Source organism: Clostridium sp. 1001283B150210_160208_E6 (assembly GCF_015669365.1).
Classification (GTDB): Bacteria; Bacillota; Clostridia; order Clostridiales; family Clostridiaceae; genus Clostridium; species Clostridium paraputrificum.
This window is the reverse complement of sequence record NZ_JADPAA010000004.1, coordinates 1-57,671: the sequence shown is the minus strand read 5'-3', so window position 1 is coordinate 57,671 and position 57,671 is coordinate 1. Positions and strand designations below refer to the sequence as shown.

Sequence of the window (57,671 nt, the reverse complement as noted above, 5' to 3'; positions counted from 1 at the left end):
ATTCATCATAGATATTTTTTCCTAGTATCTGTGAATATAGAAAAACTGATAGTCTTTTCATAACGCTTCCTCCTTATTATCTAGAGGAAGAACATTATAAATTTATAAATAATGTAGAGCTTCCTCTAGTTTTACTCTTATTCAGTTTTGGCAATGACCTATGCTGAGGCCCACCCTCCATTATTTACACCACCTTTTATGTTTAAAAATTCCAAATATAGTTATACTCAAAAATAGCTGACAATAGTTGTCAGCACTTATCCTTCAATATTTATTATATTATATGCCCTCTAAAAGTAAACAACTTTTTCCCATTTGTAAATGAAAAATGTCTATGTTAATATAAGTAGACAAGAATTAGTGGAAACCTCTTGGAATAATTTATCTGAATTGGAGTTTTTAAGATGAAATTAGCTAAAGATTTTTTACCTATTTGTAAAGAAGATTTATTAAAAAGAAATATAGAACAATTAGACTTTATTATAGTTACAGGAGATGCTTATGTAGACCATCCATCTTTTGGTACAGCAATTATTGGACGTACTTTAGAGTCACAAGGATTTAAAGTTGGTGTTATTGCTCAACCAAATTGGAACAATGCAGACGACTTTAAAAAACTTGGTAAGCCTAAGTATGCCTTCCTTGTTAACTCTGGAAATATAGATTCTATGGTTAACCATTATACAGCTGCTAAGAAGAAAAGACATGACGATTTTTACTCTCCTGGTGGTAAAAGTGGATACAGACCAGATAGAGCTGTAATAGTTTATTGTAATAGAGTAAGAGAAGCCTATAAAGATGTACCAATAGTTATTGGAGGTATAGAGGCAAGCTTAAGAAGATTTGCTCATTATGACTACTGGGACAATAAAGTTAGAAGAAGTATTTTAGTTGATTCTAAAGCAGACCTTTTAATATATGGTATGGGTGAAAAAACTATTGTTCAAATAGCTGAAATGTTTAAATATGGTGCTAGTGCAAATAGTTTAACAGGAATTAGAGGGACTTGTTATTTAACAAAGGATATATCAGGATTAGATAAATATATAACTGTTCCTTCTTTTGAGGAAGTATCTTCAGATACAACTGCTTATGGTGATGCCTTTAAAGTTGAATACTATGAACAAGACCCTATTAGAGGAAAAGGAATAATACAAAAACATGGTGATAGATATTTAGTTCAAAATCCACCTCAAGTTCCTTTAACTAATGAGGAAATGAACTTTACATATGATTTACCTTTTATGAGAACCTATCACCCTTCTTATGAAAAACTAGGGGGAATCCCAGCTATACAAGAAGTTAAGTTTTCTATCACAAGTCATAGAGGATGTTATGGTTCATGTTCATTCTGTGCTTTAACTTTCCACCAAGGTAGAATAATCCAAACTAGGGACGGGGATTCAATTGTTGATGAAGCAAAACTTCTTACAACTTTACCTGACTTTAAGGGATATATTCATGATGTTGGTGGACCAACAGCTGACTTTAGACACAGAGCTTGTAATGTTCAAAAAGAGCATGGTGCTTGCAAACATAAACAGTGTATGTTCCCAAAACCATGTAAAAATCTTATTATAGACCACAAAGAATACTTATCTGTTTTAAGAAGAGTTAGATCTATAAAAGGAATTAAAAAAGTATTTGTTCGTTCAGGTTTAAGATATGATTACATGATTCATGATAAAGACGATACATTCTTCAAGGAATTATGTGAACATCATATAAGCGGACAATTGAAGGTTGCTCCTGAGCATGTTACTCCTAGAGTTTTAGCTCAAATGGGTAAACCAACAAGAGAAGTATATGATAGATTTGTTAATAAATACTTTGATATAAATAAGAAGCTAGGTAAGAAGCAATATTTAGTTCCTTACTTAATGTCTTCTCACCCTGGATCAGATTTAAATGCTGCAATTGAGTTAGCTCAATATGTTAAAAGCATGGGATATACACCTGAGCAAGTTCAAGATTTCTACCCTACACCAGGTAGCTTATCTACAACAATATACTATATTGGATATAATCCATTAACAGGAGAAAAGGTATATACTCCAAAAACTCAAGAAGAAAAAAATATGCAAAGAGCTCTAATTCAATTTGGAGTTCCTAAGAACTATGAAATAGTTAAAAAAGCTTTAATTAAAGCTGGTAGAGAAGATTTAATTGGTAGTGGAAAAGATTGCTTAATACCTGCAAATCCACCAAGAAATAATAGTGGAAAAAAAGTAAAATCTAACACTTCTAAAAAAACACAAAATAATACTAGAAGTAATGAAGATGCTCCTAAAAGAAAATCAAATCATAGTAAATCTTCTAGAAAGAAAAGAAATAGGTAATAAATAATTAATAAGGAAGAGAAATTGCTTTGCAATTTCTCTTTAATTCTATAAAAATAAAAAACTTTGCAAAAGCAAAGTTTTAACCGAAATTATTCATTATTTATCACTTTTTAAATGTATTTATTGCAAATCCCATTATCATAAGAAATATTCCATCACCAAAAATGGGATATGGAAATAATCTTAATCCTCCTAAATACAATACATTCTCTAATATCACCACTAATGATGCAATTATTAAATATATCATACCTTTTTTATTGTTATGGGGTTTATCTAAAAAATATACACAATAAATTAAAAGACTCCCAATAATCACTAATGAACCTAAAAATAATGCTGTTTCGTTATATATCTTTATTACATATCCATAAATGGGATTAAAGACAACCTTCCCCTTCATAGTAAACATTGTTGCCCCATATAAAATAACTAATACTAATGCAATAATGTAGTTGATGTTAAAACTCAACTTATCCCATCTTAAATATACATATGCTAAAGCTAAAATCATTAATGGTATTGCAAGATGATTTAAAAATAGCAATGACTTTAACATATATACAAATCTACCATCTTTCATTATGCATAACAAAAATAATCCTATGTATCTTAAGACAAAAAGACTCATTACCACCATCATATATGCTTTTATCTTCTTGGGAGAAACCTTCAAATTCTTTTTCATCAAGAAAATAAGCAAAAAAATTATAAGTAACAAGAAAATATAATAGGCTAAATTCACTCCGAACACTCCTAACTTACTCTACTGTTACTTATAATTATTAAAAAATATACTATTTTATTCCTAAAACTTTCATTCCACCTTTTATACATCTAATTCTTAGTGGAAAATCCGGTCCCTTTTCTCCATCGATATCAACAACAATATCTTCCTCTGACTCTATTAAGATATCATCAGTTTTAAAATATATTACTTTATCTGAATCTAAATGCTCTCCCTTAAGTATCTTTATAAATAAAGGTAATATCTCTATTATTGGTACTGCCTTTATCATAATAACATCAAGATATCCATCATTAACATCAGCTCTAGTTGCTAACTTAAAGTTTCCTGCTGTCTGTCCATTAAAAACAAGTATTAAATACATTTCACCATCAAAATCTACTTCCTTAGATTTTAAGTGAACTTTTAATCTTCTAAAATTAGGAATTTCCTCTATACCCTTAAGATAATAGGCAAGTTTCCCTATTGTATTTTTTAAGTTCAAGTCAGTTTTTTGAGATACATCTGTAAATAATCCTGAGCTCGCTACATTTATAAAGTACTTATCATTTATTTTTCCTATATCAACCGCTTTAGGCTCAGATTGAAGTATTTGCTTACATGCCTTTGCAACATCTGAAGGAATACCTATAAACTTACCAAAATCATTTGCCGTACCAACTGGTAGTATTCCTATTGGCAAATCAATTCCTCTGTTCATCATTGCATTAACTACTGAGTCTACTGTACCGTCACCACCAGCAACTAATACATACTTATAATCTTTATCTATAATGTCAAAAGCCTCATCAATATCCCTATCTTTTTGTATTCTATATGGAACTACTTGATATCCTTTTTCTTGATGCAACTTCATTACTTTATCTAATTCATGTAATATAATATTTTCACCTGAGTATGGGTTATATATGAACCTAACCTTTTTCATAATATACCTCCGCTCTAATAATACTACAGAGGATTATATCACCAATACCAAATATTGTCGAGAAACTCCTCTTTAAGTTAATAAAAATTTAAGATTACTATAACTACATTAAGATTATCTTAAATGTATATTTTCTCTTATATTATATTAATTTATATGATATAATTATTCATTGTAAACAAAAGTAATTTTAGGAGTGATTATATGAGAAAAAGCTGTATTCCTAACATATTTACTTTCATTAACTTGTCATGTGGTGTATTTTCACTACTTTCAACTTTTGAAAAACAATATGTTTTAGCAAGTATTTTCATACTTATAGCAGGTTTAGTTGATAGGTACGATGGAAGAGTTGCTAGATTTCTACAAGTATCAAGCGACCTAGGAAAAGAACTAGATTCATTAGCTGATTTAGTATCTTTTGGTGTAGCTCCATCTGTATTAATATATATATTATTTAATTTAAATACTTTTGGGCCAAAGGGAATTTTAGGAATAATACTTTTAGTTGCTTTCCCAATCTGTGGCGCATATAGATTAGCAAGATATAATACATCTTCATTTGATGGTGTTTTTACAGGTGTTCCTATAACAATTACAGGTTGCTTCCTTGCTGCATTCGCTTTAATTGCAAACTATGCAAACGCACCAGTATTTTTAGCTATTATTTTTATGATTTTAGGTGCTTACTTAATGGTTAGCAAAATACATCTTAAAAAGATTTAATTTAAAATTTTTAATTAATATTAAATAAAGAATTCTGTTCTACAGAATTCTTTATTTACGTCTAATTGTGGTAGTCTATATCATCATGTATTTCTGTTAATATACTCTCTTTTTGTGTATTAGCAACTATAACTTCATTTTTTAGTGAGCAATATTTTACATAAGAACCTTCACATTTTTTTATTGTCTTTAATAAATCATCTATAAGCTCCCCAACATCATCTATTCTTTCTAAAGCATGCTTTATTTCACTCTTTTTTATTACTGATGTAGCATGCAAATCTACTGTACTACTTATTAGTAGCCTATATATTTCTATATAATTTCTTAACATAGTACTCATATTATTTAAATCTTCATAGTGACTTCTTATTAAATTATCATATCCCATTATTTAACTCCTAATCATTTATATATTAAAATATATTCTATGAATTCATTTTAATGTATATATAAAAAGGTGCCTCAAATTTATATATTTGAAACACCTCTCTAAATTTAACTATTAACTTTCTACAACTTTTTCTTCTTCTTCTTCAGAAATTTCTATTACTTCTGCTTCATCATCTTCTATTATTTCTACATCTTCAATTATGTCTTCACTTCTTGTTTCTTCTTGTTCACTTGAAGAGTATTCTTCATCTGCCTCTTCTACAATACTCTCCTCAGTACTATCTTCAGTTTCTTCTTCTCCCCTCATTTCTCCTACAGGTTCTTCTATAACCTCTTCTTCTTTCATGTCTATATCAGAATCATTTTCTTCTCTTTCACTTACTACATTTACTTCTTTATCTTCAACTACTTCATTACCTTCAGTTGAATCCATTACTTCTCTTTTTTCTTCTTCCTCACTTGCTTCTACATCTATAGACCTAAATAAGTTCTCTTCAAATTCTAAATCATCTTTTTCTACTACTGGATAAAAATATTTATCTGGTAAATTATAATACATCATTCTCCTCCTAGGAATTACTTAACTTTACAATAAGGTTTGAAGTAGGACTTTGGATAATTACATAAAGGACAATTCTTAGGTGCTTCTGTTCCTTCATGTATATAACCGCAGTTCATACATTGCCATAATGAAGGACCTATACTCTTAAACATCTCGTCCTCTTTTATCTTATCTGCTAACTTTATAAATCTTTCTTCATGGGCTTCTTCCACCTCTTGAAGCTCTTTATAAAAATCTGCGATATCATAAAAGCCTTCTTTTCTAGCTACATTTTCAAAATCTTTATAAGTTCTATTTGCTTCTTGTGCTTCACCTTTTGCAGCATCCCTTAGGTTAGCTTCTGTATTATTTATTTTACAAAGATACTTTTTTAACACTTCTCTAGCATGAGCTTTTTCATTTCCTGCAGTTTCTTCAAATATCTCTGCTACCCATCTATATCCTTCTTTTCTTGCCTGTTCAGCATACAGTGAGTATTTTGTATTTGCTCTTGATTCTCCTGCAAATGTTTTATAAAGGTTTTTTTCTGTTTCACTACCTTTAAGATTCATTTTATTCTCCTAAGTATTTATTACTCATCTATAAATTATTCATATCTCTATCTATTTGTTACTCTCTGTTACTGTTATCTTTTTATCCACATCACAATTAATATAGAATTCCTTATTGTCTTTATTTTTAGTCAACAATCTAACCTTATATCCCCATAGCTGTTGAACATACTTTAATGTTTCTTTTGCATAAGTTGCCTCTAGCTCTCTTCCATCATATACATGTTCTAAGGTTAAGGTAAGGTCTCTTGTATTTAAATCTATCACTCTTATATACGGGATTGATCCTAATCCAGCTGTAAAGGCTAAGTTATCCCTAATTTCTTTCCAACCATCTTCATCTGATACTTCTTCTATAACATAATCAAAACTTTTTTTACCATATTGGAACAGGTTTAACTCCTCACATAATTCTTGTGTTAGATATCTTCTTATAAATGAAGCGTCTCTTTCCATGGATCTAACTTCAAATATCTTATCTCTTCCATACCTTTTTTCTATATCTTCAAACATTTTAAAGCCTACATAGTATGGATTTAATCCTCCTAACATAGGAGCAACCACATCATTATGCCTTTTCAAAAACTCAAAGTGTAAGCCCTCAGGTAAATCTAAACTTTTTAAAATATTATAATGCCAATAGCTTGCCCAACCTTCATTCATAGTCTTAGTTTCTATTTGTGGCATAAAATATTCAGTTTCTCTTTTGACTATTCTAACAATATCCCTTTCCCATTCTTCTAATTTTCCATATTTAATAATAAACCCTACAACATCATCATAAGGCTCTAAAGGAATCTTATCTAAAATAGGTTCTTCTATTACCATATCCATATCAAGTATACTTTTATTTTCAATAGCCTTTTTATAATCCTCTATTCTATTCTTTCGTATTTCCTCATCTGTCATTTCTTTTCTTCCAATTACTCTACCTATGTTATATCTTATTGCATGAGCAGCATCTAAAATTCTTTCTACTTTTTCATACCCTATTCCTGGAGCATTAATATATTCTCTAATAATTTCTCCATCAAGCTTAAACATCTCTAATGCTAATTTAGCTCTAGTTCCCTCTTTAAAAAGTCTATTATTTTTAAAAAAGTCATTATGACCATATACATGTGCCATAGTTAGTATTTGTAAGGGAAGAGTATTTTCTCTCATTAAGTATGCTAAGCAGGGATTAGAGTTAATTACCATCTCATATGGTAAACCCGTTAAATCAAAGGAATATAGTGTTTTATTCTTTTCATAAGACTTACCAAAACTCCAATGAGGGTACCTAGAAGGCATACCTACGTATGCCTCATATCCTAACATTTCATTAAACCCTATAATTTCAAATTCTTGAGGATAGAAATTTAAGCCAAGCTCCTTAGCCTTACTTTCTATAGCCTCATTCCATTCCATTAAATCTTTTAAAACATATTCCAAACCTACTCCTCCTTTAGTTCCTTACTAAGCATTAACTTTAACGCCTCCCATAAGTCCTTTTTTTCTTTAACTATTACAGGTATAAAATTTTCTTCATTTATTTCTTTTAAAAACCTATAATACATAGTTGTAGAGTAGGTAGAAGGTAATAGTTCTGCATATCCAAACATATTGCTTACTGAACATAATTCTTTTACTGCTTTCATTGCTCTTTCATTATCTTCTGTCCAGTTATCCCCATCTGACGCATAAACAGGGTAAATGTTCCACACCTCTGGTGGATATTTTTCTTTTATTAAATCTAAAGCCAGTCTTACCCCACTAGATATATAGGTTCCACCAGATTCTGCTTTGTGGAAAAACTCATATTCATCTACCCTCTTTGCTACAGTTGTATGAGAGATAAATTCAAAAGCAATATTATTGTACTTACGCCTTAAGAATTTAGATAATACAAAGAAAAAAGATCTAGCCAAATATTTTTTAGTACTATCCATAGATCCTGATACATCCATGATAAATATCATAACTGCGTTACTTTCTCTTTTAGGCTTTTTCTTTACTCTGTAATACCTTAAATCCTCTTCTCTAAAGGGGAATCTCTCTATATCTGTTTCTATCCCCTCTTCTGCTAATGCTCTCTTTTTCCCCTGCTTTCTAGCAATTTTAGACATAACAGTCCTCTTTTTTGCTAAACGCGGATTGATTCCATATCTCTGATACCCCTTCTTTTTACCTGAACTTTCAGTAACAATCTCAGAATACTTTTTCTTATCTAAATTTGGCAAATCTAGGTCTTCAGTAATATAATCTAGAAGTTCCTCTAATGTTATTTCCGTTTCATATATGTCTTCTCCTTCTCTATTACCTGCTCCACCTTTTCCATTTGCTCCTTGTGGTTTTCCACTACCTATTTTATCGCCCCTTTTTTCTTCTCCCGTACCAGAGGCTACCCCCTTTGAGTTCTTTCCGTAAACAAATTGATATTCTTTTATTCCTCTAATTGGAATCTTAAACTTTTTATTCTTACCTTCCCCTATAATACTTTCTTCTGATAAAATATCTCCTAAGTTTTCTTTTATAGACTTTTCTACTAGCTGCCTATGTCTTCTTCTATCTTCTATGGACCTATCGTGTTCTACTGCATTCTCACTATTATCTCTAAAGATTGCCATCTAGTTTCAATCCTTCCACAAATTATTTGCAGCATACTTTAAGATAACATCACAACAATGCATACAATATCCATTATTCTTCATTTCCTCTACCATTGCATTGTACTTTTCTGCTTGTTCTTTATCTCTTACCCTAGATTTAGTTATTATTCTTGAAAGGTCCTTTACTGATGCTATAAGTTTCTTTTCTATAGCCTCTTTTAATGGTTCATAGGATGTGTAATCTATCTTTGCCCCACTTCTTACTAAATAGAACATATATGAGGTTACATCTGCTCTAAATCCCTTACTAGAAGATTCTGAAACCCCTATTTGCTCCTCAATATTTCTCATAAACTCTTCATCTGGATTTAATTCTTCACCAGTAGAAGTATCTTTTATTTTGCTCTTGTTAACAAAAGCTTCTGCATTATCTATATAATTATTAAAAAGACTTTCAGCTTGTTCTCTAAATGAATGAATAAAGGCCTTTGTAATTTCCTTCTCTAACATCTTGTTATATTCTTTCCTAATAGTGTCTTGTATAAATCCTAGATATTTCTTCTTATCATCAGCTCCAATATCCATTTCCTTAATTGATTTTATTATACTTTCCATTATACTTAATGGATTGATGCAGTCACATTCTGAGCTTGATAATGCATTATCTATTGCTTTTATAATAAATCTAGTTGATATGCCCTTCATTCCCTCATAAGTTCCTGATTCTTCTCTAAGCTCCATAATATCTATTCTCTTAGTTGTTCCCTTTTCTACAATTTCTTCGCCATTATAGATTTTTAACTTTGTCATAGGATCAACTTTAGTTGATGGAGAAAGTCTCGAAAGAATTGCAAACATAGCAGCAACCTCGATTGTATGTGGAGCTATATGTGCTTTAAAATTACTCTTTTTAATTATCTTTTGATAAATCTTCATTTCCTCGTCTAACTCTAAGCAATATGGAACCTCTATTTTTACTATTCTATCTAATATAGCTTCATTGGTATGGTCTGATTTAAATTTATTCCATTCTGCTTCATTTGAATGGGCAATTATAAGTCCATCAAAATAAATCATTGATCCTTTTCCTGGAGATGGCACAGATTTTTCTTGAGTAGCAGTAATTATTGTATGAAGATATTCAACATCATTTTTAAATACCTCTATAAATTCAACAAGACCTCTATTACCAACATTAAAGGCCCCATTTAAAGAAAAAATTCTTGGATCATCCTCAGGATACATGTCCATTTTAGAAATATCTATTGAACCTGTTAATATAGATGTATCCTGATTGTTAGGATCTACTGGTGGTACTACTCCAATACCCTTTCTTGATCTTATTGAGAAAGTCTTTGTTTCCACAGGAAACTCTTCATACTTTCCATTGTAATCATGCATTAACCTATATCTACATACAGGACATAAATCTCCTTCTATTTGTACTCCTAATAGTTCTTCAAATTTTGGTCTTAAATGTTTAGGAATTAAATGTAGTGGTTCTTCATGCATCGGACAACCCTTAAGAGCATATATGGGATCAGCTTCTTCCAATGCCTTCTTTAAGCTTTCAACTAAAGATGATTTTCCAGCTCCAACAGGCCCAACTAAATAAAGAACTTGCCTAGATTCTTCTCCCTTCATAGATGCAGAATTGAAGTAATTAACAAGTTTCATAATAACCTTGTCTATTCCATAAAAATCATTCTTAAAAAAATCATATTTTCTTATAGTTTCATTACCATATATCTTTTTAACCCTGGGATTCTCTTCAGCTTTTAGTAATTCAACCCCTTTGCCTACTATAATGTCATACATTCTTTTATGTGCTAGTTTAGCAATATCAGGATTTGACTTTACAATTTCAAGATAATCCAAAAAATTCCCTTCAAATTTCTGCTTGTTTCTAGCCTCTCTATCGCTTTCTATAAATTCTTTGAAGTTCATATGCACTCCCTCCTTTTACTTAAAATATATTCACCAAAAGTTATAGAGTATTCCTATCAAAGAATTTTTAATGAATAATCAGACTATTAATATAACTTTTTTCACAAATAATTTATTTCTAAATGAAAACTAATTTACCTTTATACACTTACATTAAACACCTCTACTTGAGTAAATATGTAAATTAGTATACTAAAACCGTAAAAGGATATATATTCATGGTTTATTCTTTCGCTACATGGACAACATAAGATTGTACAATATTTGTACAATTTTTTTAAATATAAGGAGGTAGACAGGTATGTCTTCAAACAATAGCGGTAATAGAAATTTAGTTCCAGAAGCTAAAAAAGGATTAAATACTTTTAGAAATGAAGTAGCTTCAAGTTTTGGATTACAAGACTATGAAAATACTGACAAGGGTAACCTAACTTCTAAACAAAATGGAAGTGTCGGTGGAGAAATGGTTAAGAGAATGGTTCAACAATACGAAAATTCACTTAAATAATATAACAAAAAAAAAGGTAGGGAGGATATTTATTTTGTTTGTTCCGTGGCAAGTTCCAAGTCACATCAAAACAAATATCCCCCCACTCCTACTAGATGTAATCAAAAAGAGAAGTTGTTTACCAACTTCTCTCCTATTTATTCATTAGATAGTAATTTCAGAATTTCATCTCCATACTTCTCTGCTTTCTTCTCACCAACACCTCTAACTTGGAGTAATTCTTCAATACTCTTTGGTAATCGATTTACAATTGATATAAGTGATGAGTCTGAAAAAATAATGTATGGTTTAATATTTTCTTTAATAGCCTTACTTTTTCTCCAAAGCTTTAATTTATGGAATAATTCTTCATCTATAGGCTTTTCATCTTCTTTTACTAATAAGTACATGTCTGCTTTACCTAAAAGTATATCCATAGATTTATTATTTAACTTTAACATAGAATATGTTCCTTCCTTTAAGCTAACATATCCCTGTGTAAGCATTTCATTAATTATAGCTTTTATAAATGATGAACTATAGTCCTTCATTAACGAAAAAGTTGTTATTTTGTCTAAGTTTTTCTCTATTATTTTAGGTCCTTTTATACCTCTTAAAATATCAATTAATACTGATATACCGTAACTTTCACGGGTTCTATATACAGTTGACAAAATAATTTGTCCTTCCCTAGTAAAGTCCCTTACTTCATCATTTCCCAGGCAATTACTACAATTTCCACAATAATTTCTAGACCATTCCTTATTAAAATACTTTAATAAAAATGCTCTATAACAACCATCTTCTTCACAAAAGTCTATCATAGACTGAAGTTTTCTTAAGGCAATTTCTTTACGTTTAAACCCACTACTTTTATTTAATATAAACTCTACTCTTCGTATATCATCTCTATTATAAAAAAGATAACACTTACAAGGTTCACCATCTCTTCCACCTCTACCAATTTCTTGATAATAAGATTCAAGATTTTTAGGAATTGTACAATGAACTATGTATCTTACATTTGATTTATCTATTCCCATACCAAATGCATTAGTAGCTACCATAATATTTGTTCTTTCAAATAAAAAATCATCTTGAGCTTTTTCCTTATCATAATCTTCTAACCCTCCATGATACATTGATACATTATACCCATACTCCCTTAAATAAGTATATAAATTTTCCACTTCTTTTCTAGACAAACAGTATATTATTCCAGATTCATATTCATGCTCTCTTATAATATCCTTAATTCCTTCTAACTTATCCTCTTCTTTGAAAATATTAATAGAAAGATTTTCTCTATTTATATCTCCTACATATTTTATTGGATTTCTTAGTCCTAAAAGATTCATAGAATCCTCTTTAACTTCATCTGTAGCAGTACCTGTAAATGCAGATATAACTGGCCTATTAGGTAATAAATCTACAAAAGGTTTTATATATCTATAACTAACTCTAAAATCATGTCCCCATTCTGAAACACAGTGCGCTTCATCTACTGCCACCTGTGAAATATGCAAATTTCTTATCATTTGAACAAAAACTTTAGACTCTAATCTCTCTGGTGCAATATATATTAATTTATATAAACCTAAAGATGCATCCTTAAGTATATCCTTTATTTCCTCCATACTTTGAGTGCTATTTATATATGTAGCACTAATACCATTCTCCTTAAGGGAGTCTACTTGATCCTTCATTAAGGATATTAAAGGAGATATTACTAAGGTAACACCATTCATTATTAAGGCTGGTATTTGATAACAAATTGACTTACCAGCACCTGTTGGCATTATACAAAAAACATCCTTCTTAGATAGAATATTAAAAATTATGTTCATTTGCCCTGGTCTAAAGCTATTATATCCATAAAATTTTTTTAATGCATATAAAGCTGTATCTTTGATATTCAAATACTCACCCCTTTCTATATTTCTTTACTATTGTCCATTTTACAATATTTTAATCAATAAAAAAAGAGAACAAAACCTTTCTAACTGTTGATATCTTTAAAAATGTATAAGCTATTATTCCTCCACCTATACAGCTAATACAAAATGGTATAACATAAGCAAATAGTGCAACTTCTTTACCTAAGATTAAAGTTGAAATGGGATATGCAACTAAAGCCCCTATAAAGCCTGTCCCAATTATTTCTCCTAATAATCCTGCTTCTATATTTTTAAACTTTTTATATAAAACTCCTGATAAAAATGCTCCTATCATACTTCCTGGAAAAGCTAAAAGGCTTCCTGTACCTAAAATATTTCTAAGTGTAGAAGCTATAAATGCATTTCCCACAGCGTATCCTGGACCTAATGTAACAGCTGTAACTACATTTATAAAATGTTGTACTGGGGACATTCTTGCTCCAAATATAGGAATTGAAAATGTGCCAAATATAGTTGCTATTGCTATAAGTACACCACTTAATGCTAATTTTTTTGATAATCCCTTTTTCTCCATATTTACCTCCAATTCATTAAAAAAGCGTAGCCTAATAGGGCTACGCAAATAAACTTTTATATTTTTAATTTATCACTTCCCTACGATGGTTCTAACCATATCAGGTTCAAGGGTTTAGGAATTTTCTTTCCATTCTCAGCCAAAGTACTAGCTCCCCTAGTAAATTTATGTAATTTTTACTTTTATCTTACCAGTTTTACTCTTCTCCGTAAACTTTCTTTTTTAACATTAATCCTGCTTTAGTTATAGCAACTCCACCTAAAGCAGTTTCTCTTAATGATGCTGGAAGAGATTTACCTACCTTATACATTGCAGAAACTGCATCATCAAAAGGTATTTTCGATTCTACACCTGCCATAACTAAATCAGCTGTACATAAGGCACTAATAGCGCCTGAAGAATTTCTTTTTGCACATGGTATTTCAACTAATCCAGCAACTGGGTCACATACTAATCCAAGTACGTTTTTTAGTACTATTGCACCTGCATCTAAACTCATCTTAGGAGTACCACCCATCATTTCTACTACAGCCGCTGCTCCCATTGCTGAAGCTGAGCCACATTCCGCTTGACATCCACCTTCTGCTCCAGCTAGTGTTGCATTCATACCTATTATCATTCCAACAGCTGCTGATGCAAATAATCCTTCTATCATTTCATCTTCTGTTTTATTTAATCTTTTTCCTGCTGCTAAGATAACTGCTGGTAATATTCCACAAGAGCCTGCAGTAGGACACGCTACTATTTTTCCCATAGCTGCATTTACTTCTGACGAAGATAATGCCATAGCCATGGCTAATACCATAGTCTCCCCTGTTAATGTCTCTCCTTTTTCAAGATACTTTTTTAATTTATATGCATCTCCACCTATAAGACCACTAACTGAATAAACTTCCTTTTCCATTCCCTCATTAGCAGATGTTATCATAACATGAAGATTTTTTCTCATCTTTTCAAAAAGTTCTTCTCTTGATATTCCCTTATCTTCCATTTCATATCTTATGGCATATTCACTAAGGGATATGTTCTCCTCTTGACAAATTCTTAAAAGTTCTTCTCCACTTCTTGCAATCTCCATTATTCCTCCTCCTTAACTGGATTTATTCTAATAACTCTACTTATAGAATCTATCCCTTTAATTTCATCTATTACATCATCGTTTAATCTATTATCTACTTCGAATACCATTGTAGCTCCCTTACCTCTTTGCTTTCTAAAAACCTTCATAAAAGCAATATTTATGTGTTCTTTATAAAGTATTGAGGTAACATTAGAAACTGCTCCAGGTACATCTTGATGAGATATTATTAATGTTGGGTAATCTCCAGTAAACTCCACCTTATTACCATTTACTTCTGTTATCTGTATACTTCCTCCACCAATAGAAGAGCCTACAACTTCACAATGATTTCCTTTCCTAGTTTCCATAACAAACTTAACAGTATTTGGGTGAGCATCTCCTAAATCTGTTTCTATAAATTCAAATTCTAGCCCTTCTCTCTTAGCAATTTCTAGAGAATCTCTTAATCTTATATCACTAGGCTCCATTCCAAGTATTCCAGCAACTAATGCTCTATCTGTTCCATGTCCCTTATAGGTTTTTCCAAAAGAACCATGTAATAAAAACTTTACGCTCTTTAACGGACCATTAGCTACAGATCTTGCTACTTTTCCAAGTCTTGCAGCTCCTGCAGTGTGAGAACTTGATGGGCCAACCATTATAGGACCTAAAATATCAAAAACGCCTACGCTCTTCATAAAACCTCTCCTTAATCATTAGTTATTTTACTTTTAGTTTAAGTAATTTTATCTGTATTATCAATCTTTATTTTGTTATACTTACCTTATTGAATTTTTTACCACTACAACAATGAAAGGGATGTTTTTTTATGAACATTATTCTTAATATAATTTTTGGATTTGCAATCTTCCTAGGAATATTATTTGCTTTATATTTCTTATTAAACATATGTGATTTTTATGGAAATCAAAGAGAATTGCATCTTAAAATATTTTTCAAAGATAAAATGAATTTTTTCTGTGCTGCTTTACTACTTTTATATATGGCTGTAGTTGAAACTACAACTATAGGAATAATTTTATTTTTTGTTTTGCTTTTTGTTTCTTTTATATTTAATTTAGTAATGTTTTCTAGAGACAGCATGGTTTTATTTAATAATAAATTTAAATATGAGAGCATAAGGTGCGTAACTGTTAAATGGGACAAAGGTTCTCCCAAAAAAATTATCTCCTTTGAATTTAATGATAGAGAGAAAAAGTTATCTTATATTCTTAAAGCAGGAGATGTTGATTACCTAATAGAGAAATTAGAAAATAAAAATGTTACAGTGAAAAAGTTAAGTAGATAATTTAATATTCATACTGAGAAAAGAGAATCCTTACTAGAGATTCTCTTTTTTATTATTGTGTATTTATATAAATATATATTTTTTAGAATTATTATAAGAAAAATTCTTTTCTTAGATTTAAAAATAATATAAATAATATTATTTTTATTATTTATATGAGACTATAAAAAGGAGAAGTTGCTTAGCAACCTCTCTTCAATATTTATAAAAACAACTGCCCCCAATGAATTCTCTTAAGATAGAATTCTCCGGCACATCACTAAATTCAATTTCTTTAAAAAAGTTTAAAAATGTTTTTAATCTAACAGCTTCATTATACACCGGACTACCTGGCTTTATTTTTTCAAGTTCCTTTATAGCATATGGTTTTAATACACATAACTCATATACTAATGTTGAATTGAACATTGCATCAGCTTCCTCTTGATATACAAAAATGTTTTTTCTTTCTCCTCTTTTAATTGAAGGCCACATCATTAAAGTTTCTTCTGCTCCATAACCTCTTGATAAATAATCCCTAACTATTCTTCTAACTTTTCTTACATCCGTTGTTGCAATTCTATTATGATTATCAAGATTTAATTGAGTTAAGGCAGATATATATATTTTATATTTTTTATCATCCTCTATAGCATCTGTTAATGATGGATTTAATCCATGAATTCCTTCAACAATAATTACACCATTTCCAGGTAATTTTAATTTATGACCAATCCATTCACGATTTCCTGTCTTAAAATTATAACTTGGGATCTCTACTTCCTTACCCTCTAAAAGATATTTTAGATTTTCGTTAAACAATTTTAAATCGATAGCTTCAATTGATTCAAAATCATATTCTCCGTTCTCATCCCTTGGAGTATGAACTCTATCTACAAAATAATCATCTAAAGATATTGGTATTGGATTTAATCCATTAACTCTTAGTTGTATTCCAAGTCTATTTGCAAAAGTAGTTTTTCCCGAAGAAGATGGACCAGCAATTAAAACTACCTTTACATTCTTCTTTGTTGAAATACTATCTGCTAAATAAGCTATTTTCTTTTCATGTAGTGCTTCAGAAACTAAAGTTAAATTGGTAAGTCCTTTATTTATAATCTTTTCATTTAGGCTTCCAACTTCCCCTACCCCCAGTATATCCAACCATCTTTCTGTCTCATAAAAAATATTAGCTAATGACTTTTGCTCCTTAAATTCAGGTAATACTGTAACATCCTCTTCTGTAGGATTTCTTAAAACAAATCCATGAGCATATGGAATTAGGTCAAACGCCTTTATTATTCCAGTTGAATATGCCATCTGTCCATAAAAATAATCATATCTTCCATCTAATTCATATAACTTAACCGTCTTTAAATCAACTTGGTTTAATAGTTTAACCTTATCCATCATTCCATAGTCTTCAAATATCTTTATTGCTTCTTCCTTAGATACTTGAATTTTATTTATTGGAATATCTCTCTTAATCAAATCTTCCATATGTTTTTTTATTTTATTTATATCTTCCTTATTTAATGGTTGAGATTTATAAATCTCACCAAATGTTCCTTTTGAAATAGAATGTTCTATTTTAATAATTGCATCTTTAAAAATATCTAAGGTAGCTTTTATAAAAATATATTGAAGAGTTCTTGAATATATCTTCCATCCTATTTCACTATTAGCATCAATTAACTTTATATCTCCATTAGCTGGTATTTCCATAGCTAATTCATAATAATCTCCATTTAATTCACATAAAACCACTAAGTCATCTATAGCATATTCTTTTATAACATCTTTAAATGTAGTGCCTTTTTTCACCTTGATTTCTTTATTCTCAATAGTAAGATTTAAGTAATTCATATAATTCTCTCCTTTCTTACAAGTCCTTTGATCTTTTCATTAGTATTATTATACACCTCTCTACATATTGTTCAAAAAAGTCATTATTTTCGTGAATATTTAATATTGTTTTTACAAATAGTATGTGCGAGAGGTGTTTATTATGTTCATAGTATTTATAAGAACCGCAATTCTTTATTCACTGGTAGTAATTGTAATGAGGCTTATGGGAAAAAGACAAATTGGAGAACTTCAACCTTATGAATTTGTTATTACTATTATGATTTCAGATTTAGCTGCTCTTCCAATGCAAGATACTAAATTCCCTTTACTTCTTGGAATAATTCCAATAATTACGTTGCTACTTATGAAAACTTTATTATCTCAACTTCAATTAAAAAGCCAATTTGCTAGAAAAATAATAGATGGTGAACCAACTATTCTTATTTATAGAAGCAAAATTAATTTTTATGGCTTAAAAAAGCAGCAGATTAACATTGATGAATTAATGGAAGAAATTCGACTAGCAGGTTATTTTGACTTAAGCGAAATTCAATATGCTATATTAGAAAATAACGGTCAACTTTCAATACTACCTTCTAATTCTAGCAGTGCATCTAGTGGTGGAGGATCTCCAAAAAGTGATAGTGATACTTGTGGATCACTACCTGCCAAAAAAGATAAAAGTAGTTCTTCATCTACTTCTTCATCAAGTCAAGAACCAATGTTGCCTAAGATATTAGTTATGGATGGTAAGGTTAATAAAAACGCCCTTACTACATTAGGCAAAGATGAAGAATGGATAAAAAAGGTGCTTAAAAATCATAACATTCAATCCATTAGTGATGTTTTACTAGCCCTATATGATACAAAGGGTAAATTCCAATATCAACTATATGGTGATTATGAAAAGGAGTGTAGTAAATGCGAAATACAATAATATCTGTTATTGCTTTCTTAGGTTTATTAGGCTTTGTATTTTATGCTAATAATTCCTTAAATGAATTATGTCATAGTATTATAGAATCTAATGATGAAATAAGAGTCTACATAGAAAGTAAAGACTGGGACAATGCATATCTTACTGCATTAAATGTTATTGAAGAAATAGAAGAAAGTAAGAGCATCGCTGCTGTATATGTTAATCATTGCGAGGTAGACAATATTCTAAGTGAAGCTACAAGATTATGTAATTACATAAAATCTGAAAATATGGCAGAAAGCTTAGTCTCAAATGAGATTGTAGAAAAATTAGCTGAAAATATTATAGATATTAATATTACTAATATACAAAATATATTTTAAAAAAAAAGGTGGGATGGATATTTATTTTGCTTGTTCCGTCGCAAGCTCCAAGTCACAGAAAAATAAATATCTATCCCCTTCGTACTTAAGGTAAGAAAATTATAAAATTATTATTCTTGATTTTATATTTTTTTATATGAAATTGTAATAACTCCTTTGATTTATAGCTAATTAAAATTTTATAATTTCCTAGATAATAAAAAAGAAGCTATCTTATAAATTAGATAGCTTCTTTTTATTATTCACAATGAAATGTTGCACAAAGTGTTTCTCCACTAGCACTTGCAGAAATTCCTGCTATATCTATATGTTCTGCGTCACACATTCCTTGGCTATTATGTACGCAATTTTTAGCTTCACATGCAACTTCTAAATGCATTTCAGGTTCCATTGCATCATTTGTAAATGCTCCTGATTTTTCTTCAAAGCTTTGGCAACATGTATTAGTAGGGGCTTCAGCTTTATGACCTCCTACTTCTATGTTATTAAGACAACAACATTCACTTTTATTAAAAGCACATGATTCAACACAACAATTTAAATTTGTCATACTATCCCTCCTAATTTTTATTAACAAAAATAGTATTTGTTTACTTGAGCTTTATTATTCTTTCCACTACTTATTTAACACTGCCAAAATCCTTAAAAGGATATAGCTTTATTTGCATTTTTCCTATAATATCATCCTTATCTATATACGGATAATCCCAAACAGTTGAGTCCTTTGAATTGTTTCTGTTATCTCCAAGAAAGAAAAATTTATCTTTAGGCACTTCAAAATCTCCTGTATAATCATCTTTATATTCCACATAAGGTTCATCAATTAACTGTCCATTCCTATAAACTTCACCATTCTTTATAGAAATTTTATCTCCACCAACACCTATTACTCTTTTAACTACTGGATTCTCCTCATCTTCTCTTGAGAAAACAACTATATCTCCATCTTTTATGGTATCAGTATTATACACTCTAGTAACTAAGACCCTATCATTCTTATTTAGTGTAGGCATCATAGAGCCAGAACTTATTACTGAACAAAATAATAGATATTTAGTTATAAAAAAACATATTATAATAGCTACAATAATTGGCATAATCCAATCTTTAAAAAAATTACTTTTCTCTTTTACCTTCTCACTCATAATCACTACTCCTTTTTCAATATTTTACCACTTACTAAGTGAAATAAAAAGGTATGATGTGATCTTTACCATCATACCTTTTTTCCTATAAAGCAGATTTAATTATTTCATCAATATTTTCTGCTCTCCCCTTAATTGTAAATATAATATCTTCATCAATTCTAAGTTTAGTTTCATTTTCATTAACTTTAATTTGATCTAATGTTAATGAATTTGTAGATATCTCTTTATATCTAGTTGACGCTACATCTACATTAAACTTTTTATTCTTAGCTCCTGTTAGTTTAACTAGGCTTCCAGAATTCTCGTCAGAACTTACTCTTATCTCTAAAATATTTATATTCTTTCCGTGGCATCCTCCACCTATACAAGGTAACACTTCCATCTTAGCTGCACCCATTATAGTCATCCATCCACCACTTAGCTCTTTTTTTATCATAACTGATAAATCATATTTATCCTCTATATTTTTTAAGGCTTTACCTAATTCATATATTGTTAATTCATGTTTCATTATTAATACCTTCCTTGTAGTAAATTTTATTTAATTATATTATACATTCCTATTTTATATTTTAAAGATTTATTTAAATACTATTTTTGTAAACATTTACTTTGGTTTTATGCACTCATTTTTATTTTTTATGCATAAAAATGAATATTTTCAATATTTTTTTGAATAAATGTTGCATAATTATATATGCAAGCGTATAATTATAAATACTTAGTAAAATATAGAAATTATTATAAATTAAGGGGGCTATTATTTATGAAAAAAACATTTAACAAAGTTGTACTAGCTTATTCAGGAGGACTAGACACTTCAATAATTATTCCATGGTTGAAAGAAACATATGGATGTGAAGTTATCGCAGTTGTAGGAAATGTGGGGCAAAAATCAGAATTAGAAGGCTTAGAAGAAAAGGCACTTAAGACAGGTGCTTCAAAAATATATATAGAAGACTTAACAGAGGAATTCGTAAATGACTATATATTCCCAACAATAAAGGCTGGGGCAGTTTATGAAGGAAAATATCTACTTGGTACTTCTTTTGCAAGACCTCTAATAGGTAAAAGGCTAGTTGAAATAGCAAAAGCTGAGGGGGCAGATGCTATATGTCATGGCTGTACTGGAAAGGGTAATGACCAAGTTAGATTCGAACTTGCTGTTAAAGCCTTTGCACCAGAAATGCCAATAATAGCTCCTTGGAGAATATGGGATATAAAATCTAGAGAAGAAGAAATTGAATATGCTCTAAAAAGAGAAATTCCTATAAAAATCACTTATGAAACTAACTATAGCAAAGATATGAACTTATGGCACTTAAGCCATGAGGGCCTTGACCTTGAAGACCCAGCTAATGAACCAAATTATGAAAAAATTCTTGAATTATCTAAAACACTTGAACAAGCACCTGATGCTCCAACCTATATAACTCTTACATTTGAAAAAGGTGTTGCTGTTGCATTAAATGGAAAAAAAGTTAGTGGTGTTAAATTAATTGAAGAATTAAATAAAATTGGTGGAGAAAACGCTATTGGTATTACTGATATGGTAGAAAATAGACTTGTTGGTATGAAATCAAGAGGTGTTTACGAAACTCCTGGTGGATCTATTCTATATAAAGCCCATAAGGATTTAGAGGAATTATGTTTAGATAAAGAAACTTCTCATTATAAAGAACAAATTGCTTTAAAGTTTGCAGATATAGTTTATAACGGACAATGGTTTACTCCACTAAGAGAAGCACTTTCTGCTTTTGTAGATAAAACTCAAGAAACAGTAACTGGTGAAGTAAAACTTAAACTATACAAAGGTAATATGATTAATGCAGGTATGACATCTCCTTATTCATTATATAGCGAAGAATATGCAACATTTGGTGAGGATGCAGTTTATGATCAAAAAGATTCTGCTGGATTTATTAATTTATTTGGTCTTCCAATTAAAGTACAAGCTAAAATGGCTGCAAAAATAAAAAGTGAGGAAAAATAAATGAAACTTTGGGGTGGAAGGTTCAAAAAAGGAACTGATGCTTTAGTAAATGATTTTAATTCTTCAATAAATGTTGACTCTAGAATGTACAAAGAAGACATAGAAGGAAGCCTTGCTCACGTAAAAATGTTAGGAAAACAAGGAATCATACCAAATAAATCAAGTAAAAAGATTGAAGATGGATTAAATGAAATATTAAAAAGATTAGATAATGGAGTTATTGAAATTGATCCTACTTCTGAAGATATCCACAGTTTTGTTGAAGGAACTCTCACCTATTATATAGGAGCTTGTGGAAAAATGCTTCACACTGGCAGAAGTAGAAATGACCAAGTAACCCTAGATTTAAGATTATATTTAAAGAAAGCTTTAGATAATATAGTATCTTGTGTTATTGAACTTGAAGAAGTTATTCATAAAAAAGCTTCAAAAAATATGGAAACTATAATGCCAGGATATACCCACATGCAAAAAGCTCAGCCAATAACTCTTGCTCATCATCTACTAGCCTATGGCGAAATGTTAAGGCGTGATATTGGTAGGCTTCAAGATGCTTACAAAAGAACCGATCAAATGCCATTAGGTTCTGGTGCATTAGCTACATCTACTTATCCAATAGATAGAGAATTTGTAGCTAAGGAACTTAGATTTTCAGATGTAACATGGAATAGCTTAGATTCTGTGTCAGACAGGGATTATGTAATAGAAACTTTATCTGCTCTTTCAATTATAATGATGCACCTTTCAAGATTTTCTGAAGAAATAATTCTTTGGTGCACAAATGAGTTTAATTTTATAGAGCTTGATGATGGCTACTCTACTGGTAGTTCAATTATGCCACAAAAGAAAAATCCAGATGTTGCTGAATTAGTTCGCGGTAAGACTGGAAGAGTTTATGGAGACTTAATTACGTTATTAACAGTAATGAAAGGTATTCCTCTTGCATACAACAAAGATATGCAGGAGGATAAAGAAGCCTTATTTGATGCTTTAGATACAGTTACTCTTTCTCTTAAAACTTTTACTGGAATGTTAGATACTATGAAAGTTAAGAAAGATGTAATGAGAAAAGGTGCTGCAGGTGGATTCACAAATGCAACAGATGTTGCTGATTACCTTGTAAAGCATGGAATAGCTTTTAGAAATGCTCATGAAATAGTGGGTGAAATAGTAATTTACTGTATAAATAAAAATAAAGCAATTGATGAACTATCATTAAATGAACTAAAAAGCTTCTCTCCTATCTTTGAAGAGGACATATATAATGCCATTGATTTGCTAACTTGTGTAGAAGAAAGACAAGTAATTGGAGGCCCTTCTACTAAGTCAGTAAAAATTCAATTAGACAGACTAGCTAAGTTCATCAAGGAAATAAAAGGGGGACTTTAAAATGATAAAGGTAGGAATAATAGGTGCTACAGGATATGTAGGTGCAGAGCTTATGAGGATTTTGTTAAACCATAAGAAAATTGAAATTTCAGCTATTAGCTCAGTTTCTTTTGAAGGACAAGAATTTGATTCCATATACAAAAACTTTTTCAATCACACTTCATTAGTATGCGGTTCAATGGATGAAGTTATAGCTAAAGCTGATGTAATTTTTACTGCTTTACCTCATGGTCTTAGTGAGGATATTGCAGCTAAATGTATCGACAGTAATAAAATTTGTATAGATCTTGGGGCAGATTTTAGACTTTCTAATGAGGAAGATTACAAGTTCTGGTATGAAAGAGGTTTTTCACATCCAGAATTACATAAAAAAAGTGTATATGGATTACCTGAATTAAATAAGGAAAAAATTAAAGACTCAAAGCTTATAGCTAATCCTGGGTGCTATCCTACTTCAATAGAATTAGGACTTATGCCTCTCCTATTGAATTCGCTTATTGAAACCAAAGGAATAATATGTGATTCCAAATCAGGAGCTACAGGGGCTGGCCGTGGATTAATACTATCTAGCCACTTCCCAGAATTAAATGAGAACTTTGCTCCATACAAAGTTGGTGCACATAGACATACCCCTGAAATAGAAGAAACCCTAGGGGTTATGGCTAAGGAAAAGGTTTCTGTAACATTTACTCCTCACCTACTTCCTATTAATAGAGGCATAATATCAACAATTTATTGCACTCCAAAAGGAAATGTTAATCTAGAAGAAATTCATAAACTATATGAAAGTTTCTACTTAGATAAACCTTTTGTAAATGTACTTCCTCTTGGAGAAACAGCTTGTACTAAAAATGTACGTTTCTCTAATTATTGTAATATATCACTTCATTTAAATCATCGTAAAGATCAACTAATTGTGGTAAGTGCTATTGATAATATGGTTAAAGGTGCTGCAGGGCAAGCTATACAAAATATGAATATAATTTTAGGCTTTGATGAAACTGAAGGATTAAACTTCATTTCACCAGCCTTTTAAAAATTTATGATTGGGGGCTATTATAATGAATTTTAAAATAATAAATGGTAGTGTTACCGCTCCTAAAGGTTTTTTAGCTGCTGGTATACATTGTGGAATAAAGAAAAATTCTTTAAAGAAAGATTTAGCATTAATCTACTCAGAAGTTCCTAGTATCGGTGCTGGTGTATATACTAAAAATAAGGTAAAAGGAGCTCCAATATATATCACAAAAGAACATCTTTCTAACAAAAAAGCTAGAGCTATAATTTGCAATAGTGGTAATGCTAACACCTGCAATGGACAAGATGGTTTATTAAAAGCTAAAAAGATGGCTCAATTACAAGCAAAATCATTAAATATTAAAACTGATGAAGTATTAGTAGCTTCTACTGGAGTTATTGGTGTTCCATTAAATATTGATGCAATAAAAGGTGGAATTCCACTACTTACAAAAAAATTATCTATAGACGGATATAAAGATGCAACTGAAGCCATAATGACAACAGACACTTCTCAAAAACAAATTGCATTAGAGTTTGAAATAGGCGGTAAAACTGTAAGAATTGGAGCTACTTGTAAAGGTTCTGGAATGATTGAGCCCAATATGGGCACTATGCTTTCATTTATTACAACTGATGCTTCAATATCACCAGAATTATTAGATGAAGCCTTAAAGTCTAGTGTAAATATAAGTTATAACAGAGTAAGTGTTGATGGAGATACAAGCACTAATGACATGGTATTAATACTAGCAAATGGATTAGCTGAAAATCCAACAATCTCTGAAAAGAGTGAGGATTATTATAAATTTATTGAAGCACTTAACTACTTAAATGTAGTATTAGCCAAAAAAATTGCAAAGGATGGTGAGGGTGCCACGAAACTTATAGAATGTAAAGTAACTGGTGCTACCTCTGAATCTAATGCTGTAAAGTTAGCTAAAAGTGTTATTAAATCAAGTCTTGTAAAAACCGCTTTATTTGGATCAGATGCCAACTGGGGTAGAATTTTATGTGCCCTAGGATATTCTGATGTTGATTTTGATCCCTATAAGGTAGATGTTTATTTTACAAGTTCATCTGGCTCAATTAAGGTATGTGGACAGGGATCCTCCATTGAGTTTGATGAAAATAAAGCCAAAGATATCTTATTACAAGATGAAATACTGATTGAAGTAAATCTTAATATAGGAGATATAGCTGCTTCTGCTTATGGATGTGATTTAACTTATGACTATGTAAAAATAAATGGAGATTACAGAAGCTAATTATTAGGAGGAATAAAAAATGGATCTTAATGAACGTGCTGAAATATTGGTTCAATCACTACCTTACATCCAACACTATAATGGGAAAATAATTGTAGTTAAATATGGTGGTAATGCAATGATTAGCGACGAACTAAGGGAAACAGTAATTAATGATATTGTTCTAATGAAATGTATAGGCTTTAAGCCTATAGTTGTACATGGTGGTGGTCCGTATATTTCATCATTTCTAGATAAACTAGGAGAAAAAAGTGAATTCATTAATGGGTTACGTTATACAGATAAAAAAACTATGGAAGTAGTTCAAATGGTATTAGGTGGCAAGGTAAATAAAGACCTTGTTACCCTTATTGAAAAAGCTGGTGGAAAATCAATAGGCCTATGTGGACTTGATGGCTCTCTACTAAAAGCTAAAAAACTAGAAAGTGAAGTTGATTTAGGTTATGTAGGAGAAGTAACTTCAGTAAATACAGAAGCTGTTACAATGGCTCTTGATGCTGGTTATATTCCAGTTATAGGTAGCATGGCTATTGGTGAAGATGGTAATGACTTATATAACATTAACGCTGATACATGTGCTGCAAAAATTGCATCAGCTTTAAAGGCAGAAAAACTAATATTATTAACTGATGTCGCTGGAGTTCTTAAGGATCCTAAAGACCCAACTTCCCTACTTTCTGTTTTAAGATTACACGAAATACCAAAACTTACTCTTCAAGGAGTTATAAAGGGAGGTATGATACCAAAAATTCAATGTTGTGTTGAATCTGTTCGTATGGGTGTAGAAAGAGCACATATAATTGATGGCAGAGTCCCTCATGCATTACTCCTTGAGCTTTTCTCTAACGATGGTATAGGAACTATGATTTATTAGGAGGTATAAATATGGAACATTCTCTTATGAATACCTACTCTCCCCTATCTCCAGTTTTGGAAAAAGGAGAAGGTATTTATCTTTACGATACAAATGGAAAAAAGTATTTAGATTTAACTAGCGGAATTGGTGTAAATTCTCTAGGCTATAATAACTCTAAATGGACAAGTGCTATAGAAAAACAAATTCATAATCTACAACACTGTTCAAATATTTTCTTAAATCCTACTACTATAGAACTTAGTAATAAACTTACAAAACTGGCTTCTATGTCAAAAGTATTCTTTGCTAATTCAGGAGCAGAAGCTAATGAAGGAGCTATAAAACTTGCAAGAAAATATAGTTTTGACAAATATGGCGAGGGAAGAAATAAAATATTAACCTTAAAGCAATCTTTTCACGGAAGAACTATAACTACATTAAAAGCAACTGGCCAAGAAAAATTTCATAAGTACTTCTTTCCTTTCCCAGAAGGCTTTGATTATGTAGAAGCTAATAATATAGAAGATTTCAAATCAAAATTATCTAATGATGTATGTGCAATTATTATGGAATCAATTCAAGGTGAAGGTGGAGTTCACTCTCTTACTGAAGAATTTGTTCAAACTGTAACATCATTATGTAAGGAAAAAGATGTATTAGTAATATTTGATGAAGTGCAATGTGGCATTGCTAGAACTGGAAAGTTATTTGGATATAATCATTTTGATGTTAATCCTGATATAGTAACACTTGCTAAAGGGCTTGGTGCAGGGCTACCTATAGGTGCAATATTGTGTAACCAAAAAACTTCATCAGTATTTAATCCTGGAGACCATGGTTCAACCTTTGGAGGAAATCCAGTTTCTTGTGCTGGTGCAATTGTTGTTCTTGATGAAATATGTAATGAAGGCACATATGCATCTATTGAAAAAAAGGGACAATTAGTTAAAACACTTTTAAATAATTCTTCATCATCTAAGATTAAAGAAATAAGGGGCAAAGGTTTAATCTTAGGAATAGAAATTGAAGGAAGTTCTTCTGAAGTTCAAAAGAAAGCTGCTGAAAAAGGATTGCTAGTCCTTACAGCCGGACCTAATGTTATCAGATTACTTCCTCCACTTATAATTAGTGAAGATGAACTAAGTGATGGAATTAATACTTTAATTAGCTGTTTATAAATTTATTCAACGGGGATTTAATCCCCGTTATTTATTAAAAAGGGGGATTTCTATGAAAAAGCATCTATTAAAAATGGACGATCTATCAAAAGAAGAGATTTTAGATATATTAAACCTTGCAGATCAATTAAAATATGAATTTAAACATGCCATTCCACATGAACACTTAAAGGGAAAAAGCTTAGGTATGATTTTTGAAAAAAGTTCAACAAGAACAAGGGTATCCTTTGAAGCTGGTATGTATCAGCTTGGTGGTAATGCATTGTTTTTAAGCAGTAGAGACTTACAAATTGGCCGTGGGGAACCAATTAAAGATACTGCTAGAGTTATATCTAGGTTTCTTCAAGGAATCATGATTAGGACTTTTTCTCAGGAGGAAGTAGAAACTTTAGCAAAGTATTCTTCTATTCCTATAATAAATGGGTTAACGGACTCTGAACATCCTTGTCAAGTTCTTGCTGACTTAATGACAATTAGGGAATATAAAAATACTCTTGAAGGATTAAATGTAGCTTATATAGGTGATGGAAACAACATGGCAAACTCTTTAATAGTAGGATGCCTAAAAACTGGTATGAATTTTTCTTTAGCTTCCCCTAAGGAATACATGCCTGATGAAAATTACCTACTTAGAGGAAAAGAGTTATCTAAACTAGAAGGTACAAATTTCACTATAACTCACTCTCCTTCTGAAGCTATAAAAAATGCTGATGTTGTAATTACTGATGTTTGGGCAAGTATGGGACATGAAACTGAAGCTAAAAATAGAATTAAAGCATTTAAAGATTACCAAGTTAATAGCGAACTTATGAATCTAGCAAAACCTAATGCTATTGTTTTACACTGCTTACCAGCTCATAGAGAAGAAGAAATTACTGATGAGGTATTAGAAGCTCATGCTTCAGAAATATTTGATGAATCTGAAAATAGAATGCATGCACAAAAAGCAGTACTTGTTAAATTAATGAAAAGTTAATAATATACGCCCTAAATTTACACTTATAATATAAATTTTTATGATAAATTGTTTCCTTTTTGACAAATAAAAGTTATAATAACCCTTAGTAGGGTAAAATATATTTGTATATTTATTACTCAAAATTCAAAAAAATTTACAAAATATTTGGAGGTCACATTATGTTAGTTTCAGCTAAAGAAATGTTAAATAAGGCTAGAGACGGTAAATATGCTGTTGGTCAATTTAACATCAATAACTTAGAATGGACAAAAGCTATTCTATTAACTGCACAAGAAAACAACTCACCTGTAATCTTAGGTGTTTCTGAAGGTGCTGGTAAATATATGGGTGGATACGATGCAATCGTTGGTATGGTTAACGGTTTAATCAAAGGTTTAAACATAACTGTTCCTGTTGCATTACACTTAGACCACGGTAGTTTTGAAGGTGCTTATAAGTGCATCGAAGCTGGATTCTCTTCAGTAATGTTCGATGGTTCTCACTATGCAATTGAAGAAAACATAGAAAAGTCTACTAAATTAATAGCAGACGCTAATGCTAAGGGAATTTCTGTAGAATGTGAAGTTGGATCAATTGGTGGAGAAGAAGATGGTGTTGTAGGTGCTGGTGAAATCGCTGACCCTGCAGAATGTAAGCAAATAGCTGATTTAGGAACTACTATGTTAGCTGCTGGTATTGGTAACATCCACGGAAAATATCCTGCAAACTGGGCTGGATTAGATTTTAATGCTCTAGCTAAAATTAAAGAAGCTGTTGGAGATATGCCATTAGTTCTTCACGGTGGTACTGGTATCCCTGAAGATATGATAAAGAAAGCTATATCATTAGGAGTTGCTAAGATCAACGTTAACACTGAATGTCAATTAGCTTTCGCAGAAGCTACAAGAAAATATATCGAAGCTGGTAAGGACTTAGAAGGTAAGGGATTTGACCCAAGAAAACTTCTTGCACCAGGATTCGAAGCTATAAAGGCTACTGTTAAAGAAAAGATGGAACTTTTCGGTTCAGTAAACCAAGCTTAATATTTCAAGAAACTCAAAGTATTCCTTTGAGTTTCTTTTTATTTCCATATGAATAACAATTCACAAACATTGACCTATGAATATTCATTTCGTATAATCATAATTATAATAAAGATTAGGAGGAATACTTATGAAAATCTTTAAACGAAACGATTCTATAACTAGAAACCAATTAGAAGCATATATAGGTAGTAATGCTTACTCACCTTTTTACAGCAAAACACTAGACAGGTTTATAGCTAATCCTTCATCATTAAATTGGAATTGGCCATGCTTTTTCCTTAATATGTATTGGCTAATGTTTAGAAAATCTATAATTCCTGCCCTAGCTATTTTTATTGCCAACTTAGCATTGATTTTAATTATTCCTATTCCATTTAGTGGTATATTATCAACTGCTCTATTGCTTTTCTTAGGCTTTTTTGGCACAAATATATATTTACTTAATGCAGAAAGAGAAATCTCTAAAATTAAGGCTAATAACCCATCAAAATCAGAACATGAAATATTAGACTTAATATCAAAAGCTGGGGGAAGCGATATAAAATATGCTATCATATTTTACCTATTACAATTCTGCTTATATGAATTTATGCTTAAATAAAAGATTAAAGGGAAAGTATCATTAATTTCGATACTTTCCCTTATTATTATTCTGGTAATACCTTTGCTTCAAGTTTATTTTGTCTTCCAAACTTATAATAATATGATGATATCATTAATATTCCTTTTATTACAGAAGATATTGTTATACTCCACCAAACTCCATTAACTCCTATTCCCAAAGTAGATGCTAAAAATATAGCCATAGGTATCCTAATACCAGAAAACACTATACTAACAAATGATGGTAAAATAGTTTCTCCTAATCCCCTAAAAGCACCTGCAGTAGTTATTTCTATACACATAAATATTTGAGAATAACCAAGTATTCTTAAGTATTCTATACCACCTATAATTGCCTCTTCTTCTGGTATAAACAAACTAAATACAGTTCTACCAAAGCATATTAATATTATGGATGCTATAAATCCAACAAATATAGAAACTCCTAATGTAGATTTAAATCCTTTTTTTATTCTTTCAGGCTTTTTTGCACCGTAATTTTGTCCAATAAATGTTGTAAGAGCAGTTGCAAATCCACCAGCAGTCATCCAAGATATAGCCTCTATCTGAGAACCAACTTTTTGAACAGCTATAGCTGTTGCGCCCCACTGTGCAATTATTCTACCAATAACCATAGAGAAAATTGTGAATAATCCATTTTCTAAGCAAGCTGGCATCCCAAGCTTAGTTATATTTAACATTACCTTTTTATCTAAGTACTTAATTGCTTTTCTTCCTGTTACATAATGATTTTTTATATAAGCTAATATAAATATTAATGTTACTACAACTTGTGCACACACTGTTGCTAATGCAGCCCCTACAACTCCTAATGGAGGAATAAATCCTACACCAAATATTAATAATGGATCAAATACCATGTTAAATATTAATCCTATCGTATTAATAATAAATGGTGTTTTACTATTACCTGATGCAGTAAATATACTTGTAAAAATAGGATTAATAAAAGTAAATACAGTACCTAAAATAACTATTATTAAATACTCATGAGCCATTCTAATTACTTCACTATCTCCTAAATTAAAAAAGTTAACAAGGGATGTTCTAAATACTAAAATTATTAATGTATATATAATTGCAAGAGCTATATTAATAAATATACTATTTGCTATGTATTTGTCTCTTTCTTTATTATCTCTCTTACCTATGGCCTGAGATACTCCAACTTCAACACCCACTTTTGATATGTAAACTAAGGCCATACCAAGCCATGGAAAAAATCCTGCTGTACCTACTGCTGCAACTGCAGAACTTCCTACTCTACCTATCCAAATCATATCTGTCATGTTATATGCCATTTGAATAAATGACGTTCCTAAAATAGGTAAAGATAACTTAATTAATGGTTCTAATATTTTTCCTGATACTAAATCAACTTGTTTCTTCATGATGCCTCCTCAGTATTTATGATTTTTCTATTTTTATCTTCTCTTCTCAAAATAAATAATGCAAATATAATTGCTAATATTCCTGATAATATCTTTACAAAAATATATAGTATCATATATTCCTTTGCTACACTTGCTACATAACCTAACTGCCCACCAAGAACATAAGCCCCTGACACTGAAAATGCAGAACATATAACTCTTCCCTTTTCATCTAACTTATGAAAATTATCAAAAACAATTATTGCAGATGCAAATGAACCTATAAAAGCAGAAATTGTATTACCATTTACACCAAATATTCCTTCCCACTTATTAAATTGCTTACTAAATATATTTTTAATAAACTTAAGCATTACATACGCTCCACCAAGGAAAATAGATATTTTTCCTACTATGTAAAGAGTGTCTTGTAATGGCATTATATTTTCTACTATTTTTATTCCTATTATTGAATATATCCCTTGTATTATTAATCCTAATACACTTATACATACTATAATTTTACCAATAAAATTAAATATAAATATACATATCTTTGGCTTAAACATAATCCCTATAGACAGAATTATAGATAAAAGTATTATAGGAAAAAGATTTATAAATAAACTTTTTAAATCTATTTTTAATGCTAGTCCACCTATAAATAATCCAATAGGTACTGTTATTATTCCGCATAGAAATCCTTTTGTAAGAGAATCCATATACTTCTCTTTTACTAATCCTAATGCTAAAGGTAATGTAAAACTTAAAGTACATCCTAAAATTGATGCCATTAATATACCTGAAAAAATAACAAATTCACTTGAATTAGCAATATTAGAAGCAATATTATACCCTCCCATATCAATGGCAATAAAGCTTGAAGAAAATATAGATGGGTCTATATTAAAGTTCTTTGCAATTGGACTTATAACTATTTCTATTATAGATGATAGTAATGGTGTTATTGATAGTATTCCAACCATAGATATAGCTAACGGCCCCATAGTTTTTATACCATTTTCAAATTCTTCCCCAATAGAAAACTTATTTCCTAGTAAATAATCTATAGCTCCCAATATAAAAAATAAAGTTATAATATAAAGTACTATATTTTCCATTCTTTTCTCCCACTATACAAAATCTTAAATATTTTAACCTTATTAGTATATAATATCTATAAAAGAATAAAAAGCCCTTAAAAAGGGCTTTTTGTAAATTACTTTAGTTATTTCTAGCAACCGCAGCCATTATTGTCTGAATTACCTTTGCATCCACAACCACTTGCTGGATTAACACCAATGCATTTACCATCGTAGCAAGAAACATCTAATGGCATATACTTAACTTGGATATTATCTTTATAAACCTTTAACATATATTTTCTATTTGGGCATAAAGGTCCTAGTAAGAATTGTCCATATTGATCTGTAAATGTGTGAGTCAATGGACATGGTAATTTGCAACCATCTACTACTTGAAGTAGTTTAACAACAGCATCTGCTACTGGGCATCCATTAGCATCTAAAACTGTACCATGAATAACTGATCTCTTCTCAACTGGTAACTTAATAACAGCCTCTATTTGTTGATTTTCTCTTGGACATACTGAACATACAGCACATTTTCCGCTCATAACTTTTACCTCCGTAGTTGTTCTTTATACTTATAAAATATGTTTTAGAAAAAAAAATGTGCTATTATTCTGTCAAAATTTATCATTATTAGTCTACTAAGTTATTAATCCACTTTTTAGATTTAAATCTTCTTAGACAAAATACCCCTTTTACAATCTCTTCTAAAGTACATAAAGCATACACTTGATATACAGGTAACTTAAGTATAAAGGCACCTATAAAGGCTACAGGAACTCCTATAAACCACATTGTTGACGCTTCAATAGCTAATGATACCTTAGCATCTCCTCCACCTCTTAAAACACCAACAATTATTATAATGTTGTAAACTCTAATTACCATTATAAATGCTATTACATATAAAATATTTCTTGCCCATATCCTTACTTGCTCAGATACATCATATAAAGTTACTATTTGATTAGATAATAATATTAGCCCTAAAGATAAGATTATTCCTACTATACACCCTAACATCACACACTTCTTGCCATATTTATATCCCTTGTCTTTATCTCCTCTACCAATCTCATTTCCAACTATAACAAGAGATGCTGACCCTATTCCAAAAATGACTACCATAAACAGGTTATATACTGTAGTTGCAATCTGAACTGAAGCTATAGCTTGAGTTCCTATTCTTCCATAAATAACATTATACATTACTGATCCTAGTCCCCAGCACCCTTCATTTAATAAAACAGGAATCATAGTTATAAATATCATCTTTACAAAATCTCTAGAAAATGAAAATAATTCTTTTATCTTACCAGCCAATACACTCTTAGAAATATAAATATATGCTATCAATATAGTAGTTTCTAATACTCTTGCTATCAATGTTGCTAGGGCAGCTCCTTTTACTCCCATGGCAGGAGCCCCTAAATTTCCAAATATAAATACCCAGTTTAAAAATGTGTTAGTTAACAATGCTACTGCACTTACTAACATTGGAATAGATGTTTTTTCAATACACCTTAATGCAGTTGCAAAGTTAAATGTTAATGCAGTAAATACATAGCTTAAACATACAACTCCTAGATATTCTGAACCTAAGCGTATAACATCTGTACTTTTATTAAATATTGAAACAATAAAACCAGGCGATATTAGTGCAACTACTGTAAATATTAATCCTATAATTACTGCTAATAAACTTCCTAAACCTACTACTTTTTTTATACTTGCTATATCTTTTCTTCCCCAATACTGCGAAGTATACACAGCCATCCCACTAAACATTCCCATAATTAAAATATTAAATAAGAAAAAATACTGATTTCCTATTCCTACTGAGGCTATTTCTACCTCACCTAATTTTCCAATCATGATTGTGTCCACTATATTTAATGATGATGTAATAAAGTTCTGAATTATAATTGGTAATGCTATTACAAATATTTTTTTATAAAATGTTTTGTCTCTTTCTAAAATTGCTTTCATATGTCCCCCTTAATAATAAAAATGAAGCAAGCACTTTAGAAGAGTTAAAGTGGTTGCTTCTCACTATCTATTGAATAATTATCTTTAGATATTCTATCAAGGAAATTTTCCAATGTCAATTATTAGCATTTAAAAAGTGGAGTAGATATTTATTTTGCTTGTTCCGTCGCCACGCTCCAAGTGACATCAAAACAAATATCCCCCCCACTCCTACTAAAGATAAAGAAAAAAGCCGTAGATAAATATCTACGGCATAACTAACTATTTCTTTAACTTGAATGAGAACTTAGTCCATGGCTCAATGTAATCTAATAAGAATAATTCTTCTTCTACTATTCTAGCAACTACATTACTCTTTCCACTGTTCTTCATATCCTTAAGTGCTACTTGTAGCTCTCCAGCATATCTAGTATATAAATCAGATTCTACAATTATATCTCCTCTTTTTATATCTGGAGTGTTAAATGGTGGGAACTTCTCACCTTTATACTTAACTCTAGATTGAGTTGATCTAGCCATGTATTCTGAGTTATCTCCTCTGTTGAAGTGGAATTCTTCAAGAACGATTTTTCTTTCTATTTCAGGAATTCCATCAACTAATTCAACTGTGAATTCAAGCATTTCTTTATTAATTTCACTTAAAGCCTTTAATTCTTCTTCAGATGCATAGCAGTTAGCTATTATAACATCATCAATACCTGTTGCAAATAAATGTTTTGCTTGAACATCTATTGGCATATCTCTATGCATTTCTAAAGTACATAACCCTTCTGATACAGGCCATGGTCCAAACTTAGCTGTCGGAGAATTTACAAAGGCAGCTGTATTAATTCCTAATTCCTTAAATTGTTCTGTACATTTCATATAATGTTCTAATGAAAGTCCAGTATAAACATGTGGATAGAAATTATGGCATCCATATATGTTGTTTACATTTGGTCTAAATGATAATATGTTGTCTACGTACTTTGTACCGTTACTCATATTTAATTCAACTTTTAAATCATATGGATTAAATGACATTATAGATTCTTCATTTCCAGCAAAACCTTCATCAAATCTAATTCCGCTTAATCCCATTTCTTTAAATACAGATAAATCTGTTATAGATGCCCCTAAGTTCTTAAATACTGTTGGGTCTAAATCTGCTATTACTTCCATTCCATGCTTGTTTGCTACATCTAACATTCTTTTGAATTCTGTAACTACTTCTTCAGTAGTTTTTCCTTCTGCAGAAAGTAGACAAGTAAAAATTCTCTTAAACCCATATTTTGCAGCTAACTCTACATACTCAATTATTTCATCCATAGAACTATGACTTGGATAAACTGAGATCCCTAATCTTTTCATTGTGTGCCCTCCAATAAAATCAGTTGTTTGTTTTTTTATAAATATAGTATGCTCCTTTTGCAGCTGAAACATCGTTATCAACGTAAGCAACTACATTAATATTTTCCTTCAAATAATTTTCGAAGGCTTTTCTTAAATCTTTAGATTTTCTAATAACGCCTCCTACTAACCCTATTCTACATTTATCAAAGTTTAATTTCTTAAATACCCTCTCTGCTGACTTTGCAATTTCTATACCTTCATTTATTAAGATATTTTTAGCATAGTCATCACCTTTTTCAGCATAAATGGATACTAAGCTGGCCATCGCAGCAATCTCATCTTTAGTTGCAGAATAGATAAACCCAACAATTTCATCTACAGTAGTCATGTTCAATTTATCTAAAATAGCTTGTGAAAGTTCACTTCTATCGATTCCATAATCCTCTTCATGAATCATTCTTTTAAAAGCTTCTATAGAAATTTTATAGGCACTTCCTTCGTCTCCAAGTAGGTGGCCCCATCCACCACAACGTGCCTGTTTATTTTCTTTAACACCAAATGCTGTTGATCCTGTTCCTGCTATTACCAGAATTCCATCTTCACCTTCTAATAATGCCTTCAAAGCCAAATCACCATCATTCATAACCACTGGTTCTATAGAAAACTTATTCTTTACTTCTCTATAAATTAATTTAGCGTTTTCCCCAACTTCGCTTCCTGCAATCCCCAAATATATTCCCTTTAACCCTTCTTGTCCAAGCTTTATAATTAACTCTTCTATTGAAGTAGTTATGTTATTTAAAGCTTCTTCTTTTCCATTAACAAGGTTACCAAAGCCAGTTAATGCTCTTGCTAAAACTTCCCCACTTAAGTCATAAGCAACAGCTTCCGTTTTGGTACCTCCTCCATCTACTCCAATTATATAATCCATAACTATTCCCCTTTATTAATTATTTCTCATCTAATTCTGTATTAAAATAATCCGTTAACCAGAGTTTAAACAAAAGAATTATAATTAATGAACTCTAATGTAAAACATTAGAGTTCATATTAAATTGATACTATAATCTTGTGTATATATCAATTATTTCTATAGCTACGTCTTTTAATGTCATTGTAGTCATGAAGTGGTCTTGTGCGTGACAAAGTAATAATGAGAACTCTGCCTTATCTCCACCTGCTTCTGCTTGAATTAAGCTTGTTTGTGCATTATGTGCATGTCCTAATTCTTCATCAGCTTTTTCTATTAAACTTTTAGCTTCTTCTATGTTATTTTCCTTTGCTGCTTGAATAGCCTCCATAGAGTAGCTTCTAGCTTCTCCACTGTGCATAATTAAATTCATTATGATTTCTTCCATCACTTATACATCCTTTCATTTGGCTTTAGCTTATATGCCGATATAAATACCCCCCAGTATTCTCCCCTTTTATAACCTAAATTACTTTCCAGCCATCTTTAATGCTAAAGCTAAAACTTTTGCACCGTTCATTGTTCCATAATCAACTGTTGGGATTATGTCTACTGGAATTCCCTTTGGTTCATATTTTTCTTTCATCTTCTTTAATAAGAATCTAACTTGTGGTCCTAATAATAATACGTCCATTTCGTCTTCGTGATTCTTAACTTCACCTTCTGCCATAGCTTGGATTGAACATTCAATTCCTTGCTCTTTAGCAGCAGCTTGCATCTTAGTTACTAATAAGCTAGTTGACATACCAGCTGAACAACATAATAAAATTTTTAACATGGTTGATTCCCCCTCAAATTATATTGAAATTTTTTACTTTTAAATTATTTACTTTTGCACTATATATTATAAGCAATTTGCATGCCAACTATTTGTCTTTTTTTATTTTTTTTTAAATGACTCTATATCTTAGTTTCTATAGATAAAACAAAAGATAACTATGTATTTTTAAATACACAGTTATCTTACACACAATTTTACACACTAATTTCTCTACACACTTCATTTATTTGTTACACAGATATATCATTTTCTGTTACCATTCTAACTATAAATGCAAGTTCATTATCAGATATATTAATATTATAAGTTAATTCAATTCTTCTTAAACTTTGCTTAACTAAAATAAATTCTTTACTATGCTTATCTCTATATTCATTAAGTTTATCAAAACTCTTTCCTTTACCACCACTAATGGTCTTCTCAATTAGAAAACATAGATGTATTATTATTCCAACTTTAACTTCATGAGATATCATTATACCTAAGTTTTCTTCTGTTCGTTGCATAGCTTCTCTTACAAGCTGAACTAATTCAATACCATCTATATTTTGAATTTGAGTATCTATCGATTTTGTAATTCTCTTAAAGTCCTCTTCCCTACTGATAAATTCATCAATTCTATCTATACCATCCTCTGCCAATATATCTGGTGCTGGAATGAATGGAATTCCCTCTATATTTAATGATACTGTGCCTACAACAGCTAATATCCCATACTCTAATTTCAAACTATCTATCTTATCAATGAAATCAGATTTATCTAATATATTTAGTGAAATAATTTTTACTTTATCTCTATTAGATAGTCTTTGTAATAGTATTTGTCTTAACTTTTCTGCAGATCCTTCTCCTGTAAAGCAAGCAGTAATGATTAGATTTTCTTTTAATTCAGTATTATTCCTTACTCCTTGTATACCGTATCTGCTTATTTCTAAACAAGATTTGTATATTTCATTTATATCTCTTCCGTTAATAGCCTTCCTTCCAGCTTCTATTACTAATAATGTACTTACCATATCAATTGCTCTTACATCAATTCCTGTTTCCTCTTTAATCATACTTCCGAAGTTGGTCAAAGATCCCATATCAACTAGTAATAGAACACCTTTACCACTATTCATTTCAATTACTTTTCGTTTAGCTATTTCATACATTTGTTCTGCCTTCATGGTTAAAGGCATATCTAATGCTCTAGAATAATTTTCTCCTATCAAGGAATTAGCTACTTCCACCATGCTACTAGCTGTTGAATGCCCATGCATTATAACAAGCACACCAACCTTACCATCCTTCTTCTCATCTATTTCGTAAGGTCTAGCTGCTATAAACATAGTAAGATATCCTATTTCATCTAGTGGCACTTCAACATCAAATTTATTATCTATCTTCTGTGCAACTTCCATAGCTATAAGAAATTCTTTAGAATAGTGTGAACGTATGAAATTTAATTTAGGATGATATATTTTATTCCCTTGCTTTATTCTTTCTAAACTTCCTTGAAGATGTAACGCTAATCCAAAATATACTTTTTCATCATACTGTCTACCTAATTTAGATGAAGCTATATCTAAAATCTCTGCAACAATATCTACTATTTCACTATCTACTATTTTAGTTATTTCATCTCTTCTAAATTCTTTAGGTAAGTCTCTTATATATTTTTGAAAATATCTTTCTATATCTATATTTAAAATATCATTTATTTCTTTTTCTTCTAATCCTTTTCTCTTAAGATCCTCTAATTTATTTTCTATAATATCATAAAAATACTCACCTGTTATTTTACTTTCCTCATTAAAATCCACCATATTAAATGTATTTTCATTATCTTTATAGGAGAATCTAAGAACATCACCCATATTTCTTAAAAGCTCATCTACTTCACCTCTAAATTCTTGCAACTTCATTAATCCCTTATTAACTCTTTGATGTAAATCACTTTGTTCTACAAGAATGTAATCTCTTCCATTTGCCTTATAATTAAGAAATGCTTTAGCGCAAGCTAATTGTATATCACTTTTTAACTGACCTATATTATTAGGACAATCATATAACAAAAATGAAATTAACGCATTTTTATTAAAATATATACTTTTTCCTAGCCTCACAGACTCTTCCTTTATAAATTCTTCTAATAAGTAATATCTTTCTTGAATACTACGTTCTTTTAATGATGGTAATGTTATTGTCATAGGTATTCTTCTAGTAAATGTCTTTAACATAAATGATTGGGGTTCTTCAGTAGTAGCTGTAATTATTTGAGCTTCTACATTAATAGGATTTTCAGTATCACCTAATGGTCTAAAATAACCTTTATCTATATATGTAAATAACATTTCCTGACCTTGAGGTGATAGCCTATGTATTTCATCTAAAAATATAATTCCACCATCAGCCTTTTTTAAAAGTCCATCTTTATCGCAATCAGCACCAGTATATGCCCCTTTTTTCACTCCAAAAATTTGTGCCATGACTAATTGAGGGTTATCTACATAGTCAGCGCAATTAAATCTTATGAATGGAGCATTTTCAGATATAACACCTGACTCTCTTGCAAATTCATACATTAATTCAGCAAACATTGATTTACCTACACCTGTTTCTCCTAATATTAATGTATGTAAGCCTCTTGGGGGGTAAAGCATAGCTGCTTTTGCCTGCTGTATAGGTATCTGTAGACTTTGTTCTGCTCCAACCATTTTATCTAGGCTATTTTTGTTATTTAAATCTATAGTTGAACCTTTACTTTTATAAAGGCTATTCTTTTTTATAACAGAATATAATACAGGTCTACCTTCTATTTTTTCCAGCTTTCCTTCTTTATATAAAGTGTTTAAATATCTAGAAATATTAGCTCTATCTAAATCCATAAAATTACTTAATTCTATTGCCGATATACCTTTACGGCCTTTATTTTCTAGTTGTAATAATGAGTTATAAACTTCATCTAATTTACTCATATTTGCCCCCTAAAAAAATAGTTAGGTACTATTAAGTACCTAACTTTAATTATACTATATTAATAACTAACTTTCAGCTAATTGCATACTTAAAGATACATTTTTTCCATTTCTATATACAACTACTTCTACCTTATCTCCTGCATTTTTATTACTCTTTAATTTACTTAACTCATCAAAAGTTTTTACTTCTTTTCCATCAAACTTTACAATTAAATCAGATGGTTGTATTCCAGCTTTTGCTGCCGGTGAATTTTCAGTAACTCCAACTACCCATAAGCCTTCTTTAGGAAGATTATTTTGTTTTGCTAATTCTGAATTTACTTCTCTAACAGTTATTCCTAAATTTAAAATTGGCTTAGATAGGCTTTCTATTCTATCTTTTGCATCATTAATTGGAATTGCAAATCCCATACCTTCTATAGTTGTTTCTGATTGACCTGATAATTTTGCTGTATTTATTCCAATTACTTCACCTTTAGTATTTATTAAAGGTCCTCCACTATTACCTGAATTTATTGCTGCATCAGTTTGAATATAGTCACCAGTGTTTCCACCTTCAGTTGTTAAATTTCTATTTACTCCACTAACAATTCCTTTTGTTAAAGTCTGTGCAAAATTCTTTCCAAGTGGTGTCCCTATAGCAACAACTTCTTGCCCTACATACAATCCATCAGAATCTCCTAACTCTGCTACAGCTGGCACCTTAGTTCCATCTGCTAACTTAATCATTGCAATATCTCTATTTTGATCATAGTTAACAACTTTTGCAGCCACCTCTTCTCCAGTACTTAATATTACTGTTACATCCTTTGTATTATTAGAAATAGCTAATTCAACAACATGATAATTTGTTAAAATATATCCATCCTCATTTATGATAAATCCAGATCCTATCCCCTCAACATTTTGAGCAAAAAAACCTTTATACTCAGTTCCCTTAGTTGAAATAGTAACAACTGCTGGACTTACCTTTTGATATACTTCCTGTGCTGAAAGAGCCTTTTCATCACTTTGAGTAAAATTAACTGGAGCCAAGTTCACTGTCTTACCTTCTAGGTTACTTGTTATTGTCTTATAGGTTACTAATCCACCTATTAACCCTCCAGACAATGCTATTGCAAGTGTTATTGCTATTGTACCAAATATTTTTAATCCTCTTTTATTCTTTGGTTTCTTATTATCTTCGAAATTATTATGTTCTTCAAATTTATCTGGCTCATGATAAAAAACAAATCCTTGTTCATTATTGTTTCCGTTATCCATGTTAAAACCTCCTATATCCACTCTCTTTTCTTTAACTTGAGTATATATTTTTTTTGTGACAACTATATGACATAAAACTTCAAAAAAAGTATGGGTGGATATTTATTTTGATTGTTCCGTCGCAAGCTCCAAGTCACATCAAAACAAACATCCTCCCTCCGCACTAAATGTAAGGAAATTATAAAATTATTATCCTTGATTTTATAATATGAAAATGTAATAGTACCTTTGATTTATACCTAATTAAAATTTTATACTTTCCTAGATAGAAAAAAATTGGTGAAGAATATATTTATATTCTGCACCAATAAATCCCTATTTACTCTTATTTGATAGTTTTTCTATTTTTTTAGCTTCTTTTAGTACAATTGATATTCCCGATTGAATAGAACCCTTATCCGTACTTGAAATTATACCTGCTTCAGATTCTGTATGATATATAGTTGTCAATTCGCTTGTACCAATTTTTGCAACAGGGTCATTTTCATTACCACTTATTATATACAAAGGCTTGTCTATAAACACATTGTCTAGTTGCATTTCTCCGTTATATTTATATAAGTTTTCTAACTCATTACTTACTGCTTTTCTATAGTTCTTTTTAGTTTTATGTACTGCAAATTCTTCATCTGCTCCTTTTGGAAGGTTTTCTTCAAACCCATCTATAGAATAAGTAAGACCTAACTTGTCCATTAAAGTAGTTAATCCAAAAGAGGCTCCCACTGCTTCAACTTTACTTTTATAATACTTCCATCTTATACTCTTCTTAAAATCTTTACTTTTTAAAGCTTCTTCTGATAATGGCCTTATTAATACCATACCTGATACCAACTCTGGATACTCTTTTGCAAAATTAGTCATGATTAAACTACCATACTCTTCGCCTACAAGAATCAAGTTATCAGTTAGACCTAATTTTTTTATTAACTCTCTAAGCTCTTCTGTTTGAGATGCTATATCTTTTTTATCCCTAATAGTATTAAAGCCATATCCATCTCTATTATATACTAGTGTTCTAACACCCAATTCTTTTTCAACACTTTTACACACATCATTCCAAGCATAAAGATTACTTCCTAAAGCTCCATCAAAAACAATTGTGTAACTTCCACTTCCACTACTTTTATATTCTATTTTGTTATCATCTATCTTTACATAGTTTAACCTTTGCCTTACTTGTTCATTTCCTATAAAATTACTTAAGCTTTGAAATATAAAACCACATAGTAAAACTATAGCTAAGACAATACTAACTTTTTTTACCCATTGCAATATAGATAATTTTTCCCTCATATTAACTCTATGAAGTCCATTCGATTCAGGTATAAGATTCAAGCTTTTCACCTATCCTTCATTTAATTTTAAATTTGGTTTTGCATTTAAATCAAGGGAAGAATATTCATTATCCATAAATCTAAAATATGCTGCTGAACCTATCATAGCTGCATTGTCTGTACATAACTTTAGCTCTGGAAATAAGATTTGAACTCCAACTTTCTCACCTTCACTAATTAATGCATTTCTTAAGGCTGAGTTAGCTGCTACACCTCCAGCTATAGCAATTTTATCTAATCCTTTATTTTTAATTGTTAAAAATACATTATCTCTTAAAACTTCTACCACAGCTTTTTGGAAAGATGCTGCAACATCAGCTTTATTAATTTCAATATTTTGCATACTGCATTTGTTTAAGTAATTTAATACTGCTGATTTTAAACCACTAAAAGAAAAATCTAATGTTTCTTCATGGAACTTTGCTCTAGGAAACTCTATTGCATTTGGGTTTCCTTCCTTTGCAAGCTTATCTATCTTTGGACCACCCGGATATCCTAACCCTAAAGCTCTTGCTACTTTGTCGTAAGCTTCTCCAGCAGCATCATCCCTTGTTTGACCTAATACTTCATATTTGCCATAATCCTTAACATGAACAATAAAAGTATGACCTCCTGATACTACTAAAGATACAAAAGGTGGCTTTAAATCTTTATGTTGAATAAAATTAGCAGATATATGTCCTTCTATATGATTTACTCCAATTAAAGGTTTATTAGCTGCATATGCTAATCCTTTAGCATACTGAAGTCCAACTAATAATGCTCCAACTAGTCCTGGGCCATATGTAACTCCAATTGCATCAATATCTTCTAAAGTTACATTAGCTTCATCTAAAGCTTCCTTCACAACTTTATCTATTACTTCTATATGCATTCTTGATGCTACTTCTGGTACTACTCCACCAAATTTTTTATGTGTATCTATTTGTGTCGCTATTATATTTGATAATACTATTCTTCCATTTTCAATAACTGCAGCAGATGTCTCGTCACAGCTGGATTCAATAGATAATATTAATTTCTTTTCCATTCCGTTATCCCTCGTACTTTATATTTATTAAAACTATATTATATAATACTTAATTAAGTATTATATATGAATTTTTATATCTTGTATTAATAAGAATAATACTGTAAATTTAAAATTGAAATTCTATTTTAATTATAATCGCTAATGGTCAATATTTCAGCTATTTTGTTATAGAATTTATGGAAAATTAAGTTTTACTTAAAATAAAGGAGTAAATATTATGTCATCTTATGCAAAAGTTATAGTAAATGGATCTCCTATAACTAAATCCAACTTTAAACTACATAATGTTAATGGTCGTGCTATATTACCTTATAATTCTGGACAATATCACGATAGATATGCACTATACGAACAAGAAATAGCATATATTGCTCGTTCTCAAAATCCAGAAATTGTTTTAACTGAAAGTTTAATAGCAATCCTTAAGGTATACTATAAAAGCGAAAAAAGACATCCAGATACTATAAATATTTGTAAAAGTATTTTTGATGGTGTAGAAAAAAGTGGATTAATAGTTAATGATGCTCAAGTAAGAAGGATAGTAATTGAAGAGTTTTATGATAAGGAAAACCCTAGATTTGAACTTGAACTATTTGGAGAAAGTGAATACTCTCTTACATATTCAGTTTTACCTAAGAAAACTTCAACTCAAAAAACTGAATATAAACCTCTACGAAAGAACTTTCATGAAAAAAGTGTTTCTAACTTAAAGCAGGAAACTATTAAATCTGACAATGTATGTAGTATGTGTAAGAAATCAATTACTTCTAATGATTTTATTACTGCTGATAAAGGAAAAACATTGATTTGTAAAAACTGTTTTAAAAAACTTTTCTAGAGAGGATAATCTAATTATGATAAGCAAGATATTATGTATTGGTGATAGTCTTACATACGGATATGGATTAGCTAAGGATAAAGCCTGGGTTAATCTATTAGAAAACTGTTTAGATATAGAGATTATTAATAAAGGAATAAATGGAGATACAACTCCATCAATGTTAAATAGATTATATGAAAATCTTATAAAACATAAACCTGACATAACTTTTATAATGGGTGGAACAAATGATCTTCTATGTGGCAGAAAACTTTTTAATATAGTAGACAATATTGAAGAAATGATTTTAGAAACTTTATCTAATAATTCTAATGTAGTAATTGGAATTCCACCTATTATAATAAAAGAGATGGCAGAAGAATTATTTATGCCATCCCAACTATATGATTACTGTCTCTCATCACTTCCAAAGCTACGTACTTCCTTAATAGAAGTCTGTGAAAAACACAATGTTAAATATGTAGATTTTTATAACCTATCACTTAAAAATATAGATAAAAATATTTTTATTGATGGTATTCATCTTAATTCTCTTGGTAATACACTTATGAAGGATGAGGCATTAAGAATATTTAGTAATAATAATTTCTAATATATTCTGCTGCCCTTTTTCCTGCTTCGCCACCATTAATATCCTTCTTAGTTAGTGCTTTAGTACCATATATTAAATTTCCACAAGCAAAAATGCCTTTAATTCCTGTCTCATACTCATTAACAATTGGTGCAAGTGTTTCTTTGTCCATTTCAACTTTTATATTTTTTAATAGTCCATTCTCAGGAAAATATTCTACAGATAATAATAATGAGTCACACCTTAAAATAATCTCTTTACTATCTATACTAGAACCTATTTTAACTCCTGTAACCCTTTCATCACCAAATATTTCTGTCACCTTTGAATTAAGGTATATAGGCATATTAAATCCTTCTATTATATCTTTGTTTTCATCATCAAATATGAAGTTTTCATTTTCCTTTATTAAAACTCCTTTTATATTAGCACCTTCTATATATAATCTTCGTGCTACTATTAAAGCCCATTTACTACTTGCCACTATAACAGGTTCTTTTCCTAATAAATATCCCTCTAAATTTACTACTCTATGGGCATTTCCTATACTATTAATACCTGTGTAGGTATTGGTTGCTATATTTATGCTTCCAGTAAATTTCTCTCTACATCCCGTAGCAAAAATTATTGCGCTGCCTCTTATTTCTGTAACTCCCTCTAAAGAATTTACATATGTTATAACCTTATCTTTAGATAAATCTATTACTTCTGTTTCTAACTTAATATGAATTTTATGATTAAGTAATCTATTTCTAATAAAATTAACATATTCAGGACCTGTAACTTCAACATTTAAAATACTGCTACCAAATCCACTATGAATACATTGATTCACTACTCCTCCTAATGAATCTTCTCTTTCTATAATAATTACACTTTTCACTCCATTTTCTAAGGCACTTAGGGCAGCTGTCATGCCACTAATCCCACCACCAACAACTATCAAATCATATTGAATCATAAAGAAACTTCCTCCTTAGACTGCCTTATATCACTCAAATTTCTTAATATAAGTTGATTATAACATATTAACTTTTACTATTAAATTTCGAAAATAAATAAGGTGATTTAATATGAATTCTTTTTTTATAGTTTTATATATTTTAGGTTTATTAGGCATTAGCTCTTCTATAGTGATTTTAGGACTTAAAATACATAAAAAACGAAAAATCTATAACTATATAACTTTAATTTTAATAATGGTATCATTTATACTTTTAAGTTTAGGAACAATATTAGGTCTTATGAACATAAAGAATAATAGTTTAAATTCCGTAAATAAAACTGAAATAGATACATCAGAAGCATCGATAGCTTCCTATAAAGATTTATCATTTATATATAGATTTAGTAATTCCAACTCATCTAACAATAAAAATGCATATATATCAATTGATAATAATTCATCTTTAGTATTTACAGGCATAGTACACTTAAAGTTTTTAGACCAAAATAATTCTACTGTTTCCACCTTAAATTTACCAGTTAAAAACTTGATACCAAATACATCTACTAAATCAAACATTCAAGTTGATATGAGTGTATCAAAGATTGAATACTCCTTTAACGGAAAGTTTGAAACAGTATCTTCAAATAGTGAAAGTTCATATAAAATAAAAGACTTAGCCTATGGAGATAATTATTTAAGGATTGAAGTTATTGCAAATTCTTCAGATTTGGATACTCTAAATAATATTTGTAGGGAATTAAAAGAAACCTATACTTATGAATACTGTAAAGGCTTTTTAGTATATTTTATAGATAATAAGTCTGATAGTTTTAATGATGCCTATGCTGATTTCTTTGGTGATAATGAAAAGAACTTATATACTCTTACTCTATTTGAAAATAATAAAAGATATAAAGTAGATTAAATAAAATCTACTTTATATCTTTATTAATTGATCTGCTTCATTCATAATATCAACAATTTCACTCATATCTATTTTTGTACCAACCAAAACTTTGCTTCTTAAGTCATAGTGATCTATGCACATTGATGATGAATATATTTTAACACCTTTTTCAATTAGCAGTCTTATTCCTTCAATAACTTTGGAATCTTCAGATAGCAACTTTACACCACTATTTAAAAATATAATCTTCTTAGGTAATCTAAATTCTTCACTTATTGTATCTAAATAAGAAATCATTAATTTCTTTCCTAATTCCTCATCACCTTTTCCTAACATATCAGTCGAAATTATAACAACATAATTTTTATCTTCTTCTAATACCTCTAAGCATCCTCTTTTTTCAATAGTTAGCTTAAACTCATCACCAACTTCTTGTGAATCAACGTGATATCCTTGAGTCATTGCATATTTTGTTATGTTACTATTTGCAATCTCATTATCTACACTTACAGTTGCTTCCCCTTCACCAATAGAATCAAAATATTTTTTTACTTTCTTTATCACTCTTGGACCTTCTATACCTCTACAGTCAATCCTCTTCATACCATCACCTCATACTGTAATTAAAGCTATTTATTTATAAAAATGGTTACATTTAAATTATATCATTTATTAAGATTTAATAAATACTCTTTCTTTAATTTGATTTGCCATATCATATTATACTATAATTGATTATGATTACTGTTGAGAGGTGAAGAAATGAGTAACTTATTAGAACAAATTAAGCACTATCTAAAAAATTTCGATAAAAATAAATTAATAAAAATGGGATTATTCCTTATTCCTCTTTTGGGAATAGTTTTAAAATCTATATTTCTACAAGGATTTATACAAAATCAAAATCCATATAACTTTAACATATCTCTTGGATTTTCCAATGCATCTCCTTGTATAAATTATTATTTTGCTTATACATTAGTATTCTTAAGTTTTAGCTTATTATTCAAAGGTAAAGGTAGAATAATATATCTATTTGTTATAGATGCCCTAATTACTGCATTAACATTATTAGATGTTATGTATTTTAGAGGATTTTTAACAGTACCTTCAATCCTTATATTAACTCAAACTGCTAATTTAGATAATCTTGGTGGCTCAGTAATGTCCATGCTTAGCTCATATGATTTCATATTCTTCTTGGACTTTATCATTTTAGGAGTTTACGTTTTCTTTACTAGAAAAACTTACTCAATTAATCCTAAAAAAGCTATAAAAACATTTTTAGCTACATTTATTATTCCTTTAGCATTTATATTATATGTTCCTTTTAATCTTTTTGTATTAAACAATGAGGATGTTAAAGACGCATATCTTTTTGATGGATATGATCCAACTAATACAGTAAAATACTTTACTCCTGTTGGTTATCACATAATGGATATAATAAATGTATATAAGGATTCAAAACCTTATGAATTAACAGAAGAAGAAAACAACCAAATTAATCAATATTATAATTGGAAAAATGAAAATCTACCTGATAACGAGTATGCAGGAATTTCAAAAAATAAAAATTTAATTGTCATTCAAGTAGAATCTCTTGAATCATTTGTTTTAGGCAAAGAGATTAATGGTAAGAAAATTACCCCTGTAATGGATGAACTAATACAAAAAGGTTTGTACTTTCCAAACATATATGAACAAGTTAATGAGGGGACAAGCTCCGATTCTGACTTAATGGTCAATACATCTATGTTGCCATTAAGAAGAGGAAGCACATTCTTCAGATATCCAAATGCTACTTATAATTCATTACCTATAATTCTTAGGAATGCAGGATACACATCCTCTTCTATTCATCCTGATAAAGGTTCTTTCTGGAACTATGCAAATGCATTAAAGGGTGGTATTGATTTTGATAACTTTATTGATTATTTTTCATTTAATGATGATGAGCAAATAGGTATGGGTATAAGTGATAGAAGTTACTTCGAACAAGTTGTACCGATGCTAAAGAATTTAAATTCACCATTCTTTGCTCATACTATAACTTTAACTAATCATGGTCCTTTCGACATTCCTCAAGAATATAGAAAGCTAGGATTAGATGAAGAGTTAGATAAAAGTGAGCTTGGAGGTTACTTTGAAAGTGTTCATTATACAGATGAACAAATTGGATATTTCTTAGAGTTACTTAATAAAGAAGGAATTCTTGATAACTCTTTAGTTGTTATAGTCGGGGACCATACTGGAGTTCATAAATACTATAATCATGGAATAAACCAACTTTCTCAAAAAGAAGCTTGGTATTTAGATGATGGGAATCCTATTGTTCCTTTAATAATCTATGATAAAGATATTAAAGAAGCAAAAACATTAGAAACTATTGGTGGTCAAATTGATATAATGCCTACTATGTTATATTTACTTGGAATAGATAAATCATTATATGAAAATACAGCACTAGGTAGAAATTTATTAAATACTAATAGAAGCTATGCTGTATTAACTAATGGAACAATTAAGGGAGAAAACTTATCAGCAGAAGATGAAGAAAGAATAAAATCTTCCCTAGATCTTTCAGATAAAATGATAAGAGCTAATTATTTCAAAAAAGGTAATTAAAATAATAAGACACGCTATTTACAGCGTGTCTTATTATTTTACTATTTTCCTGCAACGGATAATTCATTAATAATAACAGATGGTGATCCCACACTACTCATTGGGAACTTTAAGTCTTCCCCTATAACTTTAATTTCTTTCAATAAGTCAAAGAAGTTACCAGCTATAGTTATTTGTTCAACAGGAAATGATTTCTTTCCATTTTCAATATAGAATCCTTTTGCTGCTAATGAGAAATCTCCAGTAATAGAATTTGCTCCTGAATGCATTCCTGCAAGCTCAGTTATCATTAGCCCTTCCCCTACTTCTTCATATAATTCATCTATAGATTTACTTCCCTTCTCTATATAGAAGTTTGTTGGAGATATTCCAACTGTAGATGCATATGAAGCTTTAAATCCATTTCCTGTAGTTTTTATACCTGCTTTATTTGCAGTCTTTAAATTGTGAAGTAAGGTTTCTAACTTTCCTTTAGATATAATTTCTTTTTTATATGTTGCTACCCCTTCATCATCAAATGGAGTAGAAGCTAACCCATCTTTTAATAGTGGATTATCAACCAAAGTTACTATTGATGATGCAATTATTTCTCCTTCTCTATCCTTTAATAAAGAAAGACCTTTTTGTGCTGCATCTCCACTAAATACTCCGGCAAATGTTGATAATAAGGAAACCATAGCTTCATTATATATTAATGTCTTATACTTACCTGACTTAATGCTTTTACCATTTATTCTTGATAACGCCTCTTCAATACCTTGTTTAGCTATCTTTGTTGGATTTACTTCTTTTAATGAGTTTGCTGTTACGTAACCAGTTCCATCATATTTTTCCCCTGATTCTTCAACTATAGGTACTACATATGCTGTTAGCAGATTAGTCTTATTACTAAGCTCTAGCCCTTTTGTATTATATATTCCATAGCTAGATGTTCCATATCCTACGCTACATCCTCCAAGATTAACTACTTTATCAGATAACTGTTTAGCTTCCTTTTCCATATTTAAAGCAATATCTATTAATTCGCTAGGTTTTACTGATTCTAGGTCTTCAGAATAAGTCTTCACTTCCTCATATTCTTTATCCCCTTCATAAATAAACTGTATATCTTCACTCTCAACAGTTTTAGCTCCATCTTTAGCATTCTTTACTAACATTTCAATTGCTTCTTCATCCATAATTTCTGTGTATGAATATCCCATTTTCTCTTGAATTTTTCCTCTAAAAGATAACCCAAAAGTTTTGTTTAAGTTATATTTTTCAACCTCTTCCTCATAAACAGTTATATTTAAACTTTCTCTATTTACAAAATATATCTCACACTCTTGAAATCCTTCATTTTTAGCTCTGTTAAATAATTTTTCTTTAAATTCTCTAAATTCCATGTTAACCTCCTATCTTCCACCTACAGTAATTTCTTTTACTCTAATCATAGGTTGCCCAACATTAACAGGAACGCTACCAGATGAAGAGCCACACATTCCTTGAGCTTGTTCTAAATTAGTTCCAACCATATCAATATTCATCAATACTTCGCTACCCTTACCTATTAAACTTGCACCTCTAACAGGCTCTTGAATTTCACCGTTCTTAACAAGATATCCCTCTGCTACAGCAAAATTGAACTCACCAGTTACAGGATTAACAGAACCTCCACCAAGTTTCTTAGCGTATAACCCCTCTGGAATTGATGCAATTATATCCTTTGGATCATCTTCTCCTGCTGCAATATAAGTGTTAGTCATTCTAGATGTTGGAGCAAACTTATAGCTCTGTCTACGAGCATTTCCTGTTGGATCCATCCCCATCCTTCTACCATTTAACTTGTCTATCATATATGACTTTAATATTCCATTTTCTATAAGAACATTTTTTCTTCCAGGTGTCCCCTCATCATCAACATTAATTGAACCCCAATGGTTTGGTAATGTACCATCATCAATTGCAGTTACTTTTGAAGATGCTATTTGCTTACCTAAACAATCAGAGAATACAGAGTTACCCTTTGCTACTGATGTAGCTTCTAATGAATGTCCACAAGCTTCATGGAATATAACTCCACCAAATCCGTTATCAATAGCGGCCATCATTCTACCAGCTGGACAATTACGCGCATTTAACATTACATATGCAGAACGTGCTGCTTCCTTACCGTAATATTCTGGATCAATCTCATTAAACATTTCAAAGCCTTTATATCTTCCTGGCCCCTCAAATCCTGTTTGATTTTCACCATCCTTAGATGCTACAGCATTTATTGCTAATCTTGTTCTAATTCTTCTATCTTCAACGTAAAGCCCTTCTGTATTTGCAATAAGTACTTTTTGATCTTTATCTATATATGATACACTTACTTGAGCTATATCTGAATGATATTCCTTGGCACTTTTATATGCTATTTTCATTACACCAACTTTTTTATTGTAATCAACAACATTAGGGAATATTTCAATGTTATGTCTATCATTTATTACAGTTCTATTATTAATTACAATAGTTCTTTCTTCCCTTAAATCCCCTAAGGCTAAGGCTGCTTTATATGCAGTATCTAAAAGACCTTCCTTACTGCTATCATTTGTATATGCATAAACGCTCTTTAATCCTTTAAAGATTCGAATACCAACGCCATAACTTCTACCCCCTAAGGCGTTTTCAACTTTATTGTCTAAAATCCCAATAGAATTATTTATACTATCTTCTTCAAATATTTCTGCAAAATCACCACCGGTAATTAGACACTTAGATAAAACCTTTGATGCTACCTCTCTTGAAATCATTTCAATCCTCCTATTTTATTGTTCTACTGTTTTCTTTAAAAGCACTTGCCCACTTATCAATATAATTTGAACTACACCATTCAGCCATTATAACAGTTTCTCCCTCTTCAAGCTGTATCCTTTTTAGAGGTTCGTCTGATAAGCTACCATCTACAATTCTGTAAATAAGCATTTCATCCTTAAGAATTATAACTGCCAGAGATTTATATGGTGATGTATACGCATCTATCATATATGGGTTAACTCCTTTTAAAAGTTTCCATGATATTAATAGTGTATCATAATTTAATAATTTTTTAATAGGCTTTAATCTTGTTGGAAAGTTAATATATTTATCATTTTTTAAAGACGACATTCTTCCCTGGATAACCCATTTTCCATTATCCCTTAACAAAGTAAAATTACTATAATCTATATACTGCGATAATGATGATTTAATTTCATTATCAAGTGTACTATAGGTTTCATTATAGGCATCCGTATAATCAGTATATGAATCTTTAGTTGTATATAAATCACTTATAGATATTCCAGTTGATGTATTCATATTATCTATTGGTAGTACTTCGTAATAATCAGATTCATATTTGCTATTATTACTTACTACTTCTGTTGCTATATAATCATTACCTATAAAATTTATATTCCTTAATAAGGTTGTTCCATCTTCAATATTACCTTTTATTTCTTCAACTAACTTGTTATTATACTCAACCGTAGCTATATCAATTGGAGCTGATTCAAAATACTCGTATTTTATCTTTCTTCCTTTATCCTCATACAACTTTGGTTCTAAATACCATATACCCTTAAGTCTTGGAAATATAATATTCTCTCTTTCTTTAACATCTTGAAGGCTTCCATCTTTTGTACTAATCCATAAGGTTCTATATGTTTCTGGCATTCCTTCTGTTGTAGAAGGTTTCTTCAAAGTTATATATAGTCCTTCTGAAATGCCTTTTTCATCTTTAACAACTGAGCCTTCATAATCAGTATACTTTTGCTCCTCACTTATATCTATATCTTTATCTAACTTAACTTTAAAAATTATCCCTTGGTAATATACATAGGATTCCTCTTCTGTATTATAAAAAAATTCTGCTAGTACTTTATTCTGATATATTATAGAATATACATCTATACTTTCTATATCATTTCCTAATAAGTTTGACATTTTATATTTATTCTCATAAGAAATTGTATAATTAGGTTTTACAACCTTTACTGTATATTTTATTTTCTTAATATCTTCTCCAGATAGGCTAATTCCATTGCTTCTTATTTTTATAGGATTTGAGGTTATGTTTTTTATATCCTCATCTGATAATACATTGGCTTCCAATATCTTATATACCTCTGCATTCCATGCTCCTTTTATTTTCAAGTTCATATTACGTGGAGGTACTATTACTGAGCTACTTTCTTCTTGAACAAAAGAACACCCCATTAGAAGAAAGATACATAAAAAAATACATATAACACTACTAAAAAGTCTTTTCATTAGCTTCTTCCTCCTTAATTACTGGTAAAATTACGGTTACTAATGTCCCTTTACCCTCTTCACTTTCAATAAAAATCTCTCCATCATGTAATTTAACTATTTCATCACATATAGATAAACCTATACCATTTTTAGATTTTGCATTCTTACCCTTATAAAATTTTTCTTTTACCCTTGGCAAATCTTCCTCTGATATTCCACAACCATCATCCTGTACAATTATCTTTAAAGAACCCTCAACAGAGCTAAAACTTATACTTATAGTACCTTCTGCTTCTGTAAACTTGAAAGCATTATCTAAAAGATTTATTAATACTTGCTTTATTCTATCAATATCTACATATATTTTTTTATTCTCAGAATCTAAATTTATATTAAGCCTTTTATTTTCACGCCTAGCTCTAGCTGACATATATACATCGATATAATCAGATATAGCTTTTATTGAAACTTCTTTTTTATTTAAAGTCATTTTACCACTTGATAACCTAGAAAAATCCAGAAGTTCCTCTACCATATTAACTAATCTATCAGTTTCTTTTTCAATTATATTCAATCCCATTTTCAAAGTGTCTTTATCTGTTTGCGAATCATCTAATGTTATTACCCATCCCTTTATAGCAGTTAATGGAGTTCTTAATTCATGTGAAATAGATGAAATAAATTCATTTTTAAGTTGTTCTCTCTTCTGTATTTCTTCCGCCATATAATCCAAGGTCTTAGCTAATTTACCAATCTCATCCTTTGAATTAGTATCACTTCTTACCCCTAGATCTCCTCCAGCCATTTCCTCTGCTACTATAGTAAGTTTCTTTATTGGTACTACTATGTTTTTTGCTAAAATTGTACTAACTAAAATTGAAAAAATAAGAACAGTTATAGATATAATTAAGAAAAATACTATTATATTACTTATTCCTTTATCTACAGCTTCAAGAGAAACAACTAACCTCATTACTCCTATAACTTTCCCATCAGACTCTATTGGTGTTGATAATGCCATTACTTTATAATCATAATAACTTACATTTCCAATCCACCTATTATTTTTTTCTCCTTGTAGCGATTTTTGCACATCCATATATTTAACGTTATCTTCTACTACCCCTATAGAATCCATTAACATTGAACCAGTATTATCATATATCTGTATTTGTGCATCAGTTTGCTCCCAAAATGAATCTAAACTATCATAAATATTTTCCTCTAAAGAATATAAATTAAAGTATTTTTTATAAAAGTTAGTTGTTATTTGTAACTGATTTTTTAATAAATCATTCATATTATCATAGTAGTACTTTCTTACAAAAGTAATAAGTAATATGTCTAATACTAAAATAGTTATAAATATTACTATAGAGAAACTCTTAACTAACCTACTTTTTATTGTTCTCATAATTTATCCCTTCCATCTATAACCTATTCCCCATACAGTTTCTATATACTGTGGGTTTGATGAATCATCCTCTATCTTTGATCTTAGCCTTCTTATATTAACATCTATTATTTTAGGATCCCCAAAAAAGTTATATCCCCATATTAAATTTAATAATTCGTCTCTCGTAAATGCTTTATTAGGATTTTCAATAAATAGCTTCATTAGCATGTATTCCTTAGGTGTTACATCAATCTCTTTATTATCCTTTAATAATTTTTGAGAGTATAAATCAATTATAAATGGACCACCCATTAACTTGTTTTTATTACTACTTTCATCTTCACTTATCCCTATACGTCTTAAAATAGCTTTTACCCTTAGCACAACTTCTAAGGGATTGAATGGCTTTATTATATAATCATCAGCACCAAACTCTAATCCCATAATTTTATCCATATCTTGCCCTTTTGCTGTTAGCATAATAATTCCTGCATTTGGAAACTCTTTTCTTAGTCTACTGCAAACTTGAAATCCATCAATTCCAGGAAGCATAACATCTAAGATTATTATTTCAGGCTTTTCTAATAAAGCTTTTTCAATTCCTTCTTCTCCAGTTCCTGCCTCTATAACCTGAAAAGAGTTTCGTTCTAGATTTATCTTTAAAAAACTTCTTATACTTTCTTCATCTTCTACTAATAAAATCTTTGTCATCATAACACCTCAATACTATTTTCTCTTCTATTATTAATACTTGCCTCATTTTATATCATACTATCAATTTTTATTATAATATAAATATTATTCAAGGTAGTTACAATTTAATTAACATATTTGTATATACAAAAAAGGTAGAGGGAATATTTATTTTGCTTGTTCCATCATGAATCTCCAAGCTACATAAAAACAAATACTCCCTCCACTTATACCAAAGGTAAATAAATTATAAAATTATTATCCTCGATTTTATATTTTTAATATGGAAATGTAATAATACCTTCAATTTATGGTAAATTAAAATTTTATACTTTTCTAGACGTCAAAAAAAGCGATGGTAATCCATCGCTTAAAATTCTAAATGGCTCCGCGGAGAGGGCTCGAACCTCCAACCTATCGGTTAACAGCCGAGTGCTCCACCATTGAGCTACCGCGGAATATTAATCAGAGTTGTTCTCTGAAAATTGCACATAATCATTGAAATATCTTTAACTTGGTCAAGCCCTCGACCTATTAGTATCAGTCAGCTACATACATTACTGCACTTACACCTC

Annotated in this window: 55 protein-coding genes, 1 tRNA gene and 1 riboswitch (1 of these 57 running past the window's edge); of the genes, 18 read left to right on the top strand and 38 right to left on the bottom strand. The window is 30.1% G+C overall.

Annotated features, from left to right (window positions below; translation table 11 throughout):
* Positions 1 to 61, bottom strand: the 5' portion of a protein-coding gene (locus tag I4V16_RS06420) for a CBS domain-containing protein (protein WP_049178943.1). Its footprint begins 1,202 nt before the window's first position; the window shows 61 of its 1,263 coding nt (coding positions 1-61); its start codon is at positions 59 to 61; the stop codon falls past the left edge of the window.
* A gap of 343 nt (positions 62 to 404) precedes the next feature.
* Here I4V16_RS06420 and I4V16_RS06415 point away from each other — a divergent pair, with 343 nt between their 5' ends.
* Positions 405 to 2,339, top strand: a complete 1,935-nt coding sequence (locus I4V16_RS06415; RefSeq protein ID WP_049178944.1) for a YgiQ family radical SAM protein — start codon at positions 405 to 407, stop codon at positions 2,337 to 2,339.
* Between the two features lie 106 nt (positions 2,340 to 2,445).
* On the opposite strand, the gene I4V16_RS06410 is transcribed toward I4V16_RS06415, so the two are convergent.
* Positions 2,446 to 2,973, bottom strand: coding sequence for a hypothetical protein (locus tag I4V16_RS06410; protein WP_243275733.1), 528 nt, complete (start codon positions 2,971 to 2,973; stop codon positions 2,446 to 2,448).
* Between the two features lie 166 nt (positions 2,974 to 3,139).
* On the bottom strand, positions 3,140 to 4,018 hold the full coding sequence (locus I4V16_RS06405) for a YegS/Rv2252/BmrU family lipid kinase (protein ID WP_049178946.1): 879 nt from the start codon (positions 4,016 to 4,018) through the stop codon (positions 3,140 to 3,142).
* 204 nt (positions 4,019 to 4,222) lie between these two features.
* Here I4V16_RS06405 and pssA point away from each other — a divergent pair, with 204 nt between their 5' ends.
* On the top strand, positions 4,223 to 4,744 hold the full coding sequence (pssA, locus tag I4V16_RS06400) for a CDP-diacylglycerol--serine O-phosphatidyltransferase (protein ID WP_049178947.1): 522 nt from the start codon (positions 4,223 to 4,225) through the stop codon (positions 4,742 to 4,744).
* Positions 4,745 to 4,805: 61 nt separating this feature from the next.
* Here the strand turns inward: pssA and I4V16_RS06395 are convergent, their stop codons facing one another.
* From I4V16_RS06395 to I4V16_RS06370, 6 genes are all read right to left on the bottom strand, one after another.
* Positions 4,806 to 5,135, bottom strand: a complete 330-nt coding sequence (locus I4V16_RS06395) for a hypothetical protein (RefSeq protein ID WP_049178948.1) — start codon at positions 5,133 to 5,135, stop codon at positions 4,806 to 4,808.
* A gap of 114 nt (positions 5,136 to 5,249) precedes the next feature.
* Positions 5,250 to 5,696 (bottom strand): hypothetical protein, encoded by a 447-nt coding sequence (locus tag I4V16_RS06390; protein ID WP_111937317.1) that lies wholly within the window; start codon positions 5,694 to 5,696, stop codon positions 5,250 to 5,252.
* 17 nt (positions 5,697 to 5,713) lie between these two features.
* Positions 5,714 to 6,250 carry a rubrerythrin family protein gene (locus tag I4V16_RS06385; protein ID WP_049178950.1) on the bottom strand — a complete coding sequence of 179 codons (537 nt, stop codon included), beginning with the start codon at positions 6,248 to 6,250 and terminating at the stop codon, positions 5,714 to 5,716.
* Positions 6,251 to 6,301: 51 nt separating this feature from the next.
* Positions 6,302 to 7,684: a SpoVR family protein gene (locus I4V16_RS06380; protein WP_049178951.1), complete on the bottom strand. Its 1,383-nt coding sequence runs from the start codon at positions 7,682 to 7,684 to the stop codon at positions 6,302 to 6,304.
* Between the two features lie 2 nt (positions 7,685 to 7,686).
* Positions 7,687 to 8,859 carry a sporulation protein YhbH gene (gene yhbH, locus I4V16_RS06375; RefSeq protein WP_049178952.1) on the bottom strand — a complete coding sequence of 391 codons (1,173 nt, stop codon included), beginning with the start codon at positions 8,857 to 8,859 and terminating at the stop codon, positions 7,687 to 7,689.
* A 6-nt stretch (positions 8,860 to 8,865) separates the two neighbouring features.
* Entirely contained in the window at positions 8,866 to 10,788 is a 1,923-nt protein-coding gene (locus tag I4V16_RS06370) for a PrkA family serine protein kinase (RefSeq protein WP_049178953.1), read from the bottom strand.
* 301 nt (positions 10,789 to 11,089) lie between these two features.
* On the opposite strand from I4V16_RS06370, the gene I4V16_RS06365 reads away from it, so the two are divergent.
* The gene (locus I4V16_RS06365) at positions 11,090 to 11,296 is read left to right on the top strand and encodes an alpha/beta-type small acid-soluble spore protein (protein ID WP_027098779.1); all 207 of its coding nucleotides are present in this window, start codon (positions 11,090 to 11,092) and stop codon (positions 11,294 to 11,296) included.
* A gap of 137 nt (positions 11,297 to 11,433) precedes the next feature.
* Here I4V16_RS06365 and recQ read toward each other — a convergent pair whose 3' ends face one another.
* From recQ to sdaAB, 4 genes are all read right to left on the bottom strand, one after another.
* The gene (recQ, locus tag I4V16_RS06360) at positions 11,434 to 13,194 is read right to left on the bottom strand and encodes a DNA helicase RecQ (protein ID WP_049178954.1); all 1,761 of its coding nucleotides are present in this window, start codon (positions 13,192 to 13,194) and stop codon (positions 11,434 to 11,436) included.
* A 49-nt stretch (positions 13,195 to 13,243) separates the two neighbouring features.
* Entirely contained in the window at positions 13,244 to 13,747 is a 504-nt protein-coding gene (gene thiW / locus I4V16_RS06355; protein WP_099328960.1) for an energy coupling factor transporter S component ThiW, read from the bottom strand.
* Positions 13,748 to 13,807: 60 nt separating this feature from the next.
* A riboswitch (TPP riboswitch) is annotated at positions 13,808 to 13,915 on the bottom strand.
* A 28-nt stretch (positions 13,916 to 13,943) separates the two neighbouring features.
* Complete coding sequence (gene sdaAA, locus I4V16_RS06350) at positions 13,944 to 14,825, bottom strand: L-serine ammonia-lyase, iron-sulfur-dependent, subunit alpha (RefSeq protein WP_049178956.1); 882 nt, start codon at positions 14,823 to 14,825, stop codon at positions 13,944 to 13,946.
* Complete coding sequence (sdaAB, locus tag I4V16_RS06345; RefSeq protein ID WP_049178957.1) at positions 14,825 to 15,505, bottom strand: L-serine ammonia-lyase, iron-sulfur-dependent subunit beta; 681 nt, start codon at positions 15,503 to 15,505, stop codon at positions 14,825 to 14,827. Before sdaAB ends, sdaAA begins: the two co-directional genes overlap by 1 nt.
* A 131-nt stretch (positions 15,506 to 15,636) precedes the next feature.
* Between sdaAB and I4V16_RS06340 the strand changes: the two genes are divergently transcribed.
* Positions 15,637 to 16,116, top strand: a complete 480-nt coding sequence (locus I4V16_RS06340; protein WP_049178958.1) for a hypothetical protein — start codon at positions 15,637 to 15,639, stop codon at positions 16,114 to 16,116.
* A gap of 195 nt (positions 16,117 to 16,311) precedes the next feature.
* On the opposite strand, the gene I4V16_RS06335 is transcribed toward I4V16_RS06340, so the two are convergent.
* Positions 16,312 to 17,961 (bottom strand): nucleoside kinase, encoded by a 1,650-nt coding sequence (locus tag I4V16_RS06335; protein ID WP_099328959.1) that lies wholly within the window; start codon positions 17,959 to 17,961, stop codon positions 16,312 to 16,314.
* Between the two features lie 142 nt (positions 17,962 to 18,103).
* On the opposite strand from I4V16_RS06335, the gene I4V16_RS06330 reads away from it, so the two are divergent.
* Both I4V16_RS06330 and I4V16_RS06325 read left to right on the top strand, forming a co-directional pair.
* On the top strand, positions 18,104 to 18,880 hold the full coding sequence (locus I4V16_RS06330; protein ID WP_049178030.1) for a DUF421 domain-containing protein: 777 nt from the start codon (positions 18,104 to 18,106) through the stop codon (positions 18,878 to 18,880).
* Positions 18,865 to 19,245 carry a DUF4363 family protein gene (locus tag I4V16_RS06325; RefSeq protein WP_049178032.1) on the top strand — a complete coding sequence of 127 codons (381 nt, stop codon included), beginning with the start codon at positions 18,865 to 18,867 and terminating at the stop codon, positions 19,243 to 19,245. The genes I4V16_RS06330 and I4V16_RS06325 overlap by 16 nt, the downstream gene beginning before the upstream one ends.
* Before the next feature lie 238 nt (positions 19,246 to 19,483).
* Here I4V16_RS06325 and I4V16_RS06320 read toward each other — a convergent pair whose 3' ends face one another.
* From I4V16_RS06320 to I4V16_RS06310, 3 genes are all read right to left on the bottom strand, one after another.
* A complete protein-coding gene (locus I4V16_RS06320; protein ID WP_049178033.1) occupies positions 19,484 to 19,795 on the bottom strand; it encodes a DUF1540 domain-containing protein in 312 nt (103 codons plus the stop codon).
* 70 nt (positions 19,796 to 19,865) lie between these two features.
* Positions 19,866 to 20,390, bottom strand: coding sequence for a signal peptidase I (gene lepB, locus I4V16_RS06315; protein ID WP_049178034.1), 525 nt, complete (start codon positions 20,388 to 20,390; stop codon positions 19,866 to 19,868).
* An 85-nt stretch (positions 20,391 to 20,475) separates the two neighbouring features.
* Entirely contained in the window at positions 20,476 to 20,904 is a 429-nt protein-coding gene (locus I4V16_RS06310; RefSeq protein ID WP_099328958.1) for a UDP-N-acetylglucosamine pyrophosphorylase, read from the bottom strand.
* Between the two features lie 255 nt (positions 20,905 to 21,159).
* On the opposite strand from I4V16_RS06310, the gene I4V16_RS06305 reads away from it, so the two are divergent.
* The 8 genes from I4V16_RS06305 to fba all read left to right on the top strand — a co-directional run bounded on the left by I4V16_RS06305 (position 21,160) and on the right by fba (position 30,095).
* Positions 21,160 to 22,386 (top strand): argininosuccinate synthase, encoded by a 1,227-nt coding sequence (locus I4V16_RS06305; RefSeq protein ID WP_049178036.1) that lies wholly within the window; start codon positions 21,160 to 21,162, stop codon positions 22,384 to 22,386.
* Positions 22,387 to 23,775, top strand: a complete 1,389-nt coding sequence (gene argH, locus I4V16_RS06300; protein ID WP_099328957.1) for an argininosuccinate lyase — start codon at positions 22,387 to 22,389, stop codon at positions 23,773 to 23,775. It abuts the gene before it with no gap.
* A gap of 1 nt (position 23,776) precedes the next feature.
* Positions 23,777 to 24,811: an N-acetyl-gamma-glutamyl-phosphate reductase gene (gene argC / locus I4V16_RS06295; protein WP_099328956.1), complete on the top strand. Its 1,035-nt coding sequence runs from the start codon at positions 23,777 to 23,779 to the stop codon at positions 24,809 to 24,811.
* A gap of 25 nt (positions 24,812 to 24,836) precedes the next feature.
* Positions 24,837 to 26,060, top strand: a complete 1,224-nt coding sequence (gene argJ, locus I4V16_RS06290; protein ID WP_195542051.1) for a bifunctional glutamate N-acetyltransferase/amino-acid acetyltransferase ArgJ — start codon at positions 24,837 to 24,839, stop codon at positions 26,058 to 26,060.
* Between the two features lie 19 nt (positions 26,061 to 26,079).
* Positions 26,080 to 26,934 (top strand): acetylglutamate kinase, encoded by an 855-nt coding sequence (gene argB, locus I4V16_RS06285; protein WP_049178040.1) that lies wholly within the window; start codon positions 26,080 to 26,082, stop codon positions 26,932 to 26,934.
* Between the two features lie 11 nt (positions 26,935 to 26,945).
* Positions 26,946 to 28,094, top strand: coding sequence for an aspartate aminotransferase family protein (locus I4V16_RS06280; RefSeq protein WP_195966590.1), 1,149 nt, complete (start codon positions 26,946 to 26,948; stop codon positions 28,092 to 28,094).
* 52 nt (positions 28,095 to 28,146) lie between these two features.
* Complete coding sequence (gene argF / locus I4V16_RS06275) at positions 28,147 to 29,070, top strand: ornithine carbamoyltransferase (protein ID WP_049178042.1); 924 nt, start codon at positions 28,147 to 28,149, stop codon at positions 29,068 to 29,070.
* 161 nt (positions 29,071 to 29,231) lie between these two features.
* Positions 29,232 to 30,095 (top strand): class II fructose-1,6-bisphosphate aldolase, encoded by an 864-nt coding sequence (gene fba / locus I4V16_RS06270; protein ID WP_027099797.1) that lies wholly within the window; start codon positions 29,232 to 29,234, stop codon positions 30,093 to 30,095.
* 210 nt (positions 30,096 to 30,305) lie between these two features.
* On the opposite strand, the gene I4V16_RS17440 is transcribed toward fba, so the two are convergent.
* From I4V16_RS17440 to tsaD, 13 genes are all read right to left on the bottom strand, one after another.
* The gene (locus tag I4V16_RS17440) at positions 30,306 to 30,653 is read right to left on the bottom strand and encodes a hypothetical protein (protein WP_243270667.1); all 348 of its coding nucleotides are present in this window, start codon (positions 30,651 to 30,653) and stop codon (positions 30,306 to 30,308) included.
* Between the two features lie 92 nt (positions 30,654 to 30,745).
* On the bottom strand, positions 30,746 to 32,113 hold the full coding sequence (locus I4V16_RS06260; RefSeq protein ID WP_049178045.1) for an MATE family efflux transporter: 1,368 nt from the start codon (positions 32,111 to 32,113) through the stop codon (positions 30,746 to 30,748).
* Positions 32,110 to 33,216 (bottom strand): ethanolamine utilization protein EutH, encoded by a 1,107-nt coding sequence (eutH, locus tag I4V16_RS06255; RefSeq protein WP_049178046.1) that lies wholly within the window; start codon positions 33,214 to 33,216, stop codon positions 32,110 to 32,112. The genes I4V16_RS06260 and eutH overlap by 4 nt, the downstream gene beginning before the upstream one ends.
* Positions 33,217 to 33,329: 113 nt before the next feature.
* A complete protein-coding gene (locus I4V16_RS06250; protein WP_049178047.1) occupies positions 33,330 to 33,731 on the bottom strand; it encodes a carboxypeptidase-like regulatory domain-containing protein in 402 nt (133 codons plus the stop codon).
* An 88-nt stretch (positions 33,732 to 33,819) separates the two neighbouring features.
* The gene (locus tag I4V16_RS06245) at positions 33,820 to 35,175 is read right to left on the bottom strand and encodes an MATE family efflux transporter (RefSeq protein ID WP_049178048.1); all 1,356 of its coding nucleotides are present in this window, start codon (positions 35,173 to 35,175) and stop codon (positions 33,820 to 33,822) included.
* A 261-nt stretch (positions 35,176 to 35,436) separates the two neighbouring features.
* A complete protein-coding gene (locus I4V16_RS06240) occupies positions 35,437 to 36,525 on the bottom strand; it encodes a DUF871 domain-containing protein (RefSeq protein WP_049178049.1) in 1,089 nt (362 codons plus the stop codon).
* Positions 36,526 to 36,544: 19 nt separating this feature from the next.
* Positions 36,545 to 37,438, bottom strand: a complete 894-nt coding sequence (locus tag I4V16_RS06235; protein ID WP_049178050.1) for a BadF/BadG/BcrA/BcrD ATPase family protein — start codon at positions 37,436 to 37,438, stop codon at positions 36,545 to 36,547.
* A 130-nt stretch (positions 37,439 to 37,568) separates the two neighbouring features.
* Positions 37,569 to 37,865: a PTS lactose/cellobiose transporter subunit IIA gene (locus I4V16_RS06230; protein WP_027099804.1), complete on the bottom strand. Its 297-nt coding sequence runs from the start codon at positions 37,863 to 37,865 to the stop codon at positions 37,569 to 37,571.
* 81 nt (positions 37,866 to 37,946) lie between these two features.
* Complete coding sequence (locus I4V16_RS06225; protein WP_027099805.1) at positions 37,947 to 38,255, bottom strand: PTS sugar transporter subunit IIB; 309 nt, start codon at positions 38,253 to 38,255, stop codon at positions 37,947 to 37,949.
* Between the two features lie 233 nt (positions 38,256 to 38,488).
* Positions 38,489 to 41,218: a sigma-54-dependent transcriptional regulator gene (locus I4V16_RS06220; RefSeq protein ID WP_049178051.1), complete on the bottom strand. Its 2,730-nt coding sequence runs from the start codon at positions 41,216 to 41,218 to the stop codon at positions 38,489 to 38,491.
* Positions 41,219 to 41,284: 66 nt separating this feature from the next.
* Positions 41,285 to 42,484 (bottom strand): trypsin-like peptidase domain-containing protein, encoded by a 1,200-nt coding sequence (locus tag I4V16_RS06215; protein WP_049178052.1) that lies wholly within the window; start codon positions 42,482 to 42,484, stop codon positions 41,285 to 41,287.
* A gap of 315 nt (positions 42,485 to 42,799) precedes the next feature.
* Positions 42,800 to 43,828: an alpha/beta hydrolase gene (locus I4V16_RS06210; protein ID WP_195542464.1), complete on the bottom strand. Its 1,029-nt coding sequence runs from the start codon at positions 43,826 to 43,828 to the stop codon at positions 42,800 to 42,802.
* Positions 43,829 to 44,848: a tRNA (adenosine(37)-N6)-threonylcarbamoyltransferase complex transferase subunit TsaD gene (gene tsaD / locus I4V16_RS06205; protein WP_049178054.1), complete on the bottom strand. Its 1,020-nt coding sequence runs from the start codon at positions 44,846 to 44,848 to the stop codon at positions 43,829 to 43,831. It lies immediately after the preceding gene.
* 220 nt (positions 44,849 to 45,068) lie between these two features.
* Here tsaD and I4V16_RS06200 point away from each other — a divergent pair, with 220 nt between their 5' ends.
* The gene (locus I4V16_RS06200; protein WP_195966588.1) at positions 45,069 to 45,689 is read left to right on the top strand and encodes a RusA family crossover junction endodeoxyribonuclease; all 621 of its coding nucleotides are present in this window, start codon (positions 45,069 to 45,071) and stop codon (positions 45,687 to 45,689) included.
* 16 nt (positions 45,690 to 45,705) lie between these two features.
* Positions 45,706 to 46,284 (top strand): GDSL-type esterase/lipase family protein, encoded by a 579-nt coding sequence (locus I4V16_RS06195; protein WP_207745415.1) that lies wholly within the window; start codon positions 45,706 to 45,708, stop codon positions 46,282 to 46,284.
* On the opposite strand, the gene I4V16_RS06190 is transcribed toward I4V16_RS06195, so the two are convergent.
* Positions 46,265 to 47,224, bottom strand: coding sequence for an FAD-dependent oxidoreductase (locus I4V16_RS06190; RefSeq protein ID WP_195966587.1), 960 nt, complete (start codon positions 47,222 to 47,224; stop codon positions 46,265 to 46,267). The genes I4V16_RS06195 and I4V16_RS06190 overlap by 20 nt on opposite strands.
* 112 nt (positions 47,225 to 47,336) lie before the next feature.
* On the opposite strand from I4V16_RS06190, the gene I4V16_RS06185 reads away from it, so the two are divergent.
* Entirely contained in the window at positions 47,337 to 48,137 is an 801-nt protein-coding gene (locus tag I4V16_RS06185) for a hypothetical protein (RefSeq protein WP_111938060.1), read from the top strand.
* Between the two features lie 12 nt (positions 48,138 to 48,149).
* Here the strand turns inward: I4V16_RS06185 and yedF are convergent, their stop codons facing one another.
* Positions 48,150 to 48,722 carry a sulfurtransferase-like selenium metabolism protein YedF gene (yedF, locus tag I4V16_RS06180; protein ID WP_195966586.1) on the bottom strand — a complete coding sequence of 191 codons (573 nt, stop codon included), beginning with the start codon at positions 48,720 to 48,722 and terminating at the stop codon, positions 48,150 to 48,152.
* 159 nt (positions 48,723 to 48,881) lie between these two features.
* Here yedF and I4V16_RS06175 point away from each other — a divergent pair, with 159 nt between their 5' ends.
* Complete coding sequence (locus tag I4V16_RS06175) at positions 48,882 to 50,747, top strand: LTA synthase family protein (protein WP_195966585.1); 1,866 nt, start codon at positions 48,882 to 48,884, stop codon at positions 50,745 to 50,747.
* 41 nt (positions 50,748 to 50,788) lie between these two features.
* Here the strand turns inward: I4V16_RS06175 and I4V16_RS06170 are convergent, their stop codons facing one another.
* From I4V16_RS06170 to I4V16_RS06145, 6 genes are all read right to left on the bottom strand, one after another.
* Positions 50,789 to 52,132 carry a metallopeptidase TldD-related protein gene (locus tag I4V16_RS06170; protein WP_049178061.1) on the bottom strand — a complete coding sequence of 448 codons (1,344 nt, stop codon included), beginning with the start codon at positions 52,130 to 52,132 and terminating at the stop codon, positions 50,789 to 50,791.
* 9 nt (positions 52,133 to 52,141) lie between these two features.
* Complete coding sequence (locus tag I4V16_RS06165; protein ID WP_099330161.1) at positions 52,142 to 53,524, bottom strand: TldD/PmbA family protein; 1,383 nt, start codon at positions 53,522 to 53,524, stop codon at positions 52,142 to 52,144.
* A gap of 10 nt (positions 53,525 to 53,534) precedes the next feature.
* Positions 53,535 to 55,025: a hypothetical protein gene (locus I4V16_RS06160; RefSeq protein WP_099330160.1), complete on the bottom strand. Its 1,491-nt coding sequence runs from the start codon at positions 55,023 to 55,025 to the stop codon at positions 53,535 to 53,537.
* Entirely contained in the window at positions 55,009 to 56,421 is a 1,413-nt protein-coding gene (locus I4V16_RS06155) for a HAMP domain-containing sensor histidine kinase (RefSeq protein ID WP_049178064.1), read from the bottom strand. The genes I4V16_RS06160 and I4V16_RS06155 overlap by 17 nt, the downstream gene beginning before the upstream one ends.
* A gap of 3 nt (positions 56,422 to 56,424) precedes the next feature.
* Complete coding sequence (locus I4V16_RS06150) at positions 56,425 to 57,114, bottom strand: response regulator transcription factor (protein WP_049178065.1); 690 nt, start codon at positions 57,112 to 57,114, stop codon at positions 56,425 to 56,427.
* 365 nt (positions 57,115 to 57,479) lie between these two features.
* Positions 57,480 to 57,554: transfer RNA gene (locus tag I4V16_RS06145), tRNA-Asn, on the bottom strand.
* Between the last annotated feature and the right edge of the window lie 117 nt (positions 57,555 to 57,671).

Bases quoted from the DNA above. Each gene is read 5' to 3' on its own strand.
- I4V16_RS06330 (WP_049178030.1), top strand. From the start codon at position 18,104: ATGTTCATAGTATTTATAAGAACCGCAATTCTTTATTCACTGGTAGTA.
- I4V16_RS06190 (WP_195966587.1), bottom strand. From the start codon at position 47,224: ATGATTCAATATGATTTGATAGTTGTTGGTGGTGGGATTAGTGGCATG.
- I4V16_RS06370 (WP_049178953.1), bottom strand. From the start codon at position 10,788: ATGAACTTCAAAGAATTTATAGAAAGCGATAGAGAGGCTAGAAACAAG.
- tsaD (WP_049178054.1), bottom strand. From the start codon at position 44,848: ATGGAAAAGAAATTAATATTATCTATTGAATCCAGCTGTGACGAGACA.
- I4V16_RS06250 (WP_049178047.1), bottom strand. From the start codon at position 33,731: ATGAGCGGAAAATGTGCTGTATGTTCAGTATGTCCAAGAGAAAATCAA.
- I4V16_RS06245 (WP_049178048.1), bottom strand. From the start codon at position 35,175: ATGAAAGCAATTTTAGAAAGAGACAAAACATTTTATAAAAAAATATTT.
- I4V16_RS06365 (WP_027098779.1), top strand. From the start codon at position 11,090: ATGTCTTCAAACAATAGCGGTAATAGAAATTTAGTTCCAGAAGCTAAA.
- I4V16_RS06225 (WP_027099805.1), bottom strand. From the start codon at position 38,255: ATGTTAAAAATTTTATTATGTTGTTCAGCTGGTATGTCAACTAGCTTA.
- I4V16_RS06415 (WP_049178944.1), top strand. From the start codon at position 405: ATGAAATTAGCTAAAGATTTTTTACCTATTTGTAAAGAAGATTTATTA.
- fba (WP_027099797.1), top strand. From the start codon at position 29,232: ATGTTAGTTTCAGCTAAAGAAATGTTAAATAAGGCTAGAGACGGTAAA.
- eutH (WP_049178046.1), bottom strand. From the start codon at position 33,216: ATGGAAAATATAGTACTTTATATTATAACTTTATTTTTTATATTGGGA.
- argH (WP_099328957.1), top strand. From the start codon at position 22,387: ATGAAACTTTGGGGTGGAAGGTTCAAAAAAGGAACTGATGCTTTAGTA.
- sdaAA (WP_049178956.1), bottom strand. From the start codon at position 14,825: ATGGAGATTGCAAGAAGTGGAGAAGAACTTTTAAGAATTTGTCAAGAG.
- I4V16_RS06240 (WP_049178049.1), bottom strand. From the start codon at position 36,525: ATGAAAAGATTAGGGATCTCAGTTTATCCAAGTCATAGTTCTATGGAT.
- I4V16_RS06150 (WP_049178065.1), bottom strand. From the start codon at position 57,114: ATGACAAAGATTTTATTAGTAGAAGATGAAGAAAGTATAAGAAGTTTT.
- I4V16_RS06155 (WP_049178064.1), bottom strand. From the start codon at position 56,421: ATGAGAACAATAAAAAGTAGGTTAGTTAAGAGTTTCTCTATAGTAATA.
- I4V16_RS06390 (WP_111937317.1), bottom strand. From the start codon at position 5,696: ATGTATTATAATTTACCAGATAAATATTTTTATCCAGTAGTAGAAAAA.
- I4V16_RS06305 (WP_049178036.1), top strand. From the start codon at position 21,160: ATGAAAAAAACATTTAACAAAGTTGTACTAGCTTATTCAGGAGGACTA.
- I4V16_RS06235 (WP_049178050.1), bottom strand. From the start codon at position 37,438: ATGGATTATATAATTGGAGTAGATGGAGGAGGTACCAAAACGGAAGCT.
- I4V16_RS17440 (WP_243270667.1), bottom strand. From the start codon at position 30,653: ATGATAGCATATTTTATATCGCTTCCCCCAGCTTTTGATATTAAGTCT.
- I4V16_RS06320 (WP_049178033.1), bottom strand. From the start codon at position 19,795: ATGACAAATTTAAATTGTTGTGTTGAATCATGTGCTTTTAATAAAAGT.
- I4V16_RS06280 (WP_195966590.1), top strand. From the start codon at position 26,946: ATGGAACATTCTCTTATGAATACCTACTCTCCCCTATCTCCAGTTTTG.
- pssA (WP_049178947.1), top strand. From the start codon at position 4,223: ATGAGAAAAAGCTGTATTCCTAACATATTTACTTTCATTAACTTGTCA.
- I4V16_RS06325 (WP_049178032.1), top strand. From the start codon at position 18,865: ATGCGAAATACAATAATATCTGTTATTGCTTTCTTAGGTTTATTAGGC.
- I4V16_RS06215 (WP_049178052.1), bottom strand. From the start codon at position 42,484: ATGGATAACGGAAACAATAATGAACAAGGATTTGTTTTTTATCATGAG.
- I4V16_RS06175 (WP_195966585.1), top strand. From the start codon at position 48,882: ATGAGTAACTTATTAGAACAAATTAAGCACTATCTAAAAAATTTCGAT.
- I4V16_RS06260 (WP_049178045.1), bottom strand. From the start codon at position 32,113: ATGAAGAAACAAGTTGATTTAGTATCAGGAAAAATATTAGAACCATTA.
- I4V16_RS06185 (WP_111938060.1), top strand. From the start codon at position 47,337: ATGAATTCTTTTTTTATAGTTTTATATATTTTAGGTTTATTAGGCATT.
- yedF (WP_195966586.1), bottom strand. From the start codon at position 48,722: ATGAAGAGGATTGACTGTAGAGGTATAGAAGGTCCAAGAGTGATAAAG.
- I4V16_RS06340 (WP_049178958.1), top strand. From the start codon at position 15,637: ATGAACATTATTCTTAATATAATTTTTGGATTTGCAATCTTCCTAGGA.
- I4V16_RS06395 (WP_049178948.1), bottom strand. From the start codon at position 5,135: ATGGGATATGATAATTTAATAAGAAGTCACTATGAAGATTTAAATAAT.
- I4V16_RS06385 (WP_049178950.1), bottom strand. From the start codon at position 6,250: ATGAATCTTAAAGGTAGTGAAACAGAAAAAAACCTTTATAAAACATTT.
- I4V16_RS06335 (WP_099328959.1), bottom strand. From the start codon at position 17,961: ATGAATTACTTAAATCTTACTATTGAGAATAAAGAAATCAAGGTGAAA.
- I4V16_RS06405 (WP_049178946.1), bottom strand. From the start codon at position 4,018: ATGAAAAAGGTTAGGTTCATATATAACCCATACTCAGGTGAAAATATT.
- yhbH (WP_049178952.1), bottom strand. From the start codon at position 8,859: ATGGCAATCTTTAGAGATAATAGTGAGAATGCAGTAGAACACGATAGG.
- lepB (WP_049178034.1), bottom strand. From the start codon at position 20,390: ATGAGTGAGAAGGTAAAAGAGAAAAGTAATTTTTTTAAAGATTGGATT.
- I4V16_RS06195 (WP_207745415.1), top strand. From the start codon at position 45,706: ATGATAAGCAAGATATTATGTATTGGTGATAGTCTTACATACGGATAT.
- I4V16_RS06310 (WP_099328958.1), bottom strand. From the start codon at position 20,904: ATGAAACATGAATTAACAATATATGAATTAGGTAAAGCCTTAAAAAAT.
- I4V16_RS06165 (WP_099330161.1), bottom strand. From the start codon at position 53,524: ATGATTTCAAGAGAGGTAGCATCAAAGGTTTTATCTAAGTGTCTAATT.
- sdaAB (WP_049178957.1), bottom strand. From the start codon at position 15,505: ATGAAGAGCGTAGGCGTTTTTGATATTTTAGGTCCTATAATGGTTGGC.
- I4V16_RS06160 (WP_099330160.1), bottom strand. From the start codon at position 55,025: ATGAAAAGACTTTTTAGTAGTGTTATATGTATTTTTTTATGTATCTTT.
- argB (WP_049178040.1), top strand. From the start codon at position 26,080: ATGGATCTTAATGAACGTGCTGAAATATTGGTTCAATCACTACCTTAC.
- I4V16_RS06230 (WP_027099804.1), bottom strand. From the start codon at position 37,865: ATGGAAGAAATCATAATGAATTTAATTATGCACAGTGGAGAAGCTAGA.
- I4V16_RS06170 (WP_049178061.1), bottom strand. From the start codon at position 52,132: ATGGAATTTAGAGAATTTAAAGAAAAATTATTTAACAGAGCTAAAAAT.
- argJ (WP_195542051.1), top strand. From the start codon at position 24,837: ATGAATTTTAAAATAATAAATGGTAGTGTTACCGCTCCTAAAGGTTTT.
- I4V16_RS06410 (WP_243275733.1), bottom strand. From the start codon at position 2,973: ATGAGTCTTTTTGTCTTAAGATACATAGGATTATTTTTGTTATGCATA.
- I4V16_RS06220 (WP_049178051.1), bottom strand. From the start codon at position 41,218: ATGAGTAAATTAGATGAAGTTTATAACTCATTATTACAACTAGAAAAT.
- I4V16_RS06200 (WP_195966588.1), top strand. From the start codon at position 45,069: ATGTCATCTTATGCAAAAGTTATAGTAAATGGATCTCCTATAACTAAA.
- thiW (WP_099328960.1), bottom strand. From the start codon at position 13,747: ATGGAGAAAAAGGGATTATCAAAAAAATTAGCATTAAGTGGTGTACTT.
- argC (WP_099328956.1), top strand. From the start codon at position 23,777: ATGATAAAGGTAGGAATAATAGGTGCTACAGGATATGTAGGTGCAGAG.
- argF (WP_049178042.1), top strand. From the start codon at position 28,147: ATGAAAAAGCATCTATTAAAAATGGACGATCTATCAAAAGAAGAGATT.